Here is a 56723-nt window from a genome sequence, read left to right on the forward strand (position 1 = left end):
ACCGTCCACGTCGTCCCGGTCGACGGTCAGGTCATCGGCGAAGTGCCGGTCGCCAGTGGCGTCGGGCACGTACTTCACAGTGACAACGATCCTCAAGCTCACGCCGGCTCTCCTACTGCATCGTCATTTCTCGGCTGCCTACTTGCAGGCAGCATAGGCGCCCCAAGCGGCCGATCCCGGTCGGGGCGGCCCGCGCTCCGACCGGAATATTACTTGTCAGTACACCCAATTCGGTCCCGCTAAGCAAGCGCTTTGAACTGTGACCTTTGCAACGCAGCGTAACCGGAACTCGGCACCCTCGCAGCGGGAGGGCGGCGCCCCGGCGGAGGCAGCTGGCCGATCAGTCGCGGAGCCCGTTGAAGCGCCCCTGGTGATAGAGGAGCGGGCGGCCCGGGCCCGCGGGATCACCGAGGACGACCTCGGCCAGCACGATGCGGTGCTCCCCGGCGGGCACCCGCCCGACCACCCGGCACACCAGCCAGGCGAGGACGTCGTCCAGGACCGGGACACCCTCGGGACCCTCGCGCCAGGCCGTGGGCGCGCCGAAACGGTCGGCGCCGCTGCGGGCGAAGGTGGCGGCCAGCTCCTGCTGGTGCTCTCCGAGTATGTGGATGCCGACGTGGTCGGCGTCCGCCACCGCCGGCCAGCTGGAGGAACCGGTACTGATACCGAAGGAGAGCAGCGGGGGCTCGGCGGAGACGGAGGTGAGGGAGGTGGCGGTGAAGCCGACCGGGCCGGCGTGACCGCGGGCGGTGATCACCGCGACCCCTGCCGCGTGCCGCCGGAAGACGGAGCGCAGGAGGTCGGGAGAGGCGAGCTGAGGGATGGCGAGGTCGGGCGTGGCCGTCATGGAGTTGTCCTTCTGCGAATGGGACGAGCGGATCCGTGGCTGCTCAACAGCCCGGACAGCGCGCGCTCGCGGTGCGGGCGAGGTCGACGTGCACCCGCCCGAAGAGAAGGAGTTCCGAAGGCATGCGGTCAGGCTGACGATATGTGGTGCGCACAGTCAAGTACGTTCCGGAATATGGGAGCTGCCTCACCGTCGGCGTGACAGGCGTCAAACCGCCTCCCCCAGCGCGGCGATCACGTCTGCCTTGCGCGGCTGTCCGGTGGCGCGCCGCACCACCCGGCCGTCTGCGTCGAGGACCAGCACGGTCGGGGTCTTGAGGATGTCGAGTTCGCGGACGAGCTCCAGGTTGTCCTCGGCGTCGATCTCGACGTGTGTGACGCCCGGCACGACGCCGGCCACCTCGCCGAGGACCCGCCGGGTCGCCCGGCAGGGGGCGCAGAAGGCGCTGGAGAACTGCACGAGCGTGGCGCGCTCGCCGAGTTCCCCGCCCAGCTCGGCCGCGCCCAGCCGCTTCCCGTCGTCGCGTCCGCGCACCCGTACCCTCCCGCTCCGCCGCCGGTGCAGCACTCCGTAGGCACTCGCCACCGCGAGCACCACGACGCACACGACAAGTCCGGCCATCGGCTGCTCCAGCGTTCACGAGACTGCAAAGATTCCCGGCTCCATGAATCGTTTCCCTTGCGGAATGCTTGATTCATGGACATCGATGTGAGGGGACCGCGCTTCGGAGCGGCCGTGACGACCATAGTGCTGGCGGCCGTGCTGATCACGGGCAGTGCCTGGCTGCTGGCCTGGCAGACCCTGGCGTTCGCGCTGGGGGCGGCGGGCGGGGTGGGCCGTTCACCGTACGGCTGGCTCTTCCGCACGCTCGTACGGCCCCGGCTCGGGCCGCCGACCGAGTTCGAGGCGCCCGAACCGCCGCGGTTCGCACAGGCGGTGGGGCTCGTCTTCGCCGGCATCGGGCTGGCCGGGTACGTGCTCGGGGCCGCCTGGCTGGGGCTCGCCGCCACCGGGGCGGCGCTCGCGGCCGCCTTCCTGAACGCCTCGTTCGGGTACTGCCTGGGGTGCGAGATGTACCTGCTCGTGCGGCGGGTGACGGTTCGGGCGGAGTAAAGGCGGATTAAAAGTCCGAGGTGGATCACTGGGCCGACGTGACGAGGATCTCGCCGCACTCGGGCACCAGGACTGGCTACGCGTCCGTTCTTCGGGCACGATCTGCGACATGCCGTAAACCTACGGCTGCGTAACTTTCCGCCAGGAGTCCCTTCCCTGGCAGAGAAGGAAGGGTCCACCCCGTCCATGGCAGAGCTTGTCTACCGTCCCGTCGTTGGTCTCGCCCAGACGTTGTTCAAGGCGTGGGACCTCAAGATCGACTGCAAGGGTTCGGAGAACATCCCGCGCTCGGGCGGTGCCGTGCTGGTGAGCAATCACATCAGCTACCTGGATTTCGTCTTCAGCGGGCTGGCGGCTCTCCCGCAGAAGCGTCTGGTTCGCTTCATGGCGAAGGAGTCCGTCTTCCGGCACAGGATCTCCGGCCCGCTGATGCGCGGAATGAAGCACATCCCGGTGGACCGCACGCAGGGCGAGACGGCGTACGCGCACGCGCTGGACTCGCTCCGGTCCGGCGAGATCGTCGGGGTCTTCCCGGAGGCCACGATCTCGCAGTCGTTCACGCTGAAGAGCTTCAAGTCGGGTGCCGCGCGTATGGCCCAGGAGGCCGGTGTGCCGCTGATCCCGATGGCGGTGTGGGGTACGCAGCGTCTGTGGACCAAGGGCCATCCGCGCAACTTCAAGCGCAGCCACACCCCGATCACCATCCGGGTGGGTGAGGCGATCGAGGCCTCCCGCGACAAGTACGCGGGTGCGATCACCCGGCAGCTGCGCGAGCGCGTGCAGGAGCTGCTGGAGGCCGCGCAGCGCGCCTACCCCGTGCGCCCCAAGGACGCGAACGACACCTGGTGGATGCCGGCCCACCTCGGCGGCACCGCGCCGACCCCGGAAGAGGTCCGCGCGGCCGAGACCCGCTGACCCCCGCGCCGCGCTCACCGTCGCACAGCCGACAGGGCCCGCGCCGTAACGGAAGAGCCGGCCGCCGGCGGCTGGTTCGGTTCTGCTGACCGCGCTACCGGGGCGGAGATGCGGCGCTGTGTCAGGGTGTCGGTGGCAGCTGCGGCGGTGCTCGCCCCGGGGGCTGGGTCGCCGAGCCCCACGTTCAGGACTGGTGGCTCGTGCGACCGCCTGCGACGGGGCGCCGCCGGGTGACGCGGTGCGGCAACTGGCGGCGGGCGGCGACCACTTCTCGTCGCCGGGCGAGGGCGCGGGTCGCGGCCGCCCCCGTCGCGAGCAGCGCCGGCGCCACGGCCGAGGCGAGCACCCAGTGCTTCCGCAGAGCCGGTGTCAACCGTCCCCCGGGCTCCGCCCCCCCCCGGGGTCCTCCCTCTGCTCGTCGCCGCCGATCGTGCCGTCCTGCCCGGTCCCCCATCACGTATGGCGGGGAGAACGGCGACTGGGACGGATCAGCTCTGCGGCAGGGTGCGCACCGGGGCGGGGGCGTGGACGGTGACGCGGGCTCCCGGGCTGAACTTCTCCAGCAGCTCGGCGAGTTCGGCTGCCGCCGCCTCCGCCTCGGGGACGGGCATCGGTGCCAGGCTCTCCAGCAGGAAGATCGCGGCCACGGACTCCTCGGTGAGCCGGGTGCGCGGCCCCTGGCGCCAGTTCCACCTGCGGCAGGTCACACCGGCCTCGTCGCACCACACGACCTCACCCGCGTCGGGGTGCTCGACGTTCTCCTCGCCGCCGGCGACGGTCACGAAGTCCTCGTCCCCGGCGGCCCGCACGAGGTGCATGCCGCCCTGGACGCGGTCGAGGTCCTCGCCGCCGACGGGGATCAGACGGGCGACGCTGACGGCGTTGTAGAGGTCGACGAGCAGGTTGATCCGGGGCAGTCCCGCCTCCGTCAGGGCCCTCTTGGCCAGTGCCTCCGCGGAGTTGCGCGTGCGCGAGGGCTTCGAGCCGAAGGCCGTGTAGATCTCGCGCCAGGCGGCCATGTGCGGGTCCTCGTGCGGCGCGCGGCCGTCCAGACGTACGGCCAGCCGACGGGCCGCGTCGTCGAGGAGCGCCGAACTGCCTTCGGTGCTGGGTCCGTTGACGAGGCCGTACGCCTCCACGGCGACGTGGGTGAAGCCGGGCGCGAGGGTGCGCACCTCGTCGGAAACGGTCAGCGTGAGAGTCATGATCCGCCTTGCCTCAGTGCGGTGGGGAGCGTCTTCCACAGATACGGCCGGTCGGGTGCGGCCTTCAGGGCGCCGAGAACAGCCGGGTGTGGTTCAGCATACAGGACTGGATAGTCCATCTCACTGGACTCCAGGTCCGGGGTGAAGGCCAGGCGCTCACCCTCGAGGGAGAACTGCGCGTCCACGCCCGGTTTGTTGCCGCGCGGATCCTGCCGGTGCCAGGCCCCGTTGAAGCGTACGGCGACCAGTCCGTGCACCACGTCGAACTTCTGGTAGCAGAGCGCGGTCGGAATGTCCTCGGCCCGCAGCAGCGCGGTCAGCGCGTGGGCCTTGGCGAAGCAGATGCCGGTGCCCTGCTCCAGGACGTCGGAGGCCCGCCAGGTGACGCGAAGGTCACCGGAGTCCTGCGAGTGCGGAATGGTGTCACGCACGAACTCGAACGCCAGTTGTGCATAGGCATACGAGTCCTCCGCCTCTTTGGCGAGCCGCGCGGCGGTCTCCCGCACGAGCGGATGATGATGGTCGATGGCCTCGTCGGCGGCCAGATATGCGGACAGGTCGGCAGTGTTCTGGATCAGCTCCATGCCCGCAGAGCATAGAAACGCGATCACCCTAGAGTCAATGACTTTTCGAGTGACCGCATATTTATGCACGGCTCACAGGGCCTATCGAGCCATCTCCTCCTTGACGGCCGCGACGAAGGCGTCCACGTCGTCCTCGGTCGTGTCGAAGGCGCACATCCAGCGCACGACGCCGGCCGCCTCGTCCCAGAAGTAGAAGCGGAACTTCTTCTGCAGTCGCTCGCTCACGTGGTGCGGAAGCTTGGCGAAGACGCCGTTGGCCTGCACCGGGTAGAGGATCTCCACGCCGTGCACGGCGCGGACGCCATCAGCCAGCCGCTGGGCCATCTCGTTGGCGTGGCGGGCGTTGCGCAGCCACAGGTCCCTGGCAAGCAGGGCCTCCAGCTGCACCGACACGAAGCGCATCTTGGAGGCGAGCTGCATGGACAGCTTGCGCAGGTGCTTCATGTGGCTGACGGCGTCCTGGTTGATGACGACGACTGCCTCGCCGAACAGCGCACCGTTCTTCGTCCCGCCGAGGGAGAGGATGTCGACGCCGACCGCGTTGGTGAACGTGCGCATCGGCACGTTCAGGGAGGCGGCCGCGTTGGCTATCCGGGAGCCGTCGAGGTGCACTTTCATGCCGCGCGCGTGGGCGTGGTCGCAGATGGCGCGGATCTCGTCGGGCGTGTAGAGGGTGCCGAGCTCCGTGCTCTGGGTGATCGAGACGACCTGCGGCATCGCACGGTGTTCGTCCTCCCAGCCCCAGGCCTGCCGGTCGATCAGTTCGGGCGTGAGCTTGCCGTCGGGCGTGGGCACGGTGAGCAGTTTCAGGCCGCCCATGCGTTCGGGGGCGCCGCCCTCGTCGACGTTGATGTGCGCGCTCTCGGCGCAGATCACCGCGCCCCAGCGGCCGGTTACCGCCTGGAGGGCGACGACGTTGGCGCCGGTGCCGTTGAAGACCGGGAACGCCTCGGCCGTGGCCCCGAAGTGGCTGCGGACGATCCGCTGGAGGTTCTCGGTGTAGACGTCCTCGCCGTAGGCGACCTGGTGCCCGCCGTTGGCCAGGGCCAGGGCGGCGAGCACCTCCGGGTGGGCCCCGGCGTAGTTGTCGCTTGCGAAACCGCGGACTCCCGGGTCGTGATGGCGGCGCGCGTCGGTCTTCGGAGGGTTCACGGCTTCTCGGTCAGCCACAGACGTTGTCCGTTCACTTCTGCGGCGGGCTTCTCCCAGACGCCGGCGATTTCCTCGGCCAGATCCTTGACGTCCGTGAAGCCCGCGAACTTCGCGTTCGGGCGCTCGGCGCGCATGGCGTCGTGCACCAGTGCCTTCACCACCAGGATCGCAGCCGCGGACGTCGGCCCGCTCTCGCCTCCCGCCTTGCGGAAGTAGTCCGCGAGGGCCAGCGTCCACGCCTCGGCGGCGGCCTTGGCGGCGGCGTACGCGGCGTTGCCCGCGGTGGGCCTGGTCGCGCCGGCCGCGCTGATCAGGACGTACCGGCCGCGCTCGCTGCGCTGCAGCGCCTCGGAGAAGGCGAGGGAGGTGTGCTGCACGGTGCGGATGAGCAGCAGTTCCAGGAAGTCCCAGTCGTCCAGGCTGGTCTTGACGAAGGTCTCGCTGCCGCGCCAGCCGCCGACGAGATGGACCACGCCGTCCACGCGGCCGAAGTCCTTCTCGACCCGGGTGGCCCAGTCGCGGGTCGAGTCGAGGTCCAGCAGATCCACCGTCTCGCCGACCACGGTGGCGCCGCCGTGCCCGTAGCGGGCCGCGTCCACGGCCTCCGCCAGACGCTCGGGATCGTTGTCCGCGCCGACCACGGTCGCACCCGCGTCGGCGAGCCGTACGAGTGCCGCGCGCCCCGCGGGCCCGCCCGCGCCGGCCACCGCGATCACCGCACCGCTGAGAGCCCCGTTCCGCATGTTCTTCGCCTCCTGAGCAGTGTTGTCGCGGTCGCTCACGCGGCGACTCGCCCGGCGCTCTCCGCGGTGATGCCCTTGGTGGAGGCGATCACCTTCTTCAGCTTCTTGGAGAGAGCCTCATAGAACATGCTCAGCGGAAACTCGTCCGGAAGCACGTCATCGACGAGCTTTCGCGGCGGCTGGGTCAGGTCGAGGGCGTCCGGGCCCTTGGCCCAGCGAGAGCCCGGGTGCGGAGCGAGGTAGGCGGAGACCAGCTCGTACCCGGCGAACCAGTGGACGAGCTTCGGCCGGTCGATGCCGTCGCGGTAGAGCTTCTCGATGTCGGCGCACAGCTGGTTGGTGACCTGCGGGGCGCGCTGCCAGTCGATGTGCAGCTTGTTGTCGGTCCAGCGGACGACGTCGTGCTTGTGCAGGTAGGCGAAGAGCAGCTGGCCGCCGAGGCCGTCGTAGTTGCGTACGCGCTCGCCGGTGACCGGGAAGCGGAACATGCGGTCGAACAGCACCGCGTACTGCACGTCACGGGCCTGCGGGATGCCGTCGGCCTCCAGCTTCACGGCCTCCTTGAAGGCGGTGAGGTCGCAGCGCAGCTCTTCCAGGCCGTACATCCAGAACGGCTGGCGCTGCTTGATCATGAACGGGTCGAAGGGCAGGTCGCCGTGGCTGTGGGTGCGGTCGTGGACCATGTCCCACAGGACGAAGGCCTCCTCGCAGCGCTTCTGGTCGTGGACCATGGCGGCGATGTCCTCGGGCAGCTCGAGGCCCAGGATGTCGACGGCCGCGTCGGTGACCCGGCGGAAGCGGGCGGCCTCGCGGTCGCAGAAGATGCCGCCCCAGCTGAAGCGCTCGGGGGCCTCGCGCACGGCGATGGTCTCCGGGAAGAGGACGGCGGAGTTGGTGTCGTACCCGGCCGTGAAGTCCTCGAACTTGATGCCGCAGAACAGCGGGTTGTCGTAGCGGGCGCGCTCCAGTTCGGCCAGCCAGTCCGGCCACACCATGCGCAACACGACCGCCTCGAGGTTGCGGTCCGGGTTGCCGTTCTGCGTGTACATCGGGAAGACGACCAGGTGCTGCAGGCCGTCCCTGCGGTTCGCGGCGGGCTGGAAGGCCAGCAGCGAGTCGAGGAAGTCGGGCACCTTGAAGCCGCCGTCGGCCCAGCGGTGCAGGTCCGTGACGAGGGCCTCGTGGTAGGCGCTGTCGTGCGGGAGCAGCGGGGACAGCTCCTCGACGGCGTGGACCACACGCCGGACGGTGCGCTCGGCGTCCGCGGGATCCGGGGAGCCCTCGGCCTCGAAGTCGATCGAACCGTCTTTGGTCTGCCATGGGCGGATCTGCTCCACGGCATCCTTGAGCACGGGCCACGCCGGGTGATCCACCACCCTGACCACGGGAGGAACCTGCCCCTCCGAACCCACCTGCACAAGAATTTCCGTCATTTCCCATCCTCCACGGGAGAACCTCGCGTAGTGAGACCGTACACATACGAGCTTCCTCCCAACAAGAGGAGTCTCAGGAAATTATCCTGCACCCACCCGGTCATCGCCGCACTTTTTCCTGCCGGAAGCTCCCGATGGCGCCTACCCCGGCCACGCGTCATCACACGCACCCAGGAACGCGGCGGCGCCCCTCGGGTCAATCCCCGCAGGACTCGCCCACGCCAGGGTGACCACGGCTCGTCTTGCGTGCCAGGTCGGCCGCGCCCGCCACCCAATCGGCCGTGTACGCGCGGGTCCAACGCGGGGTGTGGCCATTAGGCTGCGGCTCTGCCCGCGCGGGCGTCCACCCGGGCCGTGCGCGCGACCGAGCCGCCGTCGACGGAAGCGAGTTGAACCTTGAACTTCCTTACCATCGGACACCGCGGAGTCATGGGTGTCGAGCCCGAGAACACCCTCCGTTCCTTCGCCGCCGCCCAGCAGGCCGGCCTCGACGTCATCGAACTCGATCTGCACCTGAGCAAGGACGCCGCCCTCGTCGTCATGCACGACACGGACGTGGACCGTACGACCGACGGCACCGGGCCGATCGCCGAGAAGACCCTCGCCGAGCTGCGCGGCCTGGACGCGGGCCACGGCGAGCGTATCCCGGTGTTCGAGGAGGTCCTGGACGCCGTCCGAACACCGCTCCAGGCCGAGATCAAGGACGTGGCGGCGGCGCGGGCACTGGCCGAGGTCATGCACCGGCGGGACCTGGTCTCCCGCGTCGAGGTGTCCTCGTTCCACGACGAGGCGATCGCCGAGATCGCCCGCCTGGTACCAGGTGTACGGACGGCGCTGATCGGCAGCCGCTACGGCACGGACATCGTGGACCGTGCCGTCGAGGCCGGCGCCGCCACCGTCTGTCTGAACATCCGCCGGCTCACCCTGGAGATCGTGGAACGGGCCCGCAAGGCGGACCGCAGGATCATCGGCTGGGTGGTGAACACCCAGGACCACCTGCGTCTCGCACGGGCCCTGGGCCTGGACGGCGCGACCACCGACTACCCGGAGATCAAGCGCACCGGCCGGTTCACGGCCTGACCGCGGACGGCGCGGAGGCGGACGGCGTGGAGGCGGACGGCGTGGAGGCGGACGGCGTGGAGGCGGACGGCGTGACGATCATCCGAGCTCCTTGACCAGCAGCTCGAACTGCAGGTCGTCGCGCCGCGGAACGCCGAAGCGCTCGTCGCCGTACGGGAACGGGGTCATCCGGCCCGTACGGCGGTAGCCGCGCCGCTCGTACCAGGCGATGAGGTCCTCTCGCGCGGTGATCACGGTCATGTGCATCTCCTTGGCGCCCCAGGTCTCGCGGACCCTGCGCTCCGCCTCCGTGATGATGACCTTGCCGAGTCCGGCGCCCTGGAGGCTCGGGCTGACCGCGAACATCCCGAAGTAGGCGTGTTCGCCGCGGTGTTCGAGCTGACAGCAGGCGACGATCCGTCCGTCGCGCTCGACGGCCAGCAACCGGCTGTCGGGCGACTCGATGACGGCCAGCACGAGCTCCGCGTCGGTCCGCTGGCCTTCGAGGATGTCCGCCTCGGTGGTCCATCCGGCCCGGCTGTCGTCTCCGCGGTACGCTGATTCGATCAGCGCGACGAGGGTGTCCACGTCGAGGTCGCTGGCGTCCCGGAAGGTCAGTCCGGTGACGGTGGTGTCCATCGGCGGTACTCCAATCGGCGGCACGGTGGGCACCGACGAGGGTAACGCCGACCCTCACCAGGCCCTAGGCTCCGGGTGCATGGTGCACGTACTGAGCGGGCGGGTGCTGCTCCGCCCCACCGATCCGGAGCGTTCCCGCGCCTTCTACGGCGGACAGCTGGGCCTCGCCGTCTACCGAGAGTTCGGTACGGGACCGGAGCGCGGGACCGTCTACTTCCTCGGCGGCGGCTTCCTTGAGGTCTCCGGGCGGTCCGATGCCCCGCCGTCCCCGGCCGTGCGGCTCTGGTTGCAGGTGGCGGACGTGGCGGCCGCGCACGACGAGCTGCGGGCCGGGGGCGTCGAGATCGTACGGCCGCCGGTGCAGGAACCGTGGGGGCTCGTCGAGATGTGGATCGCGGATCCGGACGGAACGCAGATCGTGCTGGTGGAGGTACCGGCAGACCATCCGATCCGGTACCGGCCGGGAATCTGAGATCAGCCGGGAATCTGAGATCAGCCGGGACGGTGCTCCCGGCGGTCGGTGCGGGTCAGTTCCCTGAATCCCACCCGAGGTCAGGCGGTCGATCGCCGCCTGGTGGGCGGCCGCTTCGCAGGCGACCAGACGGTACACGCCGCACAGGCCGAGCCAGTCGGCGGCCTGGGCCGGCAGCCAACGACCGGGCGGCGATCCGCGGAAGGGGCGCACCGTGGGCGTGGGCCTGCGTGACCCCCGGGCCGGGGTGAGGCGCTGGAGGCGCCATGCGGTGCGGTACGGCGCCGAGGATATGCCGGAGCGCGGTCGCCGCACCAGTGCGCGCCGTCGGATGGCAGCGGTCACGGACCGGGGCTAGCGTCGGGGAGGTACCTCCGCGCCGGCAGGAAGGCCGTGACGCCATGAACCTCGACAAGCCGGTGCCAGGCGGGCCCTGCTGGGCCGAGGTGGGAGCCCCCGACCTGGAGGCGGCCGAGCGGTTCTACGCCGGGGTCTTCGGCTGGCGGACGGAGACGGACCCCCGGGAGGAGATGGGCGGCTACACGATCGCGTACCTGGGAGACCTCCCGGTCGCGGCCCTCGTCCCGCTGGGCGAGGAGGGGCAGCCCGTCGTCTGGTACGTGACGTTCGCCGTGTCGGACGTCGACGCCACCGTGGAGACGGTCAAGTCGGAGGGCGGCTCCGTGGTGTTCGAACCCGGGGACGTCCCCGGCATGGGCCGCTTCGCCTCCGTCACCGATCCGCAGGGCGCCGGCTTCCACCTGTGGCAGGCCCGGGGCTTCGAGGGCGCGGGCCTGCTCAACGCCCCCGGCGCCCTGTGCTGGGTGGAGCTGCTGACGCGGTCCCCCGAGCGAGCGGAGAACTTCTACACGACCGTCTTCGGCTGGAGCGTCAACTCCTCCGAGAACTACACGCAGTGGGGCGTCGACGGCGCGGACTTCGGCGGCATGGTGACAATGGACGACAAGTTCCCGCCCGAGGTGCCGCCGCACTGGCTGCCGTACTTCGCGTCGGCGGACGTGGACGCGACCTCGGCCGTGGCGGCCGACACCGGCGGCGCCGTCCTGACGGAGCCGGCCTCCCTCCCTGACGGACCTCGCATCGCGGTGCTGCGGGATCCGCGGGGCGCGGTGTTCGGCGTGTACCGGGCGGGCGACGAAGGATGATCCTCAGGCACCCGGGACCGGCCGTCGGTCCTGCGGCGTCACCGTGACCCGGTTCGATGACCGGGGCGGGGTGCCGGGTGCCGTCCTGCGAGGCGGTCGTTGCCGTGCGGACGTCCGTGCCCTGAACTTCCGGTGCCCGCGTCGGAGCTTCCGTGACCTGCTGTGCTCCGGTCAATGCTCCCCGTGTACACCCTTGCGCTCGCTTGCGCGCCGCGCTGCCCGGGCATCCCTTGACCGATCGTCGAACCGACCGGCGAGCAGGGGGGTGGACGTGCACGGACCGGCTTCGCCCGGCTGGCTGCTGGTGGCGCTGTGCGCGGCCACCGGCGCCTACTGCCTGCTGCGGATGCGCAGCACTGTCGAGGAGCAGCGCCGGGCCGCGGGCGGCGAGGCGCTCATGGGCTTCGGCATGGCCGCGATGGCCGTGCCCGCGACCTCGTTCACACCGCCCCCCTGGGCCTGGCCCGGGTACATGGCCGTCTTCGGCGCGGCCGGGGTGCACGCCCTGTGGGCGGCCCGGGCGGGCGCACACCATCTGCACCACCTGGTGGGGGCGTCGGCCATGGTCTACATGGCGATGGTGATGGCCTCCTCCTCCGGCGCGCACACCGGCCACGGCGGCTCCGGTGTCCCGCTTCTGACCGGCGTGCTGCTTCTCTACTTCGTCGGGTACGTGCTGCTGTCCGGTGCCCGGCTGGTGCCCGTCACCGCGGGGGGCGGGGCCGTCGGCTGGGGCGACCGGCCGGAGCTGGCGCGGGCCTGCCGGCTGTCCATGGGGATCGGGATGGTCGCCATGCTGCTGACGCTCTGACGCCGCTGCCGAGTGCCACGCACCGAACGCAACCGTTGCCTGCGTCACTTTGCCGCGGCGGGCCGTGTCCCGGGCGGCTCGGCGCTCATAGGCTGCCCCCATGATGGTCCCCGCGGCACTTCTGCTGCTCGCCGCCATGACCGCCGTCGTCGCTCCCCGGCTGCTCGGCCGGGCCGACTGGCCGGACCGCGAGCCGGTGCTCGCCCTGTGGGTGTGGCAGTGCGTGGTGGCGGCCGTCCTGCTGTGCTGTGCGCTGTCGATGACGCTCAGCGCGGCGGCCGCCTGGCAGGCGGTGGGCGGCCATGTGTTCGCCTCGGCGCCGCACGCCGTCGTGGAGGCCTACACGATCGGCCGGGCGGCGAGTCCCTGGGCGGCGGCGACCGCGGTGGCGCTCGCCTGCGGCGGGATGTGGACCGCGGCGATGCTGGTCCGGGAGGTCGTACGGACCCGTGTCCGGCGCCGGCTGCGGCGGGCCGAGCTCCTCGTGAGCGCCCCGCTGTTGCCCGGCGAGGAGCCCGGAAGCGGGCTCGTCGTCCTGGAGAGCGACCGGCCCGACGCCTGGTGGCTGCCGGGGACGGCGCCCCGGCTCGTGATCACCACTGCCGCGCTGCGCCGTCTGAAGGGCCGGCAGCTGGACGCCCTCGTCGCCCACGAGGAGGGGCACGCCCAGGCCCGGCACGACTGGCTGCTGCACTGCTCGGCCGCGCTGGCCGGCGGATTCCCGCAGGTGCCGGTGTTCGCCGCGTTCCGCGCCGAGATGCACCGCCTGGTCGAGCTCGCCGCCGACGACGTGGCCTCCCGCCGCTTCGGCCGGCTGACGACGGCGCTCGCGCTGGTGGAGGTCAACGAGGACCGGGGCGTGTTCGGACCCGGCCCGACCCCGCAGGCCCATGTGCCGCAGCGGGTGCACCGGCTGCTCACTCCTGCGGACCGGCTCCCGGCGGCCCGCCGGCTGCGGCTGACGGCGACGGCCGCGCTGGTGCCGGTGGTGCCGTTCCTGGTGGCGTTCGTACCGGGACTGAGGGCACTGGGGTAGTGGGGGGATTGGCCTCCCGGCCCACCGGTCGGCGAGGATCGCAGCATGCACAGCCCGTCCGTCGACTCACCGCCCCGCCCGCAGGAGCACCGCCCCGCCGCCCGCTGCGCCTGCGTCCTGGCGGTGTGCTTCGTGCTGCTGCTCTGCCTGGTCGTGGTCCGGTGGCACCCCCTGATCACCCTCGACGGCGACATCTCCCGCACGACCCACCGGTGGGCGGTCGACGAGCCCGGCACCACCCATGCCTTCCGCATCCTGACGGACTGGGTCTGGGATCCGTGGACGATGCGTGTCCTGTGCGCGGTCGTCGTGGTGTGGCTGGTGTGGCGGCGGGCGGCGTGGTGGACGGCCTGGTGGCTCGCGGTCACCTGTGCGCTGGGCACAGCGCTGCAGCAGTCATTGAAGACCGCGGTCGACCGCCCGCGCCCGGTCTGGTCCGACCCCGTCGACTCCGCCCACTACGCGGCCTTCCCCTCGGGCCACGCCCTGACCGCGACCGTTGTTTTCGGCCTCCTGCTGTGGCTGCTGCACCATCATGGTGCCGGCCGCGCGGTGTGGCGGTCGGCCCTGGCCGTAGCGGCGGTCTCCGTCGCCGGCGTCGGCCTGACCCGGGTGTGGCTGGGAGTCCACTGGGCCTCGGACGTGGTGGGCGGCTGGCTCCTCGGAGGGCTGGTGGTGGCCCTGGCGGTGGTGGCCCATCACTACTGGCACGGCCGCCAGGAGCCACCGCACTGACGGAGGAGCCGGAAGTGGACGAAGACGCCGGTACAGTCCGGCGCATGGCTGCCGTACTGTTCGACTTCTCCGGAACCCTCTTCCGTATCGAGTCCGCCGAGACCTGGCTGCGGGCCGTACTCGCCGACGCGGAACTCTCCCTCGCCGAGCCTGAGTTGATTCAGGCGGCACGAGCGCTGGAGAGCGTGGGTGCCCTGCCCGGTGGCGCCTACCCCTCGCAGGCGATGCCCGACGTGCTCGCCGGAATCTGGGCCGTCCGCGACCAGAGCGCCGAACTGCACCGGGCCGCGTACACCGGCCTCTCCCGCCAGGTACCGCTGCCCGACCCGCGGCTGCACGACGCACTGTACGACCGCCACATGACGCCGGCCGCGTGGAGCCCCTATCCCGACGCCGCCGAGGTGCTGCGCACGCTGCGCGAGCGCGGGATCGGTGTCGGCGTGGTCAGCAACATCGGCTGGGACGTGCGGCCGGTGTTCCGCGCGCACGGCCTCGACCGGTACGTCGACACGTACGTCCTGTCGTACGAACACGGCATCCAGAAGCCGGACCCACGGCTGTTCGCGGCCGCCTGCGCCGCGCTCGGCGCCGAACCGAGGCAGACGCTGATGGTCGGTGACGACCGGCGGGCCGACGGGGGTGCGGCGGCTCTGGGGTGCGGGGTGCACTTCGTGGACCATCTGCCGGTGTCCCGGCGGCCGGACCAGCTGCGGCCGGTGCTGGACCTGGTGGCGGCCGGTACGGCGAAGAAGTAGCCCCGACCGGGACAGGAACTGGCCGCGAGTGTGCTCGCCCGCCCTGGACGATCCCCCGCGCCGTCCAGGGCAGACGGCAACCCTGACCAGGCCCTCCTCGGGCCGGGCCGGATGCGTTGAGTATAGTTGGCTGGCAGCCAGTCAACGCAGGAGTTACAGCATGTCCCCGCGCAGCGCCTCGGTCAATGAAGAATTGCGGCGGCGTTCCCGGGAGCGGCTCCTGCAGGCGGCGGTCGAGCTGGTCGGCGAGCACGGGTACGAGGCGACGACCCTCGGCTCCATCGCGGACCGGGCGGGCTCGGCGCGGGGCCTGGTCTCGTACTACTTCCCCGGCAAGCGCCAGCTTGTGCAGTCCGCCGTGCACCGGCTGATGCACCGCACGCTGGAGGAGGCGCTGGAGCGCGAGCCGCGCACCGGTGACGGCCGGGAGCGGCTGGCGCGGGCCATCGACGCGATCCTGGGCCTGGCCCGGGACCGGCCGGTCCTGATGCGCCAGCACATGGCCGGGCTGCTGGACACCGAGGGCTTCGTGCAGTGCCCGGAGCAGCGGCGCCTGTCCGAACTGCTGCGGGACACCGTCGCCCGCTACGGCTCCCGGGACGTCGACGCCGACTACCCGATGCTGCGCGCACTGCTCATGGGCGCGGTCTACGCGGCCCTGGTGCCGGGGGTTCCGATGCCCGGGCCCGTGCTGCGGGCCGAGCTGTTCGCGCGCTACCGGCTCGACTGGGAGCTCGGGGTCCCGCCGGACGACGAGGCGTCCGGCGGGACGTGCGACACGGATCTGTCACGGTTCTTCGCAACGGGCCGGCAGGCGGCCGGGCCGTCGGACGAACAGCCGGCCGGTCAGTAGTCGAAGTAGTCCGGCTGCGTCTGGACGTTGAGCTCGCGCAGGTGGACCCACTTGGCCGGATTCGTGCGGCGGTCGCTCAGCTTCAGGACGTCGAAGCCCTTGGCGATGTCGTTCGAGTAGATGTAGCCGTTGTAGTAGTACGCCGACCAGGAGCCGGCGGTCGTGAGCTGCTCGGTGCTCACCGGGCCGCGCTCGAAGAAGGCGATCTCCTTCGGGTGGGCGGAGTCGGTGAAGTCCCAGACGGAGACACCGCCCTGGTACCAGGCCTGGACCATGATGTCCCTGCCCCTGACCGGGATCAGTGAGCCGTTGTGGGCCACGCAGACCTCGGTGTCCGCCTGGTGGCGGGGGATCTTGAAGTAGCTCCGGAAGACAAGCTTGCGGGCGTCGCCCTTGCCGACGATGTCGTAGACGCCGTCGGCACCGCGGTTCGGGCCGATCTCGGCGTTGCAGGTGGCCGCACCGCCGCCGCCCAGTTCGTCGGTGAAGACCACTTTGCCGGCCTTCTGGTTGAAGGTCGCCGAGTGCCAGAACGCGAAGTTGACGTTGTCCTGGACCTGGTCGATGACCTTCGGGTGCTCGGGGTCCTTGATGGAGAAGAGGATGCCGTCACCCATGCAGGCGCCCGCCGCCAGGCCCTCGGAGGGCAGGACCGTGATGTCGTGGCAGCCGGTGGTCTTGGAGACGCCCGGGTTGGTGGGCGCACCTGGGTTGCCGCCGCCGTCAGGCCCCTCGCCGGGGAAGAGCACCGGGAAGCCGACGACCGCGGCCTGCTCGGGGGCCTTGCGCGGCACCTTGATGACGGAGATGCCGTCGTGCGGCGGCCGGCAGTCGGGATAGGCGGCGTTCGGCGAGTACGAGGAGACGTAGATGTAGACGTTCCTGCGCTCGGGCACCAGCGTGTGGGTGTGCGAGCCGCAGGCGGTCTCGACGGCGGCGACGTACTTCGGGTTCGCCTTGTCGCTGATGTCGAAGACCTTCATGCCCTCCCACGACGACTTCTCGGTCACGGGCTGCGTGGTGCTGTTGCAACTGCTGTCGCTGCGCGAGGAGTCGGTGGACAGGAACAGCAGGTCACCGGAGACGGAGAGGTCGTTCTGCGAGCCGGGGCACAGGACTTGGGCGACGGTCTTCGGTGCCTTCGGGTTGCTGATGTCGAAGATGCGGAAGCCGTCGTAGTTGCCGGAGAAGGCGTACCTGCCCTGGAAGGCCAGATCGGAATTGGTGCCGGGCAGAACGTCCTTGGGGACGTTGACGAGGTGTTCGATGTTCTCCGAGTGGACGATCTCGTCCTGGCCGGGTATCTCGCCGTCGGCGATCGCCGCCCTGACCTCGGCCTCGGTGTTCTTGGACACCTCGCGGCCCGCGTTCGGCGCGTCCCCGGGGTCGGGGGTCGCGGCGGCCGGTCCGGCCGTCAGCAGCGCGGCCAGGAGTCCCGCGGCCGCCGCGGCAACTCCCAGGCGTCTGCGCCGAGTTCGGGGGCTGTGTAACAGGATCACTGTTTCCTCCCTTGTTCCGTTCACGTGGGAACGGTTCATGCACCACCGAAGTATCGTCTTCATCATGCACATATCAACAGAGGGCAACGAAGATGCAATGGAAGATCCTGGTCAGTCACCCACGCACGGTGCGCTCTTACGCAGCGCGCCCCTTGCCGCGACCGCACTGGTCGCAGTGGCCTCGTTCGGGCTCGGCGGCTGCGACTACGGATCCGATGCGAAGCCGCCCGCGGCGGGCGGGCCGTCGGTGATCGTGCCCGGCAAGCCCGGCGAGGCGAACCGGACCCTCTCCGCCGCGGACGCCGCCGAGCAGCGCGTCGACGACGACTCCCCCAACGCGGCGGACGTCACCTACGCGCGGATGATGATCGAGCACCACACCCAGGCCCTGGAGCTGACCGAACTCGCTCCGGACCGCGCCGAGTCCTCGAAGGTCAAGCGGCTCGCCGAACGGATCACCGCCGCACAGGGACCGGAGATCACCGCGATGCGGAGCTGGCTCAAGACGTACGGCGAGGACGAGAGCAGCGCCGGACACGACCACGGCACGATGCCCGGCATGGCGGACGACGCGCAGCTGAAGAAGCTGCGCGCGTCGAAGGGGGAGGCCTTCGACGAGCTCTTCCTCACCCTGATGATCACCCATCACGAGGGCGCCCTCACCATGGCCGCGGACCTGAAGGCGCAGGGCAACAACATCCGTGTCGAGGAGATGGCCGACGACGTGATCGCCCAGCAGACGAGCGAGATCACGCGGATGCGGAAGATGCGGTGACGGGGTGCGACACGCGCCATCCGGCCGCCGCACCCTGTCAGCGGAGCACCCTCGGTGCGATGCTGGAGGCGTGAGCGATCTCCCCTGATCCCACGGGTAAGGAGTTCCGCCGTGCTGCGTGTCGCCGTCGTAGGCTCCGGGCCGAGCGGGTGCTACACCGCCCAGAGTCTCGTCCAGCAGGACCCCGAGGTGCACGTCGACGTCCTGGACCGCCTGCCGTGCCCGTACGGCCTGGTGCGGTACGGCGTGGCGCCGGACCACGAGAAGATCAAGTCGCTGCAGGGAAACCTGCGGACCGTGCTGGAACACGAACGGGTGCGGTTCCTCGGCGGCGTGCAGATCGGGCCCGGCGGGCTGCCGAGCGCCCGGCTGCGCGAGCTGTACCACGCGGTCGTGTACTGCGTGGGCGCCGCCACCGACCGCCACCTCGGGATTCCCGGCGAGGACCTGCCCGGCAGCTGGTCGGCGACCGAGTTCGTGGCCTGGTACAGCGCCCATCCGGACGCCACCGCCGACGGCTTCGTCCTCGGCGGCTCGGCCGTGGTCATCGGCGTGGGGAACGTCGCTGTGGACGTGACGCGGATGCTGGCGCGTGGCGCGGCGGAGCTGAGCCCCACCGACATGCCGCAGGCGGCCCTCGCCACACTGGCCGCGAGCCGGGTGACCGACATCCAGATGGTGGGCCGGCGCGGCCCGTCCCAGGCCCGGTTCACCACCAAGGAGCTGCGCGAGCTGGGTGCCCTGCCGGAGACCGACGTGGCCGTCGATGCGGCGGAGCTGTCACTCGATCCGGCGTACCTGGGCCCTTCGGGGCTGCCCGCCCCGCAGCGCCGCAACGTGGAAGTGCTGCGCGGCTGGGCGCAGTCCGCGCCGACGGGCGCGCCGCGCCGGATCCGGCTGCGCTTCTTCCTGCGCCCGGTGGCGATCCTCCCCGACGGCGGTCGGGTGGGCGCGGTGCGCTTCGAGCGGACGGAGCCGGACGGGCACGGCGGCGTGACGGGCACGGGACGGTACGAGGACGTCGAGGCGCAGCTCGTGCTGCGTTCGGTGGGCTATCGCGGGGTGCCGCTGGAGGGGCTGCCGTTCGACGCGGAGAGCGGCACGGTGCCCCATCTGGCCGGCCGGGTCCTGCGCGCGGGCGTGGTGGCACCGGGCGAGTACGTGTCCGGCTGGATCAAGCGGGGCCCGACAGGTGTCATCGGGACCAACCGGCCGTGCGCCAAGGAGACGGTGACCTCACTGCTCGAGGACGCCGACGTGCTCGTACGCAAGGAGATCCCCGATGATCCGCTCGTGGTGCTGCGTGCCGAGGGGACCGAGCCGGTCGAGTGGCCGGGATGGCAGGCGATCGAGCGAGCGGAGGCGGAGCTCGGAGCCTCGCTCGGGCGGGGCGTGGTGAAGCTGCCCGACTGGGACTCACTGCTGGCGGCCGCGCGGAGATGGGCCTCTTAGGAGTCGGACGGCCCCGCGTGGGCGGGCTGTCTCACCGCGATCGTGCTGCACCTGCTCTTCAACCACCTGCCCACGCAGGCGGGTTCAGTCGCCGAGGCGGACGGCCTGGCGGCCGGCCGCAGCGAGGAGGCTGTCGAGAAGTCCCGGGAAGGGGTCGTCCAGGTCGTCCAGGTCGTCCCTGCGCAGGCCGTTCATCTTGGCCGTGCCGCGGTAGGTCTGCCGGATCACTCCGCTCTCGCGCAACACCCGTGAGGGAAACGGTGCGTGGTCGTGGACTTGGTGGCGGGCAGGGCGAAGCGCGAGCGGGAGAGCTCGTCGCCGTCGGCGGCGAGTTCCCGCACGATCCGCAGCCGCATCGGGCCGGACAGCCGAAGATCGGCCGCAGGGCGCCCTCGGGACGCCTCCCGGCGGGCGAGTGCGGCGCTCGGGCGGGGCCGGGGCGCCGATGCCGGTGGCGTGGTGGTGTCAGCCTGTCGTACGGCCCCACAGCGGGCCGAAGCGGGCCCACTCCGCGTCCCACCGGTCCATGCGGCGGCGCTCCAGGCGGCCCCTCAGCACGCGGCCGCCGAAGAAGGGCACGGCCGCCGCGCTCACCCCCACCAGGCCGCCGATCAGTGAAGCGCGCACGCGTGCCTGGGACGCGGTGGCGGGCCGGGTCACCAGCCGGCCCTGCCGGTCCGTCCAGACGGTGACGGGCGCGTCGAGGGCGCTGCCGGGGCGGACCCGGACCTGGCCGGTGTGCGAGGAGCCGTCCGCCACCGTCCAGCTCACCTTGGCCCACACCCGTTCGCCGCTGGGCGTACTCGAGCGCGCGGAGGACGCCCGGGGTGCCGGCTCGATGATCCGGGCCACGACAGGACGCCACTCGACGCGCTCCCGGGCCAGCCCGTGCTCGACGGACCGGGTCGACGCCAGACCGGCGAGGACTCCGGCGATGAGGGTCAGCACCCAGGCACCGAGCACCACCCAGGCCTCCACCGCGTCGGCGCGGCGCTTGAGCGGATTGCGCCGCCAGCGCCACAGCCAGAGCTTCGGACCACGGAACGCCATCGAAGGCTTCCTCCTCATCAGCGCGCGAACATGCCGGACCGCCTTCCCATACGGGAGACATCCCCTCGATGCTCACGGCGAGCCCTGTGCCACGGCGGTCCCATCAGCCGCCTCGCTCCCCCGGGCGCCGTCACCCAGAGGTTCCCCCGACTCTGCGGCAGGCCGTCAGCACCGCCCTGACCTGGGGAGAAGCCACTTCCAGAGGTGACTGTCAGTGCGTGGGTGCAGACTGGCCGGTGTCTGAGACGAAGACGTCGCGGAGGTGATCGGCATGACCGAGGTACTGCTCGCCGTGGGCACGCGCAAAGGCCTGTTCATCGGGCGCCGTCGCGGTGGCGCCTGGGAGTTCGACGAGAGTCCCTACTTCAACGCGCAGGCCGTGTACTCGGTCGCCATCGACACCCGCGGTAACGGCCCGCGCCTGCTGGCCGGGGGCGACAGCGCGCACTGGGGGCCCTCGGTGTTCCACTCCGACGACCTGGGCCGGACCTGGACCGAGCCGGCCCGGCCGGCCGTCAAGTTCCCCGAGGACACGGAGGCTTCCCTCGAGCGGGTGTGGCAGCTGCACCCTGCGGCGGCCGAGCCGGACGTCGTGTACGCGGGCACGGAACCGGCCGCGCTGTACCGCTCCGAGGACCGCGGGGAGAGCTTCGAGCTCGTCCGTCCTCTCTGGGAGCACCCCACCCGGTCCAAGTGGGTGCCGGGCGGCGGCGGAGAGGGCCTGCACACCGTGATCACCGACAAGCGGGATCCGCGAGCGGTCACGGTGGCCGTCTCGACGGCCGGGGTGTTCCGCACGACCGACGGCGGTGCAAACTGGGCACCCTCCAACTCCGGTGTCGCCGCGGTCTTCCTGCCGGACCCGAACCCCGAGTTCGGCCAGTGCGTGCACAAGATCGCGCAGGATGCGGCGACCCCGGACAGGCTGTACCTGCAGAACCACTGGGGCGTGTACCGCAGCGACGACGCGGGCGCGCACTGGACGGACATCGGCGAGGGCCTCCCGTCCACGTTCGGCTTCGCGGCGGCGGCCCATCCCCACCGCGGCGACACGGCTTACGTGTTCCCGATCAACGCCGACGCGGACCGGGTGCCCGCCGACCGGCGCTGCCGGGTCTTCCGCACGGAGGACGCGGGCAGGTCCTGGGAGCCGCTCGGGGCGGGCCTGCCGCAGGAGGACCACTACGGCACGGTGCTGCGCGACGCGCTCCGCACGGACGACGCGGACCCGGCGGGCGTGTACTTCGGCAACCGCAACGGCGAGGTGTACGCATCGGCCGACGACGGCGACAGCTGGCGGCAGTTGGCGTCCCACCTGCCGGATGTGCTGTGCGTGCGGGCCGCCGTGGTCGGATGAACCGGACCGGTCCGACCAGGTCTCGGTCCGGCCTTGGCCACTGGTTGATCTCTGCCCTGCGTACGGCAGTAGGGTGGCGCCCGTGGCACCACGACCGTTGCATGAAATCGTCGAACCGGGCTGGGCGAAAGCCCTGGAACCCGTCGCCGGGCGGGCGGCGGCACCCACGAATTCGTCGCCTCGCTCGAGAAGCGCGGGCAGCGGCTTTCCTGCTCGGCCTCGGCCTGGACACGGGCCGTCGAACCCGACGGCGACATCTGCGACGGCACCTTGGGCGCAGAACTCGCCGGCGACTGCCTGACCTGCCGGCCAAAGAACATGCGGCGGATCGTGCGTAAGGAACGGCCGCGAACGGACGAGGCTAGAACTTCACCGGTCCGCCCTTGGGCTGTCCCCCCATCCTGTGGTCATCCCAGTCGATCCCGTCATCATGAGACGACGTCTTGCCCGAACCGAGGCCGAAGATCATCAGCAACGGCAGCACCATCAGCGCCGCGGCGCATGCGGTCGTCACGGCCATGTACGCGCCTGCAGCAACAAGCAGCCAAAAGACGACGTCGCACCCGATGCGCCATCCGATCGGGAACGCTGCGCGCCATGCGTGGTACCGGCGATATCCGCGGACGAATCGGCCAGGGGGCTTCTTTCGTCCGGGGCCGCCTTCGAAGCTAGACCTACTCTCCTCATTTTTCGCCGAACTCATGTTCGCGACGTCCCTTCGATACGGCCAACTGTCATGTCATTGTTATGCTTTCCGAGTGCGCGGCTCGATTTTATAGCGGTCTTGAGTTCATGGGGCGGTGAAGTAATGAACTCATCATCCCCAACGGGATGTCACCAAGCGGCTAGGTTCTGGATTCTGGTCTCAGTATTCGAGGATTCACGCCCCTTCGCCCCAGCTGGAGAGGTACACTATTCCTTTTGCGAGCTCGCAGTTTGACGGAGTGTAATTACTGAGGTCGAACTCGGGTTGTCGTCGTGGTGAGGGAGAGTCCGGTTCTGGCGCAGGGCCCCGGCGAAGTCGTGACCGGTGTCCGGGTTGAGATGTAGCACGCGCTCGCCGAGGCATCTGCGGCGCATCGTCACCACCGGCCCGCCCGAGGGCGTCGCCGCAGTCCTCGAAGCGTCCCTCACCCGGCCGTAGGAGCTCCTGCGGCGCCGAACCACTTGGCCAGCGCGACCTCGAGCGTCTGCTGATCCTCGCCGACCCACGCGACGTGCCCGTCCGGCCGAAGCAGTACCGCCGGCACGTCCAGCTCTTCGCTGATGTCGACGACGTGGTCGACCCGGTCGGCCCAGCCGTCCACCGAAAGCCGCCCCGTCTGGTCAAGCAGCAGCCCGCTGCCGGTGCGCATCAGCTCGAACAGGCGCCCGTGCTTCAGCTGGATGTCGCGCAGCCGCCGCCCCAGCAGGGCATGGCCCTCACCGAAGTCGTACCGGATGCTGATTGCCGTGATCTTCTCGATCAGGAACCGGTTGACGTCGTTGAAGTCCATCAGCTGCGCCAACAACCGCCGAACCGCCTGCGGCCCGGGCTCGTTGGTCGTCAGCTGCATCTGTGCACGGGTGTTGTTCAGCACGTCGGCGGCCACCGGATGCCGCTCGGACTCGTAGCTGTCCAGCAGGTCGTCCGGCGCCCAGCCGTTGATGGCCGCCGCCAGCTTCCAACCCAGGTTGAACGAGTCCTGGATCCCGAGATTGAGCCCCTGCCCACCCATCGGCGGGTGAACGTGCGCGGCGTCCCCGGCCAGAAACACCCGTCCGACCCGGTAGCGCTCGGCCTGGCGGGTCGCGTCGCCGAAGCGCGACAGCCAGCGGGGGGAGTGCACGCCGAAGTCGGTGCCGGCGTACCTGTGCAGTTGTTGCTTGAACTCCTCGATCGTCGGCGGCATCGAACGGTCTTCGACCACGCCCTCCGCCGGCACGACCACCCGGAACACCCTCGGCTTGCCCGACGGCCCGATCCCGAACCGCTTCTCGGTCTTGCGCACCTCGGTCATCACTTCGGTGATGTCGTCCGCGGACGCCGTCACCTCCATCTCGCCCAGCAGCGTGTCGATTTTCGACGGCTCGCCGGGGAATCCGACCCCGAGCAGTTTCCGAACCGTGCTGTGCCCACCGTCGCAGCCGACAACAAACCGCGCCCGCAACGGCGTTGCAGTTCTATTTCCAAGGTGGACGGTCACGCCGTCGTCGTCCTGCTCCAGCCCGACCACTGCACAGCCGCGCCGGATCTCGGCTCCGACTTCGGCCGCGTGCTCGGCGAGCAACCGGTCGGTGAGCGTCTGCGGAATGCCGAGCACGTATCCGTGAGCGGTGTCCAGCCCGGTCGGAGCGGGCTTTTCGATGCCCGCGAAGAATCCTCGGACACCGCCGGGACGGATCGGGTACTGCTTGCCGTTTTCGAGGAACCGCTCCAACAGCCCCCGCTGATCCATCACCTCGACGCTGCGCACGTGCAGCCCGAGCGACCGCACGAACGGCGGCAGCTCGGCCTCCTTCTCCAGCACGAGCACCTTGACGCCCTGCAGACGCAATTCGCTCGCCAGCATCATGCCAGTCGGCCCGCCGCCGGCGATGATTACATCGAACATACATTCCCCCACGATGTGCCGATTCTTGCGCTCGGCCGACGATTGTGCGCCACGACCGAGGTCTTGCCGCAAGCCCGGGGGTGCGGTATACGTTATTAATGGCAAGGAGTTCCCCTCCTTGCCTTTCTTGTTCTTTCAGGCCAGCGCGCGCAGCCGAGCCACAGTTCGACGGCTGCCTCGCCGAGCACGATGGCAGCGAGCACCAGTTCGAGCATCACGCAGTCGTGCTCCGGCGAGCGCATCCGGCTCGGCTCCGCGCCCGTCGCCACCGAGCCGATCCGCCAGCCTCCCGGTGCCCCGGCAAGGTCGTTACTGCAGGTGATGCCGAGTAGGGCCAACGGGCGGTTGGAGTTGCGGGCGTGGTGGCGGTCGGCTGCGGCGATGTTGGTGACGCCGGTGAGGCGGAGGGCGCCGATGGCGGCGTCGCGGAGGGTGGCCATGACTCGGTGAGCCGGTGGCCGCCCTGCTGCGGCCGGGCAACCGATTGCCTGCTGGTCCTTGGCACGGAGGATCGGACGCAGCCGGGCCGTGGCCTACGGGAGTTGCCAGTCCACCGGCTGCGCACCCTGCCGCAGTAGCAGGTCGTTGGCCCGGCTGAACGGCCGCGAGCCGAAGAAACCGCGGTCCGCCGACATGGGAGAGGGATGCGCCGACTCGATCGCCGGAAGATCCCCCAGCAGCGGCCGCAGATTACGCGCGTCACGCCCCCACAGGATCGACACCAGAGGCTTGCCGCGCGCCGCCAGCGCCCGTATGGCCTGCTCGGTGACCTCCTCCCAGCCCTTGCCGCGGTGCGCGCCCGGCTTGCGCGGGGCGGTGGTGAGCGCCCTGTTGAGCAGCAGCACCCCCTGCTGCGTCCACGGAGTCAGATCGCCGTTGGACGGCTGAGACAGGCCCAGGTCGGAGTGCATCTCCCGGAAGATGTTCTCCAGACTGCCCGGCAGCGAACGCACCTCCGGCGAGACCGCGAAACTCAGCCCGATCGCCATACCCGGCGTGGGGTAGGGATCCTGGCCGACGATCAGCACGCGGACGTCGTCGAAGGGCTGCTGGAACGCCCTCAGAACATTCGCCCCGGCCGGAAGGTAGGTCCGGCCCGCGGCTATCTCGGCCCGGAGGAAGTCCCCCATCGCAGCGATACGTTCGGCCACAGGTTCAAGGGCCTTCGCCCAGCCTGCTTCAACAAGTTCATGCAAGGGTCGTGGTGCCACAGCGGGTCACCCTACTGGCACACACCGGGGTCGCGCACAAACACAGAAGCCCCCGCGCACGGACGCCGCACGCGGCGCTACTCTTCCTCCTCATCGAGGTCATCCAGCGGGTCCCGCAGATCACGCAGCCGCTCACCGGGAAGGAGGGGAGCCTGTTGCATCCCATGATCAAGCCACTCCGCCATGGTCATCACGCCTCGCCAGCCCTTCGTCACCGACACCCAGATCTCGGAACTCCCGCACACGCGGTGGGACTGTCGTTCTCGGTCGCACCCGAGGTGCGCCCGCTGCCCGGCAGCCTGATCAACATCTTCCGGGAGCTGAACACCGACCTGGGCCTGTCCCAGCCGTCGAGCGGTGATCTGACGCGGTGGACCCAGCAGGGCGTGCTGTTGCTCAACAGGGCGCTGACCTCGGCCCCGCGCAAGCCGGGCACCCACCGGGGCAAGGGCTTCTTCGGCTCCCGTCCGTGCAGCCGGGCCAACGACCTGCTGGTGCGCCAGGGAGGGCAACCGGTGGACTGGCGCCTGCCGTGAGCGGCAGGGGGGACGCACCCGGTACGGGCGCGCCCGGGTTCCTCGCCGTCGATTCGGGCGGCTCCGGCCTGCGGGTCGTCGTGGGGACCGTGGACCGCGGCGTGCTGGCCCGGCGGGAGTCCCGGGAACCGGTACGGACCGGCGCCGGAGGCATCGACCCCTGGCACCTGATGGAGCAACTGGTGCCCCTGGCCCGGGCCCTGACCGCCGAGTCGGGGACGACGCGGCTGGACACGGCCGTCGTAGGAGCCGCGGGCCTCGCCACCCTGGGCGATGCCCTGCGCGCCGAACTCCCGGGCGCGCTCGGGCGGGACCTCGGCGTGCGCACTGTCGCCCTCGTCGCCGACGCGGTCACCGCCTACGTTGGCGCCCTCGGTCCCCGTCCCGGCGCCGTCGTCACCGCCGGGACAGGGCTGATCGCGATCGGCACCGACCTGACCCGCTGGCGTCGCGCCGACGGCTGGGGGCATCTGCTCGGCGACTGCGGCAGCGGGGCATGGATCGGGCGGGCCGGGCTGGAGGCGGCCCTGCGCGCCCACGACGGGCGGGCCGCCGGTTCGGTGCGGCTGCTGGCGTGTGCCGAGGAGCTGTTCGGACCGATGCCGGGACTGCCCGGCCAGCTGTACCCGCGCTCGGACCGCGCCGCCGTACTCGCCTCCTTCGCGCCCCAGGTGGCCGGCTGCGCGGCGGACGACCCCGTCGCCGCGGACATCCTGCGCACCGCTGCCCGGCACATGGCCGACTCCGCGGCCGCCGTCTGTCCGACCGCGGGCGAGCCCCGGGTCGCCCTCACCGGCGGCCTGTTCAAACTGGGCGACCCGCTCCTCGTTCCGCTGGAGGAGGAGCTGGCGAGGCGGTTGCCGCACACACGGCGGGTGGCCGCCGAGGGCGATCCGCTGCACGGCTCGGTACGCATCGCAACCCAACTGGCGGCCGGTGTGCTCAGTCTGCCGGGTGACGAAAAGCTGCTGTTCACGGTGACAACAAAGGGCGACTGACAACCTGATACAGCACTTGTCCGACAAGTACGCTTTCATGCCCCGGCAGTTGTCACACGTCGCGGGAAACGGACTGATCACTCCTGATCCGTCCGTAACTCATCAGACAAAACCGGACGGATACCGCTCACCTGCCCCCTCCCCGAACGGGGGAACCCGGGAAACCAGTAACATGCGGCGCCATGAGCTCCCCCACTGGGCCCGCGTCCGGCCTGCCAGTACGAATGCCGCGACCCCGCCAGCCCGGGCGGCACCGCCGACCCGAACCTCTGGCGGCTCCCGAGGGCGCGCCCGCGCTTGTCCTCGCGGTGCCGGGCACGCCCCGTACCGCAACGCGCAGCCTCGCCGAGGAGGTCGTGAGCATCGCCCGCTCCGAGCTCCCCGGCCTCGACGCGCGCATCGGGTACCTCGAGGGGGACGACACGGAATTCCCCACGCTGCAGGCCGTACTCGCGTACGCCGCCGAGGAGCGCACCGCCCGCTACGAGCAGGCCAAGGCCGCCGGTCTGGACGTCAGGGAGCCAGACGGCCCGGTCGCCGTCGTCGTCCCGCTGCTCGCCGGGCCGGACAGCGCGCTGCTGCGCCGGATCCGCCAGGCCGTCATGGACAGCCGCGTCGCTTCCGACCTGACCGATGTGCTGGGCCCGCACCCGCTGCTCGCCGAGGCGCTGCACGTGCGCCTGTCGGAGGCCGGTCTGGCCCGCGCCGACCGCGCCCGCCTGTTCACCGTGGCGACCGCCGCCGACGGCATCATCCTGGCCTCCGTGGGCGGAGACGAGGCCGTACAGGCGGCCGGGATCACCGGCATGCTGCTCGCCGCGCGCCTGGCCGTGCCGGTGATGGCGGCGGCCCTCGACCAGGAGGGCTCGATCGCCTCCGTCGCCGAGCAGCTGCGGTCCTCCGGTTCGCAGCAGTTGGCGCTGGCGCCGTACCTGATAGGACCGGAGATCGACCCGGGCCTCGTCGAGGCGGCGATCCAGGAAGCGGGCTGCTCCGCCGCCGAGGCGCTGGGCCCGTACCCGGCCATCGGCAAGCTGGCGCTGGCCAAGTACACGACCGCGCTGGGCATCGCCCCGCAGCAGCCGCAGAGCACGCCGGTCCGCTGACGCGCACGGCAACCCCGCAAGCACACCGAAGGGCTCGCTCCAGGCAGAGGAGCGGGCCCTTCGCGCAGAACCGCCCCGGGCGTCAGGAGCAGCTCAGCCGAAGACGACGCAGGACGCCGCGGGCACGTCCATCGAACCCTCGTACCGCGGCAGTCCCGTGTCCGGGTCGACCGCGAACCAGGTGATGTTGCCCGAGCGCTCGTTGGCGACGTACAGGAAACCCCCCGACTCGGCGATCGCCCGTGGCCAGTGGCCGCCGCAGGGTGCCGTTCCGAGCAGTCTCAGGACCTCCTCCTCGACCGCGAACGTGGAGAGCACGTCCTCGCCGCGGGTCGCGGTCCATACGAAGCGGCCGTCGGGCGAGGCGACGATCCCCGACGGGTAGGCGTCGCCGGCCGGGGCGCCGGGCAGCACCGGCGTCTCGGCCAGCGGCTTCAGCGCGCCTTCCGCGGCGTCCCAGCGGCAGACCGTGAGGGTCGGGGTGAGTTCGTTCACGACGTAGGCGTACGACCCGTCGGGATGGAAGGCCAGGTGGCGCGGTCCGGAGCCGGGGCGCAGGGCGGTCTCGCGGTGCAGTTCGAGGCGGCCGTCCGTGAGGGTGCACACCCGCACCGAGTCCGTGCCGAGGTCCACGCTGACGACCCACCGGCCGCTCGGGTCGGGCTGCACATGGTGGGCGTGCGGCCCCTGCTGGCGACGCGTGTGCGGGCCCGAGCCGGTGTGCTCGAGTACGCCGGAGGCGGCGGCCGAGAGTGTGCCGTCCGTGCGGACGGGTACGGCGGTGACGCTGCCGGAGCCGTAGTTGGCGGTCAGGACGTGGCCGGCGAACAGGCTGAGGTGGGTGGGGCCGCTGCCGTCGACCGGCACCGGTGGACCGGCCGGTTCGGGTCTGTCGCCGGTCACGCGGTAGGCGGCCACCGCGCCGTCCGCCGTCTCGCTGACCGCGTACAGTGTGCCGCCGTCGGCCGACAGGGTCAGGTAGGCGGGGTCGGGGAGGCCGTCCACGCTGCTCAGGGGGATCAGCGCGCCGGTGTCGGCGGCCACCGCCGCCGTCACGATCCCCGGGCCTCCGGCCGCCGTGAACGACCCGATGAAGGCCCGCCGCCGCCCGCCGCCGTCTGTCACCGCAGTCCCCTCTCGGTTCTGTGCCTGTCGGGGTGACGGTAGCAGTCGATCATCATCGGTCTAGACCAAAGCGGCCGGGGTTCGACCGGACCTCAATGGACACAGCACCGGCGACCCCGAGCCCTGACTGGCCGCAACGGGCGCACCACCGGCAACGTCGCCCGCCGCAGCCGGAGCCCGCACCCAGTCGTCACATTCCCGCCTGCCCCGCGGCGCCGTGCACGCTCGCCCACTGAATGTGGCGACAGGACTCAGGCTCCGACGAGCGGCGAGCCGCTCGGCGTGCGCAGTGGCGTGGCCAGTTCCGCGAGGGCCCGCTCCAGACCGTGCAGATGGGCCAGCGCGGGTTCCGCCACGGGCGGCTGGGACGTCAGGACGGTGACGTGCCCGCCCTGGCCGCCGGTGAGTGCCTCCACCGCCGCCTCGACGCGCCAGCAGGCGGCGGCCAGGCGCGCGTCGTGCGAGGCCTCGGGGTCGGCGGCGACGGCGGCCAGGCCGCGGATCTCCCGGGCGCAGTCGTCGAGCAGGGCCAGCACCCGGCGGGCGCGCCGCTTGCGGCCGAGCATCGGGTTGAGGGGGTGCACCAGCGGGGCGACGGAGAGCCGTACGCGGCCGAGCAGCTGCTCCAGTTCGGCCACGCGCCGCGCCGGGTCCGCGCCGTCGGCGCCTACGAGACGCGCGGCGGCCTCGGCGGTGCAGGCGTGGACGCAGCGCAGGGCCTGCCGGATCCAGGCGTCGGTGGTGGTGTGCGTGGTGACGGGCAGGACGAGGATCACGGCCAGCGCGGCGCCGAGCGCCCCCACGCCGGTCTCGGCCAGGCGCAGGGCGAGGAGGCCGGGGTTCAGGACGCCGAGGAGGCCGTAGAGGAGCTCGGCCAGCAGCGTCACGCACAGCATCATCCAGGTGTAGGACACGGCTGCCGTGTAGAAGATGCCGAAGACGCAGCCGGCGAGGAGGGCCGCGGTGGGGAACGCGGCCCCGTCCAGGGGGACGGCGACGAGCAGGCCTAGGCCGATGCCGATCACCGTGCCGAGGACCCGGCGGAAGCCGCGGATCAGGGTCTCGCCGCGCGAGCTGGTGTTGACGAAGATCCACCAGGTGGCGCCGACGGCCCAGTACCAGCGTTGTCCGGACACCAGCTGGCCCACGACGAGGGCGAAGCCCGCGCCGGCGGTCGCCTGGATCGCCTGGCGCGTGGTCACGCGGGCGAGGCCGGTGCCGGCCGGCGCGGACGGCGCGGCGGCCGGGGGCAGACGGCGCTCGTAGCACCACAGGCCGAACCGCACTCCCGCGGCAGTGAGCACGGACAGGACGACGGCCGCGTACAGCTCGGGCAGTCGCCCGCTGGTCGCATGCAGGAACTGCGCCACGAAGAAGGTCATGAACGCGAACACACCGAGGCTGTGCCCGCGCGGGCCCCAGCGCCGCGCGTACACGCCAGCGCCGGTCACGGCGAGGAAGGTCAGGTCCCGCGCGACGGGGTGGTCGTGCAGTTCGGCCGCGGCGGCGAGCACGGGCAGTCCGACGGCCGGCAGCAGCGCGGTGGTGACCGCCTGGCCGCGGACAGTGGCGTCCGTGACGGTGAACAGGGCCAGCAGCGCGGCGAGCCCACCGGTGACGGCACCGACGAGGGAGTGTCCGGCAAGGCCGCAGGCGACGACCGCCAGCCCGACGCCCAGGACGGCCCGCGCGGCGAAGCGCAGACGCGCCCGCGCCGGGTCCGGAGCCACGAACACCCTCTTCAGCACTGCTGTCCTCCCCCTGCGCACCTCGGCATGAAAAAGGCGCCGCGGGATCCGCAGCGCCATCGACATGCCCATCACAGCATCAAGGCCGAACCTGGCTCAAGTGGCACCTGGAATACTGGGCCAATGGCACAGACATAACGGTCTCGGTACTTCCACCGGCGAGCCAACGGACCAGATACGAGGAGGCCGGACACCATGGCCGTGGACGAACTCGACACCCGCATCCTGCGGCTGCTGCTGGAGCAGCCGCGCACGAGTGTGCGCGAGTACGCCCGCGTCCTCGGCGTCGCGCGCGGCACGCTGCAGGCCCGTCTCGACCGTCTGGAGCGGGACGGCGTGATCACCGGCACGGGGCCTTCGCTCTCTCCCGCCGCGCTCGGCCACCCGGTGCTCGCGTTCGTGCACATCGAGGTCACCCAGGGCCATCTCGACGACGTGGGCGACGAGCTCGCGGCCGTGCCGGAGATCGTCGAGGCCTTCTCGATCACGGGCGGCGGGGACCTGCTGACGCGGGTCGTGGCGCGCGACAACGCCCATCTCGAGGACGTGATCCAGAAACTGATCAGCCTCCCCGGCGTGGTGCGGACCCGCACCGAGGTGGCACTGCGCGAACGCGTCCCGCACAGGCTGCTGCCGCTGGTGGAGTCGATGGGGCGCGCCGCCCGCAGATGACCTTCTGTTCTACAGCCGGCGGGGCCGGGCTACGACCGGCGGCGTGGCTTGCCCCGCCTGGCGCCCTTCGGGCCGCCGGAACCGCCTCCCCGGGAGCCCTTGCCCGGGGCGGGCTTGGGGCCGCCGCTCTTCTCGGGGCGCTTGCGCTGCTGCTGCGCCGGGGCCGGGGGCTGGGCGCGCCCCCTGGTGCTGTTGACCGTCCTGCCGCGGACGATCCCGATGAAGTCCTCGACGAGGTCGGTTGTCGCGTCCTGTGGCCAGGACAGTGCGACACCCGACTCCGGGGCGTCCACGACGGGGCGGTAGGTCAGGTCCCTGCGGTGGTGCAGACGGGCCAGCGACTGGGGGACGACGAGCAGGCCGATGCCCGCGGCGACGAGCTCGACGGCGTCCGCGGTCGTGGCGGGGCGCTCGAACGCGGGAAGGCCCGGCGGACGCTCCCAGTCGAGGACGTCGTCGAGGGGGTGCAGCACGATCTCGTCGGCGAGATCCGCGACTGCCACCACGTCCGCCGCCGTCACCAGATGGTCCTTGGGAACCACGACCACCGTCGTCTCGGTGTAGAGCGGGATCGCGCTGAAGACCGTACGGTCCACCGGCAGCCGTACGAGCGCCGCGTCCGCGTCCTTGCCGCGCAGGACATCGGATGCCTCCGCGGCCCGCACCTGGACGAGCGTCAGGGGGACGCCGGGCATGCGCTCGTTCCAGATCCGCACCCACTTGCCGAGGGTCACGCCAGGGACGTACGCGAGCCGGAACGAAGGAGGTGCTTCCGAGCCTGTCACCAGGCCAGGCTACCGGGCGTGGTCGGACGTCTCGTCCGCGGTCGTTAGTCTTGACGCCATGAAGTCGCACCAGACCGCCCAGACGATGAAGCCCGCGACCGCGGCGAAGAAGCTGGGCGTGTACCTCCCGGCCACCCCCGCGGAATTCCAGGCGGGCGTCGTCTCGCGCGCCGAGTTCAACGAGCTGCAGGCCAATCCGCCCGAATGGCTTCAGGAGCTGCGGCGCACCGGCCCGCACCCCCGCCCGGTGGTCGCGGCGAAGCTCGGCGTCTCCATCGCGGGACTGGCGCGCGGCGGGGTGACCGAGGCGCTCACCACCGAGCAGATCGAGGCGCTCAGGCAGGACGGGCCCGAGTGGCTGGAGAAGGAGCGCGCCACCCAGGCCGAGGTCCGCAAGGAAGCGGTGCGCGTCAAGAAGAAGAACGCCGAGCGCGAGGTTTCCTGACCGCACTTCCTCCGGGTGAGCGCACCGCTGAAACGGACGTGATCACCGCCGGAGAGGATGCGATCATCGCGGGAAAATCCCCATGCACCGGCTCGAACGCTTCTGCGATCATCCCGGGATGGGTCACACTCTCGAACCGCTGGTCGTCCGGCACACCCGCCGGCTCCCGTCCCCGACGGGACCCGCCGGGACGGGCGACGTCGCGGCGCGGCAGTTCGACGCCGCGCTGATGTCCGTCGGCTTCAAACTCTCGGCGGGCCTGCTGGAGCGCCTGTCGGGACTGTCCGAGGGCGCAGTCGTCGACACCGCCGTGCGCACACTGGCCGCCGTCCGCGAGATGGTCGGCGACCACGTCCGGCACAACGTCTACTTTCTCGACTTCCCGGCCCATGTGCCGGACACCTTCGACTTCTGGATGCGGTGCATCGCCGAGGCACTCGCCGACGACACCTCGCGCACCAGCACCATCGACCAGCTGCGCAGCGGTGTGGTGGACCTGCTCACCCTCCCGTCCTACGGCAGCTACCGGCACACGTACGCCGAGATGCTCGCCGCCCACGAGGAACTGATCGCCGCGGCGGGCGACCGGATGACGGTCCTGCATCTGGGCGGTGACCTGGACGACGAGGTCACCGCGCTGTACCTGGCGCTGGCGGGCAGCGCCACGCCGCTGGGCGAGGCCGGCCTGCGCGACCTGGGGATCCTGGCCGGGCGGTGCGTGACCGGCCCCCAGCCCGAGGCGATCCCGGTCCGGGAGAACCGCGCCGTCATCAACCGGGCCCGGCTGGGAGCGGGCGTGGACCTCCTGCTGGACACGGTCACCGACGTGCTGCGGCTGGCCTGCGCGGTCTCGGGCGGTGACGTGACCCTGCAGGAACCGACCCGTTTCCGGGCCCTGTCCCGCCCGGTCCGCCGCGCCCTGCTCGAGGGACTCGACTCGGTCGTCGCCGGCGCCCCCGCCAAGCTCGCCGACGTGTCCGCGCACCGCGAGGCGTTCAAACGGCTCGGTGAACGTCTCCATCCGCACGAGTACCCGCGGTGGCCGCACGCCGCCGACGTGTTCGCGGTCGCGCGGGGCGAGAGCAAGGCGCGGTCCTTCGACGGCCGGGTCGAGGAGCTCCTCGGCGGCGGCGACGTCATCGCAGCCGTGGAGCTGCTGAAGTCGGCGCCGGGCAAGCTGTTCCGTTCGCTGGACCGGCTGCTGCGGTCGGCCTCCGGCCAGGACGAGCGGGATGCCGTCATCACCGCCGCCGAGCAGGTCGCCCCGCTGGTCTCGGGCCGGGTCGTGCTGTCGGTCCGCGAGCACCTGCACAACCGCGGCGAAGAGAGCCGGCCCGAGAAGCGTCCTGAGAGCCGTCCTGCGGATCCTGAGAAGCCCGCCGCCCGCCGTGTCTTCGTCAACCGCTCGGGCCGCGCCTGGGTCGCTCCCGACACCCGCCTGCCCGTACTGTCGGCGGACCGCGAGCGTCTGATCGCCTCGCTCGACGCCGAGACGCGCCGCCGGCTCCCGGACCCGGGCCACCTGCTGGTCGACCCGGACGTCCTGGACGTGGCGCTTCCGCTCAGCGGCAAGGCGACCGCATCCGGTCTCGGCGTGCTGCCGCGCGGCTCCGTCTCCCCCGTCGACGGCGAACTGCTGCGCTTCTTCGTGTACTGGAAGCAGAGGGAGCACGTGACCGACTACGACCTGTCGGCGCTGCTGCTGGACGCCGACTACACGGTGATCACCTGGCTGTCCTACACCGCCCTGACCGACCTGGAGGGCGAGCACTCCGGCGACATCACCGAAGCGCCCGACGGCGCCTCGGAGTTCATCAACCTGAGGCTGGGCGCCGCTCGCGGCACGTTCATCGTCCCGCAGGTCAACATCTTCTCCGGGGAGGGGTTCGAGGAGGTCGAGGAGTCGTTCTTCGGCTTCATGCTGCGCGACGCCGACCAGCAGGGCCGGCCGTTCGAACCGCGCACCGTGCGCATGAAGTCGGAGCTGCGTGGTCCCGGCCGGGTCGCGCTGCCTCTGGCGTTCCGGCGGGGGCACGACGGCCGGTGGCAGGCCAAGTGGCTGCACCTGTACCTGAAGGGCACTCCGTCGGCCAACCGGGTCGAGGAGAACCGGGTGTCGGTCGCGACGCTGCTGCGCGGGATCGTCGAGCGCGAGCAGCTCACGGTCCGGTACCTGATCGACCTGATGTCCGACGACGCGACGACGACCGTGACGTCGTGGGACGGCAGGACGGTGCCGGACGGCCCGGTCACCTACATCGGCCTGGAGCGTCCCGACGGCCTGCACCCGGACTCCCGGGTCATCACCCCCGAAAACCTGCGCGACGTGATCCCCGGCTGACTGCTAGCGTGGAGCGCGGCGAGGCCATGAACGGGCTTCCTTCTCATTCCGCTGCGGCGGCCTGTCACTAGCCCGTTCGCTTTCCTCGCCCTCGACGTCGCACCGGGCGGCGTCGGCGGTCACTCCGCCGGCGCCGCCTGCTGGTAGCCGTCCAGCACCGTCCCAGATGCGGGCACCCGAAGAGCCTGAGCATCGCCAGGTCGGCCTCGCGGTGGCCGCCGTGCGCGGCCGGGTCGATCAGCCACACATGCCCGTCGGCGCCCCGCAGCGCGTTGCCGTTCCACAGGTCGCCGTGCAGCCGGCCCTGCGGCTCGGCCGGAGCCTCCCGGCCGTCGAGGAAACCGTCCTGGACCACTACTGCCTGGCGGGCCGGGCGAGGCCCGAGCTGACCGCCGGTCACTCCTCGGCACAACGAAGGTCACCATTACGTATCGGACATTCGGGGCTTCAACCTTCACACGAGGCACACAAGTTGGTTAGGTTGACGGCGGGCTGTTCGACTCCCTCCGGCGGACCGCGCCGGGTCGCACAGCCTCCGCCGAGTCCGGTGCGCCGTAAGGCAGGCCGGAACCGGGGACCCAACCGAAACTCGGGGTGAATCGGCCCAACCGCCCTTCGGGGAGGGGTCGTAGGGCACACCTTCCGGATCGTCCGCCCGAACCCGTCAGCTAACTCGGTAGGCGGAGCACGGAAGGAGTACGTCCCTCATGGCGCCGGAACGATCGTCGCGCCCCCGAGGTCTCAGCCTCCCCGGCATGCGCAACTCCGCCCTCGCGACGGCGGCGCTTACCTCTGTGGCCCTGTTCTCCCAGACAGCCGACGCCACGCCCGGGGACGACGGACCGAGCCGCGAAGAGGTCCAGCAGCGGGTCAACGCGCTCTATGACCAGGCCGAGACCGCCTCCGGTACCTCCAACGCGACCCGTGCGACGCCGTCGGGTTCGCGCCGCGCGGGCGGGGCGCCCGCCGAGGGGGCCGGGCGCTCGGATCCCGCGCTCGACGACGTGGCCCGGCAGTGGTTCGACATGGCGCGCTCGCGCCTCGGTCCGACCGTTCCGGCGGTGCTGCCGCGCGACAGGATGCCGGCGGCCGCTGCCCAGTCCCGGCCCGCGGAACGGCAGGCTGCTCTACCGGAGTTGACGGCAGAGAGAGCCTCCGCCGCCGTACGGGAGCTGCCCGCCGGGTCGGCCTCCAGGCCCGTACTGGAGCTGACCGCAGGGCCGCCGGCTCCCGCTTCCGTACCCGCGCTGCCGGCCGCACCGGAGACGGGACAGCGCGCGCCTCTTGCCCTGCCCGCGCCGGCCGTCAAGGACGAGCGGTCGGCGTTGCGAACCTCCAAGGAGCAGAGCCGGCACAAGCTCGCCGAGGCCCGTGAGCTGCTGTCCCGGCACATCCAGCAGAGGACGCCGGTCGCGGCGCTCGAGGCCGCGCCGGCCGACGCCCCCCGGTTCGCCACGCCGGAGCCGGATCGCCCCGCCGACGAGGAGGCGGCGTGGACCCTGCAGCAGCCCGCCGCGAACGAGGCGTGGCCCCAGCAGCAGCCGGCCGAGAGCATGGCGTGGCCCCAGCAGACCGGCGAAGTGGCCCGGCGGCAACAGCAGACCGGCGAAGTGGCCCGGCAGCAGACCGGCGAAGCGGCCTGGCGGCAACAGCAGCCCTCACCCGGCCCGGCCACCACCACGGCCTTCGACGCGGTCCGTCCCGCAGGCGCCGTCAGCACCGCGGATCCGGTGACCGGCGGAAAGGCCGAACGCGCCCTCGCCTTCGCGCGCGCCCAGACCGGCAGGCCGTGCGTCATGGGGGCGACCGGACCGGACTCGTACGACTGCGCGAGCCTCACCCAGGCCGCCTGGAAGGCCGCCGGCGTCGCACTCCCGCGTTCCGCACCCGACCAGGCGAACGCCGGCACCGTGATCCCCCTCAGCACCGTCCTGCCCGGCGACCTGGTCTTCTTCCACGACGACCTCACTCACGTCGGCCTCTACACCGGCGACGGGTTGATGATCCACGCACCGGAGCCGGGGGCGTACATACGCGAGGAGTCGGTCTACAACGTCGGGGAGTCGGCGATCCGCGGAGCCGTGCGGCTCGCCTGACAATTGGCGGCCGCGCGGGCTGCCAAAGGAGAGCAAACCCACCGCGGCTTCGACCCGCGCCCGTCCGGTGACGGGGCCGACACGGCAAAGGGGCGGCACGGTCGGCGTGTCGCCCGGCGCCGCCGCGGAGTTCGGCCGGCTCGGGGACGAGGCCATGGGCCCGCTGCGGGCCGGGTTCCCGTTCGCGCAGCACGACGGGGCCGGGCAGGACAGAACGCCTGTCACGGCACGTCATGCGGCCGGAACGGGGTGGGAACGCCGGGCCGTCGAACTGACCGTCCAGGACCACCCGTCGGCGTTGGCCGCCAAGGAACTGCGCCTCACCCAGCAAGGAGTGAAGCAGCTGCTCTCCGCCGTCTACCGCAAGATCGGCACCGATGCCGCCGGGTTCCCCGAAGCTGAGGACCTTTCCCCGTCCCCTGCCGTGACCTGCGGGTCTCACCGCGCGGTTCCCGGCCTCACGTGGGGCCGGGGCCTCCACCGCCCTGGAGGCGTTCCAGGTCGGAGGGACGGACCTGGATGACCACGATGGCGATCAGCGCGGCGACCACGGTGAAGATCGCCGCCATGACGAAGGCGGCCGAGGCCCCGGCGGTGAGGACCTCGTCGGACCAGGGCGCCGGGAGCTGCCCGGTGCGTTCGAACCGCAGGCGCTCGGCCGGGGTCGCCTGCGCCAGGAAGCCCGGGACCTGTTTCTCCGCCTCGTTGTTGCTGGCCGTGCCGAACATCGTGACCAGGATGGACAGTCCGAGCGAACCACCGACCTGCTGGGTGGCGTTGAGGAGTCCGGAGGCCGCACCGGTCTCCTGGACGGGGACGTTGGAGAGCGCCATCAGCGTGAGCGAGACGAACTCCATGCCCATGCCCAGGCTGAAGACGAGCATCGGACCGAGCACGCTGCCCGCGTAGGTGGAGTGGACGTCGGTCAGGGTCAGCCAGGCCAGACCCGCCGCGGCGAGGATCGCGCCCACCACCATGAACGGTTTGGGGCCGTACGTCGGCAGGAAACGGGAGGCCAGCCCGGCGCCGATCGCGATGACCGCGCTGACGGGGAGGAAGGCGAGCCCCGCCTGCAACGGGCTGAAGTCCAGCACGTTCTGCACGAACAGCGTGAGGAAGAAGAACATGCCGAAGATCGCGGCGGCGAGGCACAGCATGATTCCGTACGTGCCCGCGCGGTTGCGGTCGGCGAACATGTGCATCGGCGTGATCGGCTGTCTGGAACGCCTCTCGACCAGGATGAACACCACGAGGACAACGACGGCCGCGCCGAAGGAGGCGAGGGTGAGCGCGTCCCGCCAGCCCTCCTGCGCGGCTCTGATGAACCCGTACACCAGCAGCACCATGCCGACGGTGGACGTCAGCGCGCCGGTGATGTCGAAGTGACCGGGGTGACGTTCGGACTCCTTGATCCAGCGGGGCGTGGCGAGGGCGATGAGCAGTCCGATCGGAACGTTCACGAAGAGCACCCAGCGCCAGTTCAGCCACTCGACGAGGACACCGCCGGCGAGCAGCCCGATCGCGCCGCCGCCCGCAGAGACCGCGGCGAACACGCCGAACGCCCGGTTGCGCTCGGGTCCTTCACGGAAGGTGGTACTGATCAGGGCGAGGGCCGTCGGAGAGGCGATGGCGCCGCCGACGCCCTGGAGAGCGCGTGCGCCGAGGAGTTGGGCCTCGTTCTGGGCGAGCCCTCCGAGCAGGGAGGCGAGCACGAAGAGCAGCACGCCGAAGATGAAGACGCGCCGTCTGCCGAGGATGTCGCCGGTCCTGCCGCCGAGCAGCAGCAGCCCGCCGAAGGTGAGCGTGTACGCGTTGATCACCCAGGACAGGCTGGTGGTGGAGAAGTCGAGGGCGCTCTGGATGTGCGGGAGCGCGATGTTCACGATGGTGATGTCGAGGACCACCATCAGCTGACACGACGCGATGACCAGCAGCGCCATCAGGTTTCCGCCACCGCCGCCTTCCCGGGCGGTGGTCTGTTCTGCGGAGGTCGGCTGGGGGCTGCTGCTCATGGCATGTCGCACTCTCGGGGGTCGGTCGAACCCTCGCGAGGGATCAGTGAACGGTTCCGTCCACTGCGGTCCACCGTTCGACGGTACGCCCGCGTCCCGGACGGCACCAGTCGGCCGTCCCGTCCGTCAGGCCGCCGCCACCGCGCCCCGTTCTGCCCCGTCACGGTGGATCGGCGTCCCCGAGCCGGTCAGCGGAACGCCCGTCCCGCCCCGCCGGGCCGCGACGATCTCGGCGACGATGGACAGGGCGGTCTCCTCGGGAGTACGGGCGCCGAGGTCGAGGCCGATGGGCGACCGCAGCCTGGCCAGTTCCCGCTCGCCGACACCGGCCTCCCGCAGCCGTCGCTCGCGGTCCGCGTGGGTACGGCGCGAGCCCATCGCCCCGACGAACGCGACCGGCATCCGCAGGGCCGCCGTCAGCAGGGGGATGTCGAACTTGGCGTCGTGGGTGAGCACGCACAGGACCGTGCGGCCGTCGGTCCCGGTGCGCCGCAGGTAGCGGTCCGGCCAGTCGACCACGATGTCGTCGGCCTCGGGGAAACGGGCCCGCGTGGCGAAGACGGGGCGGGCGTCGCACACGGTCACGTGGTAGCCGAGGAACTTGCCCGCGCGCACGAGTGCGGCGGTGAAGTCGATCGCACCGAAGACGATCATCCGGGGCGCCGGCACCCTGGACTCGACGAGCAGCGTGAGGCCGCCGGGGCAGTGCGATCCGTCCTCCGGGAGGTCGACCGTGCCGGTGCGGCCGGTGTCCAGCATGGCCCGGGCCTCGGCGGCCGCCGTCCGGTCCAGCTCCGCGTGGGCGCCGAGCCCTCCTTCCGCCGCCCCGTCGGGGCGCACAAGGAGGGCCCTGCCGAGGAGTTCGTCCGGGCCGCGGACAACCCGGGCGACGGCCGCGGGCTCGCCTCGGAGGGCGGCGGTCAGCGCCGCCCGGAACACCGTTCGGGCGGGCGACTGCGCGCCGACCGGCGTGACCAGAACGTCGATGACACCGCCGCAGGTCAGTCCTACGGCGAAGGCGTCCTCGTCGCTGTACCCGAACCGTTCGAGAACGGTCTCGCCGTCCTGGAGCGTCTGCACGCACAGGTCGTACACCGCTCCTTCCACGCAGCCACCGGAGACCGAGCCGATGGCCGTGCCCTCGCTGTCGACGGCGAGGGCGGCGCCCGGGCCGCGCGGTGCGCTGCCGCCGACGGCCGCGACGGTGGCCACGGCGAACTCCCGGCCCTCCTCCATCCAGCGGTACAACTCCCCGGCGATGTCAAGCACGCGGGCCTGCCATCAGTACACGGTCGGGCCGGATGGGCAGGTGCCGGTGGCGTACACCGGTCGCGTGCCAGACCGCGTTGGCGATCGCCGCCGCGGCTCCCACGATGCCTATCTCGCCGATGCCCTTGATCCCGACCGGATCGTCCGCGTCCGGGTCCTCGTCCAGCCAGTCCGCCTCCAGGTGCGGTACGTCCGCGTGCGTGGCGACGTGATAGCCCGCGAGGTCGGCGCCGTAGTGGCTGCCCGTGGCATGGTCCCGTACGGCCTCCTCGTGCAGGGCCATGGAGATGCCCCAGGTCATGCCGCCCACGAACTGCCCGCGCGCCGTGAGCGGGTTGACGATCCGGCCCGCCGCGAAGATGCCGAGCATGCGCCGCACGCGCACCTCGCCGGTGGTGACGTCCACGGCGACCTCCGCGAACTGCGCTCCGAACGAATGCCGTTCCTTCCGCGCGAGGGCGACGACGGCCTCGGTGGTGTCCGACCGTACGGTGATCCCCTCCGGGGGAACGGCGCCGCCCGGGGCGAGCCGCTCTCGCAGCTCACCGGCGGCTGCCGTGACCGCCCACGCCCAGGTGCGGGTGCCCATCGAGCCGCCGGCGATGAACGCCGGCCCGAAGTCGCTGTCCCCGATGTTCACACGGACGCGTTCCGGTGCCGTTTCCAGTGCGTCGGCGGCGATCAGGGTGAGCGCGGTGCGCGCCCCGGTTCCGATGTCCGAGGCGGCGATGCGCACGGTGAAGGTGCCGTCCGCCTCCGCCGTCACGGCCGCCGTGGACGGTGCGGCTCCCGCGGGGAAGGAGGCCGCCGCCGTGCCGGTGCCGAGCAGCCAGCGTCCGTCGCGGCGCAGCCCGGGACGCGGGTCCCGGCCGGCCCAGCCGAACCTGCGGGCGCCCTCCCGGAAGCAGGCCAGCAGGCTGTGGTCACTGAACGGCAGCCCGGACACGGGACCGCGCTCGGGCTTGTTGCGGGCGCGCAGCTCGATCGGATCGATGCCGCACTTCTCGGCGAGTTCGTCGAGCGCCGCCTCCAGCGCGAACGAACCCGGTGCCTCACCCGGCGCGCGCATCCACGTCGGTGTCGGCACGTCGAGCCGTACGACCCGGTTGGCCGTGTGGTGGGCGTCGGCGTCGTACATCGTGCGTGCCACGCCGGCGCCCGGTTCGACGAAGTCGTGCACGGTCGAGGTGGGGTTCAGGCACTCGTGCTCCAGCGCGCGCAGTCGCCCGTCGGCGTCGGCGCCGAGCCTGACCCGCTGCGTGGTGGGGCTTCGGTAGCCTGCGAGCGAGAACATCTGACGGCGGGTCATCACGACCCGGACCGGGCGCCGCAGAGCGGTGGCCGCCATCACGGCGGCGACCTGGTGCGCGCGGACGCCCTTGCTTCCGAAGCCGCCGCCGACGTGCTCGGACCGCACCCGTATCGAGCCCGGATCGAGCGAGAACAGCTTCACCAGTCCGTCCGCGACCCAGGTGCTGCCCTGGTTGGAGTCGACCACTTCGAGCCGTCCGCCGTCCCAGCGGGCCGTCGCGGCATGCGGCTCCATCGGGTTGTGATGCTCCTCCGGGGTGGTGTACTCGGCGTCCACGACGACGGCGGACGCGGCGAGTTCGGCCTCCAGGTCCCCCTTTTCCGTCACCGCCGGCAGGTGGCCGTCCACCGGGTACGCGTCCGGCCGCGCGCCGGAGAACACGACGTCGTGCCGCTCCGCCTCGTAGTGCACCACCAGCGCTTCGGCGGCCTCCCTGGCCTGCTCGGACGTCTCGGCGACGACCAGCGCCACCGGCCAGCCCTGGTGCGGCACCCGGTCGTGCTGGAACAGCACGGCGGTCGGGTCCGGCGGAACTCCCAGCAGGCCGACGTGGCCGCTGTCGACACGCGGGGCGTTCTGATGGTGCAGGACGGTGAGCACGCCCGGCATCGCGAGCACCTCCGCGGTCTGTATCGAGCGGATGCGTCCGCGGGCGACCGTGGACAACACCAGCCAGCCGTGGGCCAGTTCGGCGAAGGGGATCTCTCCCGCGTAGCGGGCCGCTCCGGTGACCTTGTCGCGGCCCTCCACACGGGTGTGCGCGGTTCCGACGGAGGCCCTGTGCGCCGTGGGGGCAGTGGTCATCGGGTGGCCTCCTCGGCGAGTTCGGTCAGCACGGCCACCACGAGGTTGCGCATCAGTGGCACCTTGTACCGGTTGTGGGGCAGCGGCTTCGCGGCCGCCAGTTCGGCGTCCGCGGCGGCGGCGAAGGTCGTGGCGCCGGCCGGGGCCCCGGTCAGTATTCGTTCGGCCGTCCGGGCCCGCCACGGCCGCGACGCGACCGCTCCGAAGGCCAGGCGTACCTCGCGTACGAGGCCGTCCTGGACGTCGAGCGCGGCGGCGATCGAGCCGATCGCGAACGCGTACGATGCGCGCTCGCGCACCTTCCGGTATCGCGAGCGGGCGGCGACCGGTGCGGGCGGCAGGGTGACGCCGGTGATCAGCGCGCCCGGCGGCAGCGCGGTCTCCAGGTGGGGGGTGCCGCCCACCGGCAGATAGAGGTCGGCGAGCGGCAATTCGCCTGGCCCGTCGGCTGTTTCGTACGAGACGACCGCGTCGAAGGCGGCCAGTGCCACGCCCATGTCCGAGGGGTGGGTGGCCACGCAGTGGTCGGAGGCGCCGAGGATCGCGTGGTTGTGGTGCTCGCCCTCGATGGCGGGGCAACCGCTGCCGGGGACGCGCTTGTTGCAGGCCTTGGTCACATCGGCGAAGTAGCCGCAGCGGGTGCGCTGGAGCAGGTTTCCGCCGACCGTGGCCATGTTGCGCAGCTGCCCGGACGCGCCGGCCAGCAGGGCCTGCGTCAACGCGGGGTAGAGGCGGCGGACTTCGGGGTGCGCGGCGAGGTCGCTGTTGGTGACGGTCGCCCCGATGCTCAGGCCGCCTGCCTCGGTCGACTCGATGCGGTCGAGGGGAAGTTCGCGTACGTCGACGAGCCGGGCGGGCCGCTCGACGCCGGTCTTCATCAGGTCGACGAGGTTGGTGCCGCCGCCGAGAAAACGGGCGTCCGGATCGGCGCCCAGCACCGCGACCGCGCCGGAGACGTCGAGGACGCGCTGGTATCCGAACTCCTTCACGTCACCGCCTCCGTGGTCTCGGCGGACTCGGCCGTCGCGGCGCGGACACCGGCCGCCCGGGCGACGGCCTGGACGATCGACACGTACGCTCCGCAGCGGCACAGGTTGCCGCTCATGCGCTCCCGGATCTCGTCCTCGGTCAGCGGCGGCGGTCCCGCTTCGGGGCGGACGTCGTCGGTGACGGCGCTCGGCCAGCCCGCCGCGTGCTCCTCGATGACCGCTACGGCCGAACAGATCTGCCCCGGTGTGCAGTAGCCGCACTGGTAGCCGTCCAGGTCGAGGAACGCCTGCTGCACGGGGTGCAGTTGCCCGCCCTCGGCCATGCCTTCGATGGTGGTGATCTCTCGTCCTTCGGCGGCCACCGCGAGCTGCAGGCAGGAGACCGACCGGCGCCCGTCGAGCAGCACGGTGCAGGCACCACACTGACCTTGGTCGCAGCCCTTCTTGGTGCCGGTCAGATCGAGGCGCTCGCGCAGGGCGTCGAGCAGGGTGGTGCGGTGGTCTACGGTCAGCGTGTACTTCTCGCCGTTGACGTGCAGGGTGACGGCGCTGTACGTCGAGGAGGGGGCTCGGGCCATGGTCAGCCTTCTTTCGCGTTTTTTCGGAGCATGTCGAGGGCGAGAGACAGGGAGATGGCGCGCAGAACTGGCGCTGCGGATTCGTCCGCCGCTATCGTGACGGTAACCGGACAGCTGTCCGCCTTCATCGGGAAAACGTAACGGACACCTGTCCGGTTAGCAAGGACGGGATTCGGCCACGAGGCCGCGAGGAGAACGAGTGCAGCAGAAGAAGGACGCGCCTCTGCGCTCGGACGCGCAGCGGAACCGCGAGCGCATCCTGGAAGTCGCCCTGGCCGAACTGACGCGGTGCGCGGACGCCCCGCTGAGCACGATCGCCAAGAAGGCAGGGGTGGGGCAGGGCACGTTCTACCGGAACTTCCCGAGCCGCGAGGCGCTCGTCCTGGAGATCTACCGCTACGAGATGCAGCAGGTCGCCGACACCGCGGCCCAGCTGCTCAGAACCCGGGAACCCGACCAGGCCCTGCGCGAGTGGATGGACCGCCTCGCCCGGTTCGCCATGACCAAGGCGGGGCTGGCGGACGCGATCCGCCAGGCCACCAGCACACCGGGCACCCCGGCGAAACCGGGGCACGCTCCGGTGACCTCCGCCGCCGAACTGCTGCTCCGCGCGGGCGAGGAGGCCGGCACCATCCGCCCGGGAGTGACCGCGGACGACTTCCTCCTCGCGATCGCCGGCCTCTGGCAGATCGATCCCGGCTCGGACTGGCGACCGCGCGCCACGCGGCTCCTGGACCTCGTCATGGACGGCCTGCGCACGGGAGCGCCCCGGCGGTGAGCGCCGCCGGACGCGCGACGGAGACCGGCTTCAGTCGCCGGGGTCCGTGAAGACGCCGCTCTCGGTGAAAGCCCGCTCGGCGAAGCGTTCGCCGATGCGGCGATGGGTGGCGGCGTCCGGGTGGAGGTCATCGGGCAGTGGCAGCTCGGCGGAGTCCTCCTCGAACAGGGCGCTGCCGCTCAGTCCCAGGTTGACCAGTTCCACTCCGCCGAGGGAGGCGGCGAGCGCGGGCCAGGTGGTCGTGGGGCCCGCGGCGTCCGAGCCGTGGCTGATCGAGCTGCCGTGGTGCAGCCACACCCTGCGGCCGCTGTCCGGTGCGGGTTCGACCGGGGCGTTCGTGCGCAGGGCGACGAGTTCGGTGGTCTCGTAGTGCGGCAGCCGGATCTCCATGTCCTTGGTGCCGTCGGACAGATCGGTGAAGCGGAGGGTGCCGGCCGGGTCGCGCGCCTCATCTCGGCGGTTCCGGTGGTCATGTCGATGGTGAGGGTGTCGCCGCCCGTCACGCTGCCCTGGCCTGCCGGACGGCCGTCGACGACCAGGTCGTACACGCCGTCCGGGCGGGGCACCCGGGATCCGGGAGGCTCCCGGGCGGACGCTCAAGCCGATACCGAGAGGACGTGCCCCTGCCAGGCGTCCAGGGCCACGAACAGGCCCGGGCCGGCCAGTTCGTCGCCCCCGCGGTCGTACGTCCGGCCGGTGAGCAGGTCGGTCAGGCGGTGCACGCGGCCTCGGAGGTCGTCCCAGGGCAGGGGTACCCGCGCCTGCGCCGGGCGGTCGGAGTGGTTCACGACGACCAGGTGACGCGCGTCCGGGTGGGTCCACGCCCACGCCAGCAGGTTGCGGTGCGTGTCGTTGTCCGGCCAGCCCGTCGGGGCCAGCGGCCGCCACTCACCCCGGCGTACGGCGGCCGCGGCCGGCAGCAGACGGTCGTAGAACGCGCGCGACACCTCGTCTACAGGTTCCTGTGGCCTGCGGGAGAGGAACACCGGCGGGCGCACCCGGCGGCCCTCGAACTGGCCCTCGTGCCAGAGCGTCGCACCGGGCAGGGTCGCGACGGCCACGGCTGCCGCCCGTCCCCGCGCACCGGGCAGGGTGGCGGCGGCCCGCGGCTCGTCGTGGTTCTCCAGGAAGCGGACGAGGCCTCGCTGACAGGTGAGGTCGGCCTGGAGATGGGTGCGTACGGAACCGGCGTCCTCGTGGCGCAGGCGGTCGTAGAGCCGCTTGTCGTAGCAGTGGTCGAAGCCCTGCTGCTGAAGGGCCCATTCGAGGTCCCAGTACGCCTCCGCCACGAAGAGGAGGTCCGGGTGGCGCTCGCGCACGCGCGCGATCACGTACGGCCAGAAGTCCTCCGCGGGCTGATTGCCCGCCCGGTCTCCCCACGTCTTCGCGAAGACGTCGTTCATCAGCAGCATCGCCATGTCGCAGCGCACGCCGTCCGCCTGGTCGCCGATGGACACGAGCGTGTCCACCGCCGCGGCACGCAGGTCGTCACTGAAGGCGTTGAGCTGGACCACGTCCGGCCAGGGCGGGAAGTACGGGTCACGGCCCCGGGCGTAGACCTGTCCGCCGGCTTCGAGGTAGTCCTGCGGCGCGCGGGCCAGATCCTGCCGCGTTCCCCCGATCAGGCAGCCGGGGCGTTCGGTGAGCCAGGGGTGGTCGGGGGCCACGTGGTTGGGGACGTGGTCGAGGATCAGCCGCAGTCCCCGCGCCGCAAGCCGGGCACGGGCCGCGGCCAGTCCCTCCGGTCCGCCGAGGGACTCGTCGACGACGTAGTTCCGTACGCAGTAGGGGGATCCGTCGATGTCCGCCTCGGTGACGTCGGGCAGGGCATCGCGGAACGACCTCAGCAGGCTCTCGTCGCGCAGCGCGATCCGCAGACCGGCCGGGCTGCGTTCCCAGACGCCCATCAGCCAGACGGTGTCGATGCCCGGCCGGGCGATCTCGTCCCAGACCTCGCCGGGCACCCCGCCCAGGGTGACGGGCCGCCCGTACCGGACACTCAACTCACCCAGCCAGACCACGGTGTTGATCTCGTAGATCACCGTCATGAGAGCGGCTCCTCGCGCAGGGCGCCCCAGTCCCCCGGGCCGATCACGTGGAACAGGGTCGCGGTGACCGCGGCCAGGCCCGTCCAGCCGGTCTGGTGCGAGGCGCCGAGACCCGCGCCGTTGTCGCCGTGGAAGTACTCGTAGAACAGGATGAGGTCCCGCCAGTGCGGGTCCTTGGCGAACTTGGCCTGGGCGCCGTGCACCGGACGGTGGCCTCCCTCGTCGCGCAGGAACGTCGAGGTGAGCCGGGCGGAGATCTCGCGGGCGACGTCGTAGAGGTTCAACTGCCGGCCGGAGCCGGTCGGGCACTCGACGGTGAAGTCGTCGCCGTGGTAGGCGTGCAGGTTCAGCAGGGCCCGGATCAGCAGGATGTTGACCGGGAACCAGACCGGGCCGCGCCAGTTGGAGTTGCCGCCGAACATGCCCGAGTCGGACTCGGCGGGCAGATAGCCGACGCCGTACGTCTGGCCGTGCACCTCGAAGCTGTAGGGGTGCGCGGCGTGGTGGCGGGAGAGCGAGCGGATGCCGTGCGGGCCGAGGAACTCGTCCTCGTCGAGCATGCGGGCCAGGATGCGCCTCAGCCGGTCCTCACCGAACAGGGCGAACAGATGCCGTCCCTGAGCGCCGGGCCCCAGCGTGTGCTGGGAGGCGACAACGGCCTGCACGGACGGATGGCGCTCGACGAACTCCCGTGCGCCCGTGACCAGTTCGGGGAATCGGCGGTCGGCCCAGCCGCCGACCACACTGGTGGCGGCGAGCGGGATCAGCCCGACCAGGGAGCGTACCCTCAGCGGGGTCGCGGTGCCGTCGGGCAGCCGCAGGACGTCGTAGAAGAAGCCGTCCTCCTCGTCCCACAGGCTCTCGTTGCCCCTGCCGATGCGGTTCGTGGCGACCGCGATCCACGCGAAATGCTCGAACAGCGTCTGTGCCTGCTCGACGTACACGGGGTTGTCGACGGCCAGTTCGACGGCGATCTCCAGGAGGTTCTGGCAGTACAGCGCCATCCAGGCGGTGCCGTCGGCCTGGTCGAGGTGGCCTCCGGTGGGCAGGGGTGCGCTGCGGTCGAAGACTCCGATGTTGTCGAGACCGAGGAAGCCGCCCTGGAAGACGTTGTTGCCGTCCACGTCCTTGCGGTTGAGCCACCAGGTGAAGTTCTTCATCAGCTTCTGGAATGCGTTCTCCAGGAAGGCGCGGTCGCCGCGCCCGGTGCGGTGCTTCTCCAGTTCGTAGACGAAGAGCGTCGCCCAGGCGTGCACCGGCGGGTTGACGTCGCCGAAGTTCCATTCGTACGCGGGAATCTGGCCGTTGGGGTGCAGATACAGGCGGCGCAGCAGCAGGTCCAGCTGGCCCTTGGCGAAGGCGATGTCGACCATGGCGAGGGCGAGGGTGTGGAAGGCGAGGTCCCAGGCGGCGTACCACGGGTACTCCCAGGTGTCCGGCATCGACATGATCTCGTCGTTGATCATGTGGTACCAGGTGCTGTTGCGGATCCGGGGGTCGGCGCCGAGCGGATCGACGCCGTGCTCGGTCAGCCAGCGTTCGACGTCCAGGTAGTAGTACTGCTTGCTCCACAGCATCCCGGCCAGCGCCTGCCGGACCAGCCGCCGCTCGTCCTCGCTCATCCCGTCGGGGTGGACGCCTTCGTAGAACTCGTCGGCCTCGGTCCGGCGCGCCTCCAGCGTGGCGTCGAACTCCTGCCAGGGATCGCCGAGTTCGGTGTCGCTCAGGCGCAGGCGCAGGGTCGCGCTCCCTCCGCCGGGAATGGTCAGCACATGGTGGACGGACGCCTTGGTCCCGGTGCGCTCCGGGTTGACGGCGCCCGTCTCGCCGTGGACGACGCAGCGGTCGATGCCGTCCTTGACGTACGGCGTGGCGTTCGGGCTGCCGAAGATCCGCTGGTTGTTGGTCTCGTTCTCCGTGAAGAGCGAGGGCGCGTCCGCTTCGCAGTACAGCCAGCGCGCGCCCAGGTCCTCGTGGTCGGCCCGGATGGCGCCCGGCGTCTGCCGCAGACTCGGTACCGCCGTGCCGCCGGCCCACGACCAGGTGTGCCGGAACCACAGGGTCGGCAGCAGGTGGAGCGTGGCCTCGTCGGGCCCGCGGTTGTGCGCGGTGATTTCGACCAGCAGGTCTTCCGGCCCCGCTTTCGCGTACTCGACGAACACGTCGAAGTAGCGGTCCTCGTCGAAGATCCCGGTGTCGAGGAGCTCGTACTCGAACTCCTTGCGCCCCCGCTCCCTCCGGGCCCGGTTGGTGGCCACGAGGTCGCCGTAGGGGAACTCCCCCTGCGGGTACTTGTACAGGTACTTCATGTACGAGTGCGTGGGCGTGCTGTCGAGGTGGAAGTAGTAGTCCTTGACGTCCTCGCCGTGATTGCCCTCGGCGTTGGTCAGCCCGAACATCCGTTCCTTGAGGATCGGATCGCGGCCGTTCCACAGGGCCAGCGCGAAGCACAGCCGCTGCTTGTCGTCGCTGACCCCGGCGATGCCGTCCTCGCCCCAGCGGTAGGCGCGGGAGCGGGCCTGGTCGTGGGTGAAGTACGACCAGGCCTCGCCGTCGGGGCTGTAGTCCTCCCGGACCGTTCCCCACTGCCGCTCGCTCAGGTACGGGCCCCAGCGCCGCCAGGGCAGCGCGCCTCCGTCGGCCTCCGCCAGCCGCCGCCGCTCCGCCTCCGGTGCGCCACCGCCACCCGTCATCGCCCGACCTCCTCGCCAACCCGGCACATGCGTCCAGATTCGGACGACTCGGACCGGGCCGCAATGGCAGCGGCGCGTACGGATGCGGGCGGCACCGTTCCGGTGGAGGTGCCGCCCGCGGCAGGTCAGGCGATCTCGACGAGCAGGTCACCGCCCTCCACCTGCTGGATCTTGTTGATCGCCAGCCTGGACACCCGCCCTGCCTTGGGCGCGGTGATCGCGGCCTCCATCTTCATCGCTTCGATGGTGGCCACCGTGGCGCCGGCCGCCACCTCTTCGTCCTCGGCGACCGCGAGGGTCACCACCCCGGCGAACGGCGCGGCGACATGGCCGGGGTTGGCACGGTCGGCCTTCTCGGTCACCGGTACGTCGGACGACGCGGCGACGTCGCGTACCTGGATCGGCCGCAGCTGGCCGTTCAGGGTGGACATCACGGTGCGCATGCCGCGTTCGTCGGCCTCGCCCACGGCTTCCAGCGCGATGAGCAGCCGGACACCGGGCTCGAGGTCGACCGAGTACTCCTTTCCGCGCTGGATGCCGTAGAAGAAGTCCTTGCTGTCCAGCACGCTGGTGTCGCCGTAGGTCTGACGGTGCGTCTCGAACTCCCGCGTCGGCCCGGGGAACAGCAGCCGGTTGAGCGTCGCGCGCCGGTCCTTCTCAAGGCCTGTACGGTCCTCCGCCGTCAGTTCCTGTGCGGGCCTGGCGTCGGCGCGGCCCTCCAGCGCCCGGCTGCGGAACGGCTCCGGCCAGCCGCCGGGCGGAGTCCCCAGCTCACCGCGCAGGAAACCGATGACGGAGTCGGGGATGTCGAACTTGTCCGGCGTCGCCTCGAACTCCTGAGGCGTCGTCCCGGCGCCGACCAGGTGCAGGGCGAGATCGCCGACCACCTTGGACGAGGGGGTGACCTTCACCAGGTGGCCGAGGATCCGGTCGGCGGCGGCGTACATCGCCTCGATCTCCTCGAACCGGTCACCGAGGCCCAGTGCCACCGCCTGGGTGCGCAGGTTGGAGAGCTGGCCGCCGGGGATCTCGTGGTCGTAGACGCGTCCGGTCGGCGCGGCCAGGCCCGCCTCGAACGGCGCGTAGATCCTGCGGACGCTCTCCCAGTACGGCTCCAGATCGCCCACGGCCCTCAGGTCGAGGCCGGTGGGGCGGGCGGAGTGGTCGGTCGCCGCCACGATCGCCGACAGCGAGGGCTGCGAGGTGGTGCCCGCCATGGACGCCACCGCACCGTCGACGGCGTCCGCGCCGGCCTGGATCGCGGCGAGGTAGGTGGCGAGCTGGCCGCCCGCCGTGTCATGGGTGTGGAGGTGCACGGGCAGGTCGAACTCGCGGCGCAGCGCCGACACGAGGGTCGCCGCGGCCGGGGCACGCAGCAGCCCCGCCATGTCCTTGACGGCAATGACATGGGCGCCCGCCTCGACGATCTGCTCGGCGAGGCGAAGGTAGTAGTCCAGGGTGTACAGCTGCTCGGACGGGTTGGACAGGTCGGAGGTGTAGCACAGGGCCACCTCGGCGACGGCCGTGCCGGTCGCCCGCACCGCGTCGATGGCGGGCCGCATCTGGCTGACGTCGTTCAGCGCGTCGAAGATCCGGAAGATGTCGATGCCGGTGTCCGCGGCCTCCTGCACGAAGGCGTCGGTCACCTCGGTGGGGTACGGCGTGTACCCGACGGTGTTGCGGCCCCGCAGCAGCATCTGCAGGCAGATGTTCGGTACGGCGGCGCGCAGTGCGGCCAGCCGCTCCCAGGGGTCCTCGGCGAGGAAGCGCAGGGCGACGTCGTAGGTGGCACCGCCCCAGCATTCCAGGGACAGCAGCTCGGGCAGGGTCTGCGCCACCACGGGGGCGACGGCGAGCATGTCCTTGGTGCGGACCCGGGTGGCCAGCAGCGACTGGTGGGCGTCCCGGAACGTGGTGTCGGTGACACCGATGGTCGGAGACTTCCGCAGCCACCGGGCGAAGCCCTCCGGGCCGAGTTCGACCAGCTTCTGCTTCGAGCCGGCCGGCGGTTCGGCGGCGGGCCGCGGAGGCAGTTTGGTGGCCGGGTCGATCAGGTGGGGACGCTCGCCGTGGGGCTTGTTCACCGTCACGTCGGCGAGGTAGGTGAGCAGCTTCGTGCCGCGGTCGGCGGAGTGGCGTGCGGTGAGCAGGTGCGGGCGCTGTTCGATGAACGAGGTCGTGACCCGGCCTGCCTGGAAGTCCGGGTCGTCGAGGACGGCCTGCAGGAACGGGATGTTCGTGGCCACGCCGCGGATGCGGAACTCGGCCACGGCGCGCCGGGCCCGGTTGACCGCGGTCGTGAAGTCCCGGCCCCGGCAGGTGAGCTTGACCAGCATCGAGTCGAAGTGCGCGCTGATCTCCGTACCGGCGTGGGTGGTGCCGCCGTCGAGGCGGACGCCCGAGCCGCCGGGCGAGCGGTAGGCGCTGATCCTGCCGGTGTCCGGGCGGAAGCCGTTGGCCGGGTCCTCGGTGGTGATCCGGCACTGCAGTGCGGCACCGCGCAGGGTGACGGTCTCCTGGGACAGTCCGAGGTCGGCCAGCGTCTCACCGGCGGCGATACGCAGCTGCGCCTGCACGAGGTCGACGTCGGTGACCTCTTCGGTCACCGTGTGCTCGACCTGGATGCGCGGGTTCATCTCGATGAAGACATGGTTCCCGTCGCGGTCGAGCAGGAACTCCACGGTGCCGGCGTTGCGGTAGCCGATCTCCCGGGCGAACCTCACGGCGTCGGCGCAGATCCGCTCGCGCAGGGCCGGGTCGAGGTTCGGGGCGGGCGCCAGCTCGATCACCTTCTGGTGGCGGCGCTGCAGCGAACAGTCTCTCTCGAACAGATGAATGACGTTGCCGTGCCCGTCGGCGAGGATCTGCACCTCGATGTGGCGGGGCTCCACGACGGCCTTCTCCAGGAAGACCGTGGCGTCGCCGAACGCGGACGCCGCCTCGCGCGCCGCCGCCTCGATCGCCTCGCGCAACTGTGCGGGGGCCTCGACGCGGCGCATGCCCCGCCCGCCGCCGCCGGCGACCGCCTTGACGAACACGGGAAAGCCGATCCCGTCGGCGGCCCGCACCAGTTCGTCCACGTCGGTGGAGGGCTCCGAGGAGCCCAGCACCGGTACGCCGGCCGCGCGGGCGGCGGCGACGGCGCGCGCCTTGTTGCCCGTCAGTTCGAGGATGTGCGCGCTCGGCCCGACGAACGTGATGCCGGCCTCCTCGCACGCCCGCGCCAGCTCGGGGTTCTCGGACAGGAACCCGTATCCCGGGTAGACCGCGTCGGCGCCGGCCAGCCGGGCCGCCCGCATGACCTCGTCGACCGAGAGATAGGCCCGCACCGGATGCCCGGGCTCACCGATCTCGTAGGCCTCGTCGGCCTTCAGCCGGTGCAGTGAGTTGCGGTCCTCGTGGGGGAAGACGGCGACCGTCCTCGCACCCACCTCATAACCGGCACGGAACGCACGAATCGCGATCTCACCACGGTTGGCGACCAGTACCTTGCGAAGCATTCCCGATCCCTTCGGCCTGCCGGTGAAGACCACCATGTTCTCGGCAATGTCGTCGCTGTGCCATGAGAGCCCGATCACGTGGCTGCCAAGAAGCCAAAACAGCCTTCGACCACCTTAAAATGGAACAAATTCTCCAGGGGTGATCGAGGGCAACGTGTCGGCCAACGGTATGGCATCGAGCTCGTACCCGTTCGGCATCGCGCCTGCGGGGGAAGCGCCCGAGCGCGACGACGCACTGGTCAGCGCCGTCATCAGTGCGGTGGAGGCGACCGGAGCGCATGCCGGGAGCGTGTTCCTGCTCTCCGGCGACCGTCGCTCGCTCGTCCTGTCCGCGGCGTGCGGGACGCCGCCCTCCCTGCTCGGGGGATGGCGGCGTGTTCCGGTGAACAGCGGTATCCCCGTGGCGGAGGCGTACCGCTCAGGGCGCCTCGTCCACCTGTCCGGTGCCGAGGAGACGATGCGGCGCTTCCCCCAGCTCTCGGTCTCCGTGCCCTACCCGTTCGGCTCCGCATCGGTCCCCGTGAGGGCGGGCCGGCGTACCTTCGGGGTGCTGGCCGTGCTGTGGACGCCCAAGCCGGAGGGGACGGGGCTGTCGAGGGCGCAACGCCGGCAGCTGCGCTCCGCGGCCGACCGGCTGGGCACCGCCCTCGCCGGGCTGAGCGCCCGCGGGGCGCTCGGCGAGCCCGGCGAGCGGACCTCTCCCGTCGTGGTCCCGGTGCCGTCCGCTCCGGTGATCCGGGTGGGACTGTACGACTGGAACCTCGACACCGGAGCCCTCACGGCCGACGACGAACTGTGCGCGATCGTGGGGATCCCGCCCCGCGAGTTCGACGGACGCGCTGCCACGCTGGCGGCCAGGATCGAGCCCGCGGATCTGCCCGGCTTCCGGTCCGCCGCGCGTGGCGCGGTCGAAGAGGGCCATGTGCTCGCGCACTGCCTGCGCATCAGGGACAGCGGCGGGGGGCAGCGCACCGTGGAGCTGTGGGGCCGGGTGCCCGAGAGTCCGGACGGCGCGCAGGCTTCGTGCCATCTGGTCGGCGCCGTACTCGACTCGGGAAGCGGCATGGCGGCCGTCGCGGCGATCGAGCGGCTCGCGGACGGCTTCTTCGCGCTCGCCCCGGACGGACGTTTCACCTATGCCAATCACAGCCTGGAGCATCTGCTGCGGGTCCGCCAGGACGAACTGCTCGGCAGGCGCCCCTGGGACGTCCTGCCCTGGCTGACCGATCCGGTCTACGAGGACCGCTACCGGGCCGCCGTGGTCTCCCAGCGGCCGGTGTCCTTCCTGGTCCGGCGCCCGCCCGACGAATGGCTCGTCTTCTCCCTCCACCCGGGCGGGCAGGGCATGACGGGGTGGGCGGCCCCCGCACGGCAGCCGGTGCCGGCCGGGACCGGGCCCGGGACGGCCGTCTCGGAGGAGGGCCCGCCCCTCACGCTGTCGCCCTTGCCCGCGGTACCGCGCCTCGGTGCCCTCTACCGGGTACTCCAGCTGGGCAGCGCCCTGACCGAGGCGGTCACCGCTCACGAGGTGTGCGATGCGGTCGCCGATCAGCTGCTGCCCGCTGTCGGCGGACAGCGGCTGGCGATCGCCGTGGTGGAGGAGCAGCGCCTGCGGACGATCGCGCAACGCGGCTACTCCAGGAGCTTCCTCGCCCGGTTCGAGGGCACCCCGCTGCATGCCCGGCTGCCCGTGACGGACGCGCTGACCTCCGGCGCCCCGCTCTTCGTCGAGTCCCCGGACGAGCTCCTCGAGAGGTATCCGGGAGTGCAGCTCGGTCACTCCAACTCCTGGGCGTTCCTGCCGTTGATCGCCTCCAACCGTCCGGTCGGCGCCTGCATGCTCGGCTTCGAGGACATCCACCGGTTCCCCGACGAGGAGCGCGGACTGCTCACCGCGATGGGCGGTCTGGTCGCCCATGCCCTCGAACGCGCCCGGCTCTACGACGCCGAGTTCGCCCTCGCCCGCGGTCTGCAGAACGCGCTGCTGCCGCACCGGCTGCCCAAGCTGCCGCACCTGCGTATCACCGGACGCTATCTTCCGGGCACCAGGGGGATGGACATCGGCGGCGACTGGTACGACGTCATCCCCACCGGCGAGGAGGTCGCGCTGATCGTCGGTGACGTCGAGGGACACAACGTGGCCGCCGCGGCGGTCATGGGCCAGCTGCGCAGCGCGGTACGGGCCTTCGTCACCGCCGGGCACAGCCCGGGCGACGTCGTCGCCAGCACCAACCGGCTCCATCTGGACCTCGACCCCAGCCTGCTCGCCAGCTGCTGCTACGCGCGCCTCGATCCCCGCTCGGGGGTCGTGCGCATCGTCCGCGCGGGTCACTGCCCGCCCCTGCTGCGCCTGCCGGACGGACACACCGACATCCTGGACGTGCCCGGCGGCCCGCCGCTCGGCGTCGAGCCCACGGCTCCCTATCCGGAGTCGGAGGTGCGCCTCGTGCCCGGATCGGTGCTGGCCCTGTACACGGACGGGCTGGTCGAAAGACGGGACTCGGACATCGGTTCCGACATCGAGGGGCTCCGGGCCGCGTTGGCGCGCAAGGGCGGGGGACGCCTGGATGATCTGGCCGACGCTCTGCTGCGGGACGCCCGCCAGCGCCCCGACAGGGTGGACGACATCGCCCTGCTGCTCACCGAGTACCGCCCGGCGTGAACCACACAAGCCGTGCGGCGTTCACTTGCCCCAGATCTTCCGGTACGCCTCCCGGTAGCCCGTCGGGTCCCAGGCCGTGGCGCCGTCGCTGTTGGCGGCCGTGGTGATGTGCACGGGGGCCACGTACCCGCTGGCGGGACGGCCGGAGAAGGCGCGGTTGAACTCGTCGACGATCTGCCAGCCCTGCAGGGACAGCGGCTCGGGCACGGTGGCCGCCTGGTACTGCCTGAAGTTGATGCGCTGGAAGGCGGAGGGGTCGCCGTCGCCGGCGCCGATGTTGAAGGGCGGGCCGGAGCCCTTCTCGCCGGCCGCGCGGAAAGCGGGGGCTGCGTCGGCGAAGTACAGGTCGTTGATGGCGACGGAGTGCGTCCACCTGCTCTGGAAGCGGGACAGGAGGGACGAGACCTCCCGGGGGGTGCGGCTGCTCGCGTCGGGGATCGGGATGTTCTCGTACGCCAGGAGCCGCACCCCCGAGCAGGTGCGCAGCTGCTGCCTGATCAGCTCGGACTTGTGCTTGGCGAAGGGGATCGAGGCGTCGGTGAAGATCACCACCCCGGCGTTGCCCAGGGAGTCCGAGATCACCCACTGTGCGCTGATCCGGGCCACGTCCTCGACCCTGGTGGTGACGTTGGTGAAGAGCTCGGGCCGCTCGCTCGGGCCGGGTGAGGCGACGGCGTGCCAGCCGACGAGCGGGATGCCGGCCGAGTTGGCCCGCCCGACCTGCTGCGAGGTCGAGTTGGGGTCGAATCCGCCGATGACGATACCCG

At 71.4% G+C, this 56723-nt stretch carries 49 protein-coding genes, 6 pseudogenes and 1 riboswitch (1 of these 56 running past the window's edge); of the genes and pseudogenes, 23 read left to right on the plus strand and 32 right to left on the minus strand.

Translation table 11 applies throughout. The annotated features are described in order from the left end of the window. The 3 genes and pseudogenes from ACZ562_RS21750 to ACZ562_RS21760 form a co-directional block, all read right to left on the minus strand. A pseudogene (locus tag ACZ562_RS21750) lies at positions 1-102 on the minus strand (electron transfer flavoprotein subunit beta); the annotation flags it as partial. Positions 103-340: 238 nt separating this feature from the next. After that, the gene (locus ACZ562_RS21755) at positions 341-850 is read right to left on the minus strand and encodes a flavin reductase family protein (RefSeq protein WP_471181563.1); all 510 of its coding nucleotides are present in this window, start codon (positions 848-850) and stop codon (positions 341-343) included. A 207-nt stretch (positions 851-1057) separates the two neighbouring features. Next, complete coding sequence (locus ACZ562_RS21760) at positions 1058-1471, minus strand: TlpA family protein disulfide reductase (protein WP_471181566.1); 414 nt, start codon at positions 1469-1471, stop codon at positions 1058-1060. A 75-nt stretch (positions 1472-1546) separates the two neighbouring features. Here ACZ562_RS21760 and ACZ562_RS21765 point away from each other — a divergent pair, with 75 nt between their 5' ends. Then, the gene (locus tag ACZ562_RS21765) at positions 1547-1963 is read left to right on the plus strand and encodes a DUF4395 domain-containing protein (protein WP_471181570.1); all 417 of its coding nucleotides are present in this window, start codon (positions 1547-1549) and stop codon (positions 1961-1963) included. A gap of 186 nt (positions 1964-2149) precedes the next feature. Continuing rightward, positions 2150-2878, plus strand: a complete 729-nt coding sequence (locus ACZ562_RS21770) for a lysophospholipid acyltransferase family protein (RefSeq protein WP_471181573.1) — start codon at positions 2150-2152, stop codon at positions 2876-2878. A 184-nt stretch (positions 2879-3062) separates the two neighbouring features. On the opposite strand, the gene ACZ562_RS21775 is transcribed toward ACZ562_RS21770, so the two are convergent. The 6 genes from ACZ562_RS21775 to ACZ562_RS21800 all read right to left on the minus strand — a co-directional run bounded on the left by ACZ562_RS21775 (position 3063) and on the right by ACZ562_RS21800 (position 7995). Beyond that, on the minus strand, positions 3063-3251 hold the full coding sequence (locus ACZ562_RS21775; RefSeq protein ID WP_471181576.1) for a hypothetical protein: 189 nt from the start codon (positions 3249-3251) through the stop codon (positions 3063-3065). 115 nt (positions 3252-3366) lie between these two features. After that, the gene (locus tag ACZ562_RS21780) at positions 3367-4083 is read right to left on the minus strand and encodes a B3/B4 domain-containing protein (RefSeq protein ID WP_471181578.1); all 717 of its coding nucleotides are present in this window, start codon (positions 4081-4083) and stop codon (positions 3367-3369) included. Then, a complete protein-coding gene (locus ACZ562_RS21785) occupies positions 4080-4667 on the minus strand; it encodes a transglutaminase-like domain-containing protein (protein ID WP_471181580.1) in 588 nt (195 codons plus the stop codon). Before ACZ562_RS21785 ends, ACZ562_RS21780 begins: the two co-directional genes overlap by 4 nt. Before the next feature lie 81 nt (positions 4668-4748). After that, on the minus strand, positions 4749-5819 hold the full coding sequence (locus ACZ562_RS21790; RefSeq protein WP_471181583.1) for a threonine aldolase family protein: 1071 nt from the start codon (positions 5817-5819) through the stop codon (positions 4749-4751). Continuing rightward, positions 5816-6562 (minus strand): SDR family NAD(P)-dependent oxidoreductase, encoded by a 747-nt coding sequence (locus ACZ562_RS21795; protein WP_471182237.1) that lies wholly within the window; start codon positions 6560-6562, stop codon positions 5816-5818. The genes ACZ562_RS21790 and ACZ562_RS21795 overlap by 4 nt, the downstream gene beginning before the upstream one ends. 35 nt (positions 6563-6597) lie before the next feature. Continuing rightward, complete coding sequence (locus ACZ562_RS21800; RefSeq protein WP_471181585.1) at positions 6598-7995, minus strand: DUF6421 family protein; 1398 nt, start codon at positions 7993-7995, stop codon at positions 6598-6600. A 396-nt stretch (positions 7996-8391) separates the two neighbouring features. On the opposite strand from ACZ562_RS21800, the gene ACZ562_RS21805 reads away from it, so the two are divergent. Then, positions 8392-9075: a glycerophosphodiester phosphodiesterase gene (locus ACZ562_RS21805; protein ID WP_471181588.1), complete on the plus strand. Its 684-nt coding sequence runs from the start codon at positions 8392-8394 to the stop codon at positions 9073-9075. Between the two features lie 78 nt (positions 9076-9153). Here the strand turns inward: ACZ562_RS21805 and ACZ562_RS21810 are convergent, their stop codons facing one another. Continuing rightward, the gene (locus ACZ562_RS21810; RefSeq protein WP_471181590.1) at positions 9154-9693 is read right to left on the minus strand and encodes a GNAT family N-acetyltransferase; all 540 of its coding nucleotides are present in this window, start codon (positions 9691-9693) and stop codon (positions 9154-9156) included. A 79-nt stretch (positions 9694-9772) separates the two neighbouring features. Between ACZ562_RS21810 and ACZ562_RS21815 the strand changes: the two genes are divergently transcribed. The 7 genes from ACZ562_RS21815 (at position 9773) to ACZ562_RS21845 (ending at position 15521) form a co-directional block, all read left to right on the plus strand. After that, entirely contained in the window at positions 9773-10165 is a 393-nt protein-coding gene (locus ACZ562_RS21815) for a VOC family protein (protein ID WP_471181593.1), read from the plus strand. 401 nt (positions 10166-10566) lie between these two features. Continuing rightward, positions 10567-11331 (plus strand): VOC family protein, encoded by a 765-nt coding sequence (locus ACZ562_RS21820; protein WP_471181595.1) that lies wholly within the window; start codon positions 10567-10569, stop codon positions 11329-11331. Between the two features lie 271 nt (positions 11332-11602). Further along, the gene (locus ACZ562_RS21825; protein ID WP_471181598.1) at positions 11603-12142 is read left to right on the plus strand and encodes a DUF5134 domain-containing protein; all 540 of its coding nucleotides are present in this window, start codon (positions 11603-11605) and stop codon (positions 12140-12142) included. Positions 12143-12242: 100 nt separating this feature from the next. After that, complete coding sequence (locus tag ACZ562_RS21830) at positions 12243-13178, plus strand: M56 family metallopeptidase (RefSeq protein ID WP_471181600.1); 936 nt, start codon at positions 12243-12245, stop codon at positions 13176-13178. A 45-nt stretch (positions 13179-13223) separates the two neighbouring features. Next, positions 13224-13913 carry a phosphatase PAP2 family protein gene (locus ACZ562_RS21835; protein ID WP_471181603.1) on the plus strand — a complete coding sequence of 230 codons (690 nt, stop codon included), beginning with the start codon at positions 13224-13226 and terminating at the stop codon, positions 13911-13913. 44 nt (positions 13914-13957) lie between these two features. Continuing rightward, positions 13958-14668: an HAD family hydrolase gene (locus ACZ562_RS21840; protein ID WP_471181605.1), complete on the plus strand. Its 711-nt coding sequence runs from the start codon at positions 13958-13960 to the stop codon at positions 14666-14668. A gap of 160 nt (positions 14669-14828) precedes the next feature. Next, a complete protein-coding gene (locus ACZ562_RS21845) occupies positions 14829-15521 on the plus strand; it encodes a TetR/AcrR family transcriptional regulator (RefSeq protein WP_471181607.1) in 693 nt (230 codons plus the stop codon). On the opposite strand, the gene ACZ562_RS21850 is transcribed toward ACZ562_RS21845, so the two are convergent. Next, positions 15515-17020: an LVIVD repeat-containing protein gene (locus tag ACZ562_RS21850; protein ID WP_471181610.1), complete on the minus strand. Its 1506-nt coding sequence runs from the start codon at positions 17018-17020 to the stop codon at positions 15515-15517. The two genes, ACZ562_RS21845 and ACZ562_RS21850, sit on opposite strands and share 7 nt — an antisense overlap. 97 nt (positions 17021-17117) lie before the next feature. On the opposite strand from ACZ562_RS21850, the gene ACZ562_RS21855 reads away from it, so the two are divergent. Together ACZ562_RS21855 and ACZ562_RS21860 are read left to right on the plus strand one after the other, a co-directional pair. After that, on the plus strand, positions 17118-17795 hold the full coding sequence (locus tag ACZ562_RS21855) for a DUF305 domain-containing protein (RefSeq protein ID WP_471182240.1): 678 nt from the start codon (positions 17118-17120) through the stop codon (positions 17793-17795). 111 nt (positions 17796-17906) lie between these two features. Beyond that, entirely contained in the window at positions 17907-19247 is a 1341-nt protein-coding gene (locus ACZ562_RS21860) for an FAD-dependent oxidoreductase (RefSeq protein WP_471181613.1), read from the plus strand. Between the two features lie 84 nt (positions 19248-19331). Here the strand turns inward: ACZ562_RS21860 and ACZ562_RS21865 are convergent. After that, positions 19332-19615 (minus strand): annotated as a pseudogene (locus tag ACZ562_RS21865) (transcriptional regulator); the annotation flags it as partial. A gap of 97 nt (positions 19616-19712) precedes the next feature. Beyond that, positions 19713-20297: an Rv1733c family protein gene (locus ACZ562_RS21870; protein ID WP_471181616.1), complete on the minus strand. Its 585-nt coding sequence runs from the start codon at positions 20295-20297 to the stop codon at positions 19713-19715. Between the two features lie 271 nt (positions 20298-20568). On the opposite strand from ACZ562_RS21870, the gene ACZ562_RS21875 reads away from it, so the two are divergent. Next, the gene (locus ACZ562_RS21875) at positions 20569-21654 is read left to right on the plus strand and encodes a WD40/YVTN/BNR-like repeat-containing protein (protein WP_471181618.1); all 1086 of its coding nucleotides are present in this window, start codon (positions 20569-20571) and stop codon (positions 21652-21654) included. A gap of 82 nt (positions 21655-21736) precedes the next feature. Next, positions 21737-21814, plus strand: a pseudogene (locus tag ACZ562_RS21880) (uracil-DNA glycosylase); the annotation flags it as partial. 201 nt (positions 21815-22015) lie between these two features. On the opposite strand, the gene ACZ562_RS21885 reads toward ACZ562_RS21880, so the two are convergent. The 5 genes from ACZ562_RS21885 to ACZ562_RS21905 all read right to left on the minus strand — a co-directional run bounded on the left by ACZ562_RS21885 (position 22016) and on the right by ACZ562_RS21905 (position 25704). Then, positions 22016-22174, minus strand: a complete 159-nt coding sequence (locus tag ACZ562_RS21885) for a hypothetical protein (protein WP_471181621.1) — start codon at positions 22172-22174, stop codon at positions 22016-22018. Between the two features lie 610 nt (positions 22175-22784). Next, complete coding sequence (gene rox / locus ACZ562_RS21890; protein ID WP_471181623.1) at positions 22785-24248, minus strand: rifampin monooxygenase; 1464 nt, start codon at positions 24246-24248, stop codon at positions 22785-22787. A 95-nt stretch (positions 24249-24343) separates the two neighbouring features. Further along, positions 24344-24688, minus strand: a complete 345-nt coding sequence (locus ACZ562_RS21895) for a hypothetical protein (protein WP_471181626.1) — start codon at positions 24686-24688, stop codon at positions 24344-24346. 93 nt (positions 24689-24781) lie between these two features. Continuing rightward, positions 24782-25459 carry a uracil-DNA glycosylase gene (locus ACZ562_RS21900; RefSeq protein ID WP_471181628.1) on the minus strand — a complete coding sequence of 226 codons (678 nt, stop codon included), beginning with the start codon at positions 25457-25459 and terminating at the stop codon, positions 24782-24784. Between the two features lie 77 nt (positions 25460-25536). Continuing rightward, the gene (locus ACZ562_RS21905; RefSeq protein WP_471182265.1) at positions 25537-25704 is read right to left on the minus strand and encodes a hypothetical protein; all 168 of its coding nucleotides are present in this window, start codon (positions 25702-25704) and stop codon (positions 25537-25539) included. Between ACZ562_RS21905 and ACZ562_RS21910 the strand changes: the two are divergent. The 3 genes and pseudogenes from ACZ562_RS21910 to ACZ562_RS21920 form a co-directional block, all read left to right on the plus strand. Further along, positions 25693-25995, plus strand: a pseudogene (locus tag ACZ562_RS21910) (uracil-DNA glycosylase); the annotation flags it as partial. The gene ACZ562_RS21905 and the pseudogene ACZ562_RS21910 sit on opposite strands and share 12 nt — an antisense overlap. After that, entirely contained in the window at positions 25992-26993 is a 1002-nt protein-coding gene (locus ACZ562_RS21915; protein WP_471181631.1) for an N-acetylglucosamine kinase, read from the plus strand. The pseudogene ACZ562_RS21910 and the gene ACZ562_RS21915, both read left to right, overlap by 4 nt. Positions 26994-27175: 182 nt before the next feature. Next, complete coding sequence (locus ACZ562_RS21920; protein WP_471181633.1) at positions 27176-28099, plus strand: sirohydrochlorin chelatase; 924 nt, start codon at positions 27176-27178, stop codon at positions 28097-28099. Positions 28100-28192: 93 nt separating this feature from the next. Here ACZ562_RS21920 and ACZ562_RS21925 read toward each other — a convergent pair whose 3' ends face one another. Continuing rightward, positions 28193-29224 carry a lactonase family protein gene (locus ACZ562_RS21925; RefSeq protein ID WP_471181636.1) on the minus strand — a complete coding sequence of 344 codons (1032 nt, stop codon included), beginning with the start codon at positions 29222-29224 and terminating at the stop codon, positions 28193-28195. Between the two features lie 251 nt (positions 29225-29475). Next, a complete protein-coding gene (locus tag ACZ562_RS21930) occupies positions 29476-30972 on the minus strand; it encodes an FUSC family protein (protein ID WP_471181638.1) in 1497 nt (498 codons plus the stop codon). A 195-nt stretch (positions 30973-31167) separates the two neighbouring features. Between ACZ562_RS21930 and ACZ562_RS21935 the strand changes: the two genes are divergently transcribed. Further along, positions 31168-31644: an Lrp/AsnC family transcriptional regulator gene (locus ACZ562_RS21935; RefSeq protein WP_471181640.1), complete on the plus strand. Its 477-nt coding sequence runs from the start codon at positions 31168-31170 to the stop codon at positions 31642-31644. Between the two features lie 29 nt (positions 31645-31673). Here ACZ562_RS21935 and ACZ562_RS21940 read toward each other — a convergent pair whose 3' ends face one another. After that, on the minus strand, positions 31674-32429 hold the full coding sequence (locus tag ACZ562_RS21940; protein ID WP_471181643.1) for a LysR substrate-binding domain-containing protein: 756 nt from the start codon (positions 32427-32429) through the stop codon (positions 31674-31676). A gap of 58 nt (positions 32430-32487) precedes the next feature. Here ACZ562_RS21940 and ACZ562_RS21945 point away from each other — a divergent pair, with 58 nt between their 5' ends. Further along, positions 32488-32874, plus strand: coding sequence for a DUF5997 family protein (locus ACZ562_RS21945; RefSeq protein ID WP_471181645.1), 387 nt, complete (start codon positions 32488-32490; stop codon positions 32872-32874). A 118-nt stretch (positions 32875-32992) separates the two neighbouring features. After that, positions 32993-35215: a TerD family protein gene (locus tag ACZ562_RS21950; RefSeq protein ID WP_471181647.1), complete on the plus strand. Its 2223-nt coding sequence runs from the start codon at positions 32993-32995 to the stop codon at positions 35213-35215. A gap of 128 nt (positions 35216-35343) precedes the next feature. Here ACZ562_RS21950 and ACZ562_RS21955 read toward each other — a convergent pair. Continuing rightward, positions 35344-35534, minus strand: a pseudogene (locus ACZ562_RS21955) (fructosamine kinase family protein); the annotation flags it as partial. A 207-nt stretch (positions 35535-35741) separates the two neighbouring features. Continuing rightward, a riboswitch (cyclic di-AMP (ydaO/yuaA leader) is annotated at positions 35742-35914 on the plus strand. Between the two features lie 56 nt (positions 35915-35970). Here ACZ562_RS21955 and ACZ562_RS21960 point away from each other — a divergent pair. Further along, positions 35971-37311 carry a C40 family peptidase gene (locus tag ACZ562_RS21960; protein ID WP_471181649.1) on the plus strand — a complete coding sequence of 447 codons (1341 nt, stop codon included), beginning with the start codon at positions 35971-35973 and terminating at the stop codon, positions 37309-37311. Positions 37312-37769: 458 nt separating this feature from the next. Here the strand turns inward: ACZ562_RS21960 and ACZ562_RS21965 are convergent, their stop codons facing one another. The 5 genes from ACZ562_RS21965 to ACZ562_RS21985 all read right to left on the minus strand — a co-directional run bounded on the left by ACZ562_RS21965 (position 37770) and on the right by ACZ562_RS21985 (position 44275). Further along, entirely contained in the window at positions 37770-39323 is a 1554-nt protein-coding gene (locus tag ACZ562_RS21965) for an MFS transporter (RefSeq protein WP_471181652.1), read from the minus strand. Positions 39324-39449: 126 nt separating this feature from the next. Next, positions 39450-40592, minus strand: a complete 1143-nt coding sequence (locus ACZ562_RS21970; protein WP_471181655.1) for an XdhC family protein — start codon at positions 40590-40592, stop codon at positions 39450-39452. Then, complete coding sequence (locus tag ACZ562_RS21975) at positions 40585-42708, minus strand: xanthine dehydrogenase family protein molybdopterin-binding subunit (protein WP_471181658.1); 2124 nt, start codon at positions 42706-42708, stop codon at positions 40585-40587. Before ACZ562_RS21975 ends, ACZ562_RS21970 begins: the two co-directional genes overlap by 8 nt. Beyond that, positions 42705-43697 (minus strand): FAD binding domain-containing protein, encoded by a 993-nt coding sequence (locus tag ACZ562_RS21980; protein ID WP_471181661.1) that lies wholly within the window; start codon positions 43695-43697, stop codon positions 42705-42707. Before ACZ562_RS21980 ends, ACZ562_RS21975 begins: the two co-directional genes overlap by 4 nt. Beyond that, on the minus strand, positions 43694-44275 hold the full coding sequence (locus ACZ562_RS21985) for a (2Fe-2S)-binding protein (protein WP_471181664.1): 582 nt from the start codon (positions 44273-44275) through the stop codon (positions 43694-43696). The genes ACZ562_RS21980 and ACZ562_RS21985 overlap by 4 nt, the downstream gene beginning before the upstream one ends. A 199-nt stretch (positions 44276-44474) precedes the next feature. Here ACZ562_RS21985 and ACZ562_RS21990 point away from each other — a divergent pair, with 199 nt between their 5' ends. Continuing rightward, complete coding sequence (locus ACZ562_RS21990) at positions 44475-45053, plus strand: TetR/AcrR family transcriptional regulator (protein ID WP_471181667.1); 579 nt, start codon at positions 44475-44477, stop codon at positions 45051-45053. Between the two features lie 147 nt (positions 45054-45200). Here ACZ562_RS21990 and ACZ562_RS21995 read toward each other — a convergent pair. The 4 genes and pseudogenes from ACZ562_RS21995 to ACZ562_RS22010 form a co-directional block, all read right to left on the minus strand. Next, a pseudogene (locus ACZ562_RS21995) lies at positions 45201-45616 on the minus strand (lipase); the annotation flags it as partial. A gap of 33 nt (positions 45617-45649) precedes the next feature. Then, the gene (locus ACZ562_RS22000) at positions 45650-47101 is read right to left on the minus strand and encodes an alpha-amylase (protein WP_471181670.1); all 1452 of its coding nucleotides are present in this window, start codon (positions 47099-47101) and stop codon (positions 45650-45652) included. After that, on the minus strand, positions 47098-49794 hold the full coding sequence (locus tag ACZ562_RS22005; protein WP_471181673.1) for an MGH1-like glycoside hydrolase domain-containing protein: 2697 nt from the start codon (positions 49792-49794) through the stop codon (positions 47098-47100). The genes ACZ562_RS22000 and ACZ562_RS22005 overlap by 4 nt, the downstream gene beginning before the upstream one ends. 125 nt (positions 49795-49919) lie before the next feature. Next, positions 49920-53294, minus strand: coding sequence for a pyruvate carboxylase (locus tag ACZ562_RS22010; protein WP_471181675.1), 3375 nt, complete (start codon positions 53292-53294; stop codon positions 49920-49922). Positions 53295-53433: 139 nt separating this feature from the next. Between ACZ562_RS22010 and ACZ562_RS22015 the strand changes: the two genes are divergently transcribed. After that, a complete protein-coding gene (locus ACZ562_RS22015) occupies positions 53434-55956 on the plus strand; it encodes a SpoIIE family protein phosphatase (RefSeq protein WP_471181678.1) in 2523 nt (840 codons plus the stop codon). Positions 55957-55977: 21 nt separating this feature from the next. Here ACZ562_RS22015 and ACZ562_RS22020 read toward each other — a convergent pair whose 3' ends face one another. Then, a protein-coding gene (locus ACZ562_RS22020) for a substrate-binding domain-containing protein (protein ID WP_471181681.1) crosses the window boundary here: on the minus strand, positions 55978-56723 show its 3' portion. It continues 418 nt past the right edge of the window; the window shows 746 of its 1164 coding nt (coding positions 419-1164); the start codon falls outside the window, past its right edge; it ends in the stop codon at positions 55978-55980.

It is taken from the genome of Streptomyces sp. NPDC040410 (genome assembly GCF_055595715.1).

Bases quoted from the DNA above. Each gene is read 5' to 3' on its own strand.
- ACZ562_RS21755 (WP_471181563.1), bottom strand. From the start codon at position 850: ATGACGGCCACGCCCGACCTCGCCATCCCTCAGCTCGCCTCTCCCGAC.
- ACZ562_RS21760 (WP_471181566.1), bottom strand. From the start codon at position 1,471: ATGGCCGGACTTGTCGTGTGCGTCGTGGTGCTCGCGGTGGCGAGTGCC.
- ACZ562_RS21765 (WP_471181570.1), top strand. From the start codon at position 1,547: ATGGACATCGATGTGAGGGGACCGCGCTTCGGAGCGGCCGTGACGACC.
- ACZ562_RS21770 (WP_471181573.1), top strand. From the start codon at position 2,150: ATGGCAGAGCTTGTCTACCGTCCCGTCGTTGGTCTCGCCCAGACGTTG.
- ACZ562_RS21780 (WP_471181578.1), bottom strand. From the start codon at position 4,083: ATGACTCTCACGCTGACCGTTTCCGACGAGGTGCGCACCCTCGCGCCC.
- ACZ562_RS21785 (WP_471181580.1), bottom strand. From the start codon at position 4,667: ATGGAGCTGATCCAGAACACTGCCGACCTGTCCGCATATCTGGCCGCC.
- ACZ562_RS21795 (WP_471182237.1), bottom strand. From the start codon at position 6,562: ATGCGGAACGGGGCTCTCAGCGGTGCGGTGATCGCGGTGGCCGGCGCG.
- ACZ562_RS21800 (WP_471181585.1), bottom strand. From the start codon at position 7,995: ATGACGGAAATTCTTGTGCAGGTGGGTTCGGAGGGGCAGGTTCCTCCC.
- ACZ562_RS21810 (WP_471181590.1), bottom strand. From the start codon at position 9,693: ATGGACACCACCGTCACCGGACTGACCTTCCGGGACGCCAGCGACCTC.
- ACZ562_RS21815 (WP_471181593.1), top strand. From the start codon at position 9,773: ATGGTGCACGTACTGAGCGGGCGGGTGCTGCTCCGCCCCACCGATCCG.
- ACZ562_RS21820 (WP_471181595.1), top strand. From the start codon at position 10,567: ATGAACCTCGACAAGCCGGTGCCAGGCGGGCCCTGCTGGGCCGAGGTG.
- ACZ562_RS21830 (WP_471181600.1), top strand. From the start codon at position 12,243: ATGATGGTCCCCGCGGCACTTCTGCTGCTCGCCGCCATGACCGCCGTC.
- ACZ562_RS21835 (WP_471181603.1), top strand. From the start codon at position 13,224: ATGCACAGCCCGTCCGTCGACTCACCGCCCCGCCCGCAGGAGCACCGC.
- ACZ562_RS21840 (WP_471181605.1), top strand. From the start codon at position 13,958: ATGGCTGCCGTACTGTTCGACTTCTCCGGAACCCTCTTCCGTATCGAG.
- ACZ562_RS21845 (WP_471181607.1), top strand. From the start codon at position 14,829: ATGTCCCCGCGCAGCGCCTCGGTCAATGAAGAATTGCGGCGGCGTTCC.
- ACZ562_RS21855 (WP_471182240.1), top strand. From the start codon at position 17,118: ATGGAAGATCCTGGTCAGTCACCCACGCACGGTGCGCTCTTACGCAGC.
- ACZ562_RS21870 (WP_471181616.1), bottom strand. From the start codon at position 20,297: ATGGCGTTCCGTGGTCCGAAGCTCTGGCTGTGGCGCTGGCGGCGCAAT.
- ACZ562_RS21875 (WP_471181618.1), top strand. From the start codon at position 20,569: ATGACCGAGGTACTGCTCGCCGTGGGCACGCGCAAAGGCCTGTTCATC.
- ACZ562_RS21885 (WP_471181621.1), bottom strand. From the start codon at position 22,174: ATGGCCGTGACGACCGCATGCGCCGCGGCGCTGATGGTGCTGCCGTTG.
- rox (WP_471181623.1), bottom strand. From the start codon at position 24,248: ATGTTCGATGTAATCATCGCCGGCGGCGGGCCGACTGGCATGATGCTG.
- ACZ562_RS21895 (WP_471181626.1), bottom strand. From the start codon at position 24,688: ATGGCCACCCTCCGCGACGCCGCCATCGGCGCCCTCCGCCTCACCGGC.
- ACZ562_RS21920 (WP_471181633.1), top strand. From the start codon at position 27,176: ATGAGCTCCCCCACTGGGCCCGCGTCCGGCCTGCCAGTACGAATGCCG.
- ACZ562_RS21935 (WP_471181640.1), top strand. From the start codon at position 31,168: ATGGCCGTGGACGAACTCGACACCCGCATCCTGCGGCTGCTGCTGGAG.
- ACZ562_RS21945 (WP_471181645.1), top strand. From the start codon at position 32,488: ATGAAGTCGCACCAGACCGCCCAGACGATGAAGCCCGCGACCGCGGCG.
- ACZ562_RS21950 (WP_471181647.1), top strand. From the start codon at position 32,993: ATGGGTCACACTCTCGAACCGCTGGTCGTCCGGCACACCCGCCGGCTC.
- ACZ562_RS21960 (WP_471181649.1), top strand. From the start codon at position 35,971: ATGCGCAACTCCGCCCTCGCGACGGCGGCGCTTACCTCTGTGGCCCTG.
- ACZ562_RS21965 (WP_471181652.1), bottom strand. From the start codon at position 39,323: ATGAGCAGCAGCCCCCAGCCGACCTCCGCAGAACAGACCACCGCCCGG.
- ACZ562_RS21975 (WP_471181658.1), bottom strand. From the start codon at position 42,708: ATGACCACTGCCCCCACGGCGCACAGGGCCTCCGTCGGAACCGCGCAC.
- ACZ562_RS21985 (WP_471181664.1), bottom strand. From the start codon at position 44,275: ATGGCCCGAGCCCCCTCCTCGACGTACAGCGCCGTCACCCTGCACGTC.
- ACZ562_RS22000 (WP_471181670.1), bottom strand. From the start codon at position 47,101: ATGACGGTGATCTACGAGATCAACACCGTGGTCTGGCTGGGTGAGTTG.
- ACZ562_RS22005 (WP_471181673.1), bottom strand. From the start codon at position 49,794: ATGACGGGTGGCGGTGGCGCACCGGAGGCGGAGCGGCGGCGGCTGGCG.
- ACZ562_RS22010 (WP_471181675.1), bottom strand. From the start codon at position 53,294: ATGCTTCGCAAGGTACTGGTCGCCAACCGTGGTGAGATCGCGATTCGT.